Annotated in this window: 52 protein-coding genes and 1 other RNA gene (1 of these 53 running past the window's edge); 23 read left to right on the top strand and 30 right to left on the bottom strand. The window is 39.7% G+C overall.

Going from position 1 to position 57,671, the window contains the following annotated elements; translation table 11 throughout:
• The 3 genes in view from AC1M9B_RS13000 to AC1M9B_RS12990 are tightly spaced (at most 8 nt apart) and all read right to left on the bottom strand, a layout consistent with a single transcriptional unit that may run on beyond the window.
• Positions 1-47, bottom strand: the start of a protein-coding gene (locus AC1M9B_RS13000) for a DUF1365 domain-containing protein (RefSeq protein ID WP_481609247.1). 742 nt of this gene lie to the left of the window's left edge; 47 of the gene's 789 nt are visible here — the first part of the coding sequence; it begins with the start codon at positions 45-47; the stop codon falls past the left edge of the window.
• Between the two features lie 8 nt (positions 48-55).
• Complete coding sequence (locus AC1M9B_RS12995; RefSeq protein WP_481609246.1) at positions 56-1,342, bottom strand: NAD(P)/FAD-dependent oxidoreductase; 1,287 nt, start codon at positions 1,340-1,342, stop codon at positions 56-58.
• Positions 1,339-2,313 carry an acyl-CoA desaturase gene (locus tag AC1M9B_RS12990; protein ID WP_481609245.1) on the bottom strand — a complete coding sequence of 325 codons (975 nt, stop codon included), beginning with the start codon at positions 2,311-2,313 and terminating at the stop codon, positions 1,339-1,341. The genes AC1M9B_RS12995 and AC1M9B_RS12990 overlap by 4 nt, the downstream gene beginning before the upstream one ends.
• A gap of 423 nt (positions 2,314-2,736) precedes the next feature.
• Here AC1M9B_RS12990 and AC1M9B_RS12985 point away from each other — a divergent pair, with 423 nt between their 5' ends.
• The 4 genes from AC1M9B_RS12985 to AC1M9B_RS12970 all read left to right on the top strand — a co-directional run bounded on the left by AC1M9B_RS12985 (position 2,737) and on the right by AC1M9B_RS12970 (position 6,588).
• Positions 2,737-3,369: a paraquat-inducible protein A gene (locus AC1M9B_RS12985; RefSeq protein ID WP_228143131.1), complete on the top strand. Its 633-nt coding sequence runs from the start codon at positions 2,737-2,739 to the stop codon at positions 3,367-3,369.
• Between the two features lie 35 nt (positions 3,370-3,404).
• On the top strand, positions 3,405-4,139 hold the full coding sequence (locus tag AC1M9B_RS12980) for a paraquat-inducible protein A (RefSeq protein WP_180000502.1): 735 nt from the start codon (positions 3,405-3,407) through the stop codon (positions 4,137-4,139).
• Between the two features lie 93 nt (positions 4,140-4,232).
• Positions 4,233-5,882, top strand: coding sequence for a PqiB family protein (locus AC1M9B_RS12975; protein ID WP_481609244.1), 1,650 nt, complete (start codon positions 4,233-4,235; stop codon positions 5,880-5,882).
• Positions 5,869-6,588 carry a PqiC family protein gene (locus AC1M9B_RS12970; RefSeq protein WP_481609243.1) on the top strand — a complete coding sequence of 240 codons (720 nt, stop codon included), beginning with the start codon at positions 5,869-5,871 and terminating at the stop codon, positions 6,586-6,588. The genes AC1M9B_RS12975 and AC1M9B_RS12970 overlap by 14 nt, the downstream gene beginning before the upstream one ends.
• A 609-nt stretch (positions 6,589-7,197) precedes the next feature.
• On the opposite strand, the gene AC1M9B_RS12965 is transcribed toward AC1M9B_RS12970, so the two are convergent.
• The 8 genes from AC1M9B_RS12965 to ssrA form a co-directional block, all read right to left on the bottom strand.
• Positions 7,198-8,229, bottom strand: coding sequence for an AbrB family transcriptional regulator (locus tag AC1M9B_RS12965; protein ID WP_481609242.1), 1,032 nt, complete (start codon positions 8,227-8,229; stop codon positions 7,198-7,200).
• Positions 8,230-8,275: 46 nt separating this feature from the next.
• Positions 8,276-9,778, bottom strand: a complete 1,503-nt coding sequence (locus tag AC1M9B_RS12960) for a tripartite tricarboxylate transporter permease (protein ID WP_481609241.1) — start codon at positions 9,776-9,778, stop codon at positions 8,276-8,278.
• Between the two features lie 13 nt (positions 9,779-9,791).
• Positions 9,792-10,238 (bottom strand): tripartite tricarboxylate transporter TctB family protein, encoded by a 447-nt coding sequence (locus AC1M9B_RS12955; RefSeq protein WP_481609253.1) that lies wholly within the window; start codon positions 10,236-10,238, stop codon positions 9,792-9,794.
• Between the two features lie 53 nt (positions 10,239-10,291).
• Positions 10,292-11,284 (bottom strand): Bug family tripartite tricarboxylate transporter substrate binding protein, encoded by a 993-nt coding sequence (locus tag AC1M9B_RS12950; RefSeq protein ID WP_481609240.1) that lies wholly within the window; start codon positions 11,282-11,284, stop codon positions 10,292-10,294.
• Positions 11,285-11,377: 93 nt separating this feature from the next.
• The gene (gene tcuB, locus AC1M9B_RS12945) at positions 11,378-12,523 is read right to left on the bottom strand and encodes a tricarballylate utilization 4Fe-4S protein TcuB (RefSeq protein WP_481609239.1); all 1,146 of its coding nucleotides are present in this window, start codon (positions 12,521-12,523) and stop codon (positions 11,378-11,380) included.
• Positions 12,524-12,525: 2 nt separating this feature from the next.
• Positions 12,526-13,920: an FAD-dependent tricarballylate dehydrogenase TcuA gene (tcuA, locus tag AC1M9B_RS12940; protein WP_481609238.1), complete on the bottom strand. Its 1,395-nt coding sequence runs from the start codon at positions 13,918-13,920 to the stop codon at positions 12,526-12,528.
• Between the two features lie 99 nt (positions 13,921-14,019).
• A complete protein-coding gene (locus tag AC1M9B_RS12935; protein ID WP_481596554.1) occupies positions 14,020-14,952 on the bottom strand; it encodes a LysR family transcriptional regulator in 933 nt (310 codons plus the stop codon).
• 116 nt (positions 14,953-15,068) lie between these two features.
• Positions 15,069-15,429: a transfer-messenger RNA gene (gene ssrA / locus AC1M9B_RS12930) on the bottom strand.
• A 132-nt stretch (positions 15,430-15,561) separates the two neighbouring features.
• Between ssrA and glpK the strand changes: the two genes are divergently transcribed.
• Positions 15,562-17,046, top strand: a complete 1,485-nt coding sequence (gene glpK, locus AC1M9B_RS12925) for a glycerol kinase GlpK (protein ID WP_481609237.1) — start codon at positions 15,562-15,564, stop codon at positions 17,044-17,046.
• A gap of 52 nt (positions 17,047-17,098) precedes the next feature.
• Here the strand turns inward: glpK and AC1M9B_RS12920 are convergent, their stop codons facing one another.
• Complete coding sequence (locus AC1M9B_RS12920; RefSeq protein ID WP_035266285.1) at positions 17,099-17,596, bottom strand: thioesterase family protein; 498 nt, start codon at positions 17,594-17,596, stop codon at positions 17,099-17,101.
• Between the two features lie 108 nt (positions 17,597-17,704).
• On the opposite strand from AC1M9B_RS12920, the gene hemB reads away from it, so the two are divergent.
• Positions 17,705-18,715 (top strand): porphobilinogen synthase, encoded by a 1,011-nt coding sequence (gene hemB / locus AC1M9B_RS12915; RefSeq protein WP_092768220.1) that lies wholly within the window; start codon positions 17,705-17,707, stop codon positions 18,713-18,715.
• A gap of 200 nt (positions 18,716-18,915) precedes the next feature.
• Complete coding sequence (gene thiO / locus AC1M9B_RS12910) at positions 18,916-20,022, top strand: glycine oxidase ThiO (protein ID WP_481609236.1); 1,107 nt, start codon at positions 18,916-18,918, stop codon at positions 20,020-20,022.
• Here the strand turns inward: thiO and AC1M9B_RS12905 are convergent.
• Both AC1M9B_RS12905 and AC1M9B_RS12900 read right to left on the bottom strand, forming a co-directional pair.
• On the bottom strand, positions 20,019-20,930 hold the full coding sequence (locus AC1M9B_RS12905) for a TIGR01777 family oxidoreductase (RefSeq protein ID WP_481609235.1): 912 nt from the start codon (positions 20,928-20,930) through the stop codon (positions 20,019-20,021). The genes thiO and AC1M9B_RS12905 overlap by 4 nt on opposite strands.
• Positions 20,931-20,994: 64 nt before the next feature.
• Complete coding sequence (locus tag AC1M9B_RS12900) at positions 20,995-21,447, bottom strand: ABZJ_00895 family protein (RefSeq protein ID WP_035266293.1); 453 nt, start codon at positions 21,445-21,447, stop codon at positions 20,995-20,997.
• Between the two features lie 365 nt (positions 21,448-21,812).
• On the opposite strand from AC1M9B_RS12900, the gene AC1M9B_RS12895 reads away from it, so the two are divergent.
• The 3 genes from AC1M9B_RS12895 to AC1M9B_RS12885 all read left to right on the top strand — a co-directional run bounded on the left by AC1M9B_RS12895 (position 21,813) and on the right by AC1M9B_RS12885 (position 27,898).
• Entirely contained in the window at positions 21,813-22,946 is a 1,134-nt protein-coding gene (locus AC1M9B_RS12895) for a hypothetical protein (RefSeq protein ID WP_481609234.1), read from the top strand.
• Positions 22,947-23,041: 95 nt separating this feature from the next.
• Positions 23,042-24,289, top strand: a complete 1,248-nt coding sequence (locus AC1M9B_RS12890; RefSeq protein WP_481609233.1) for an exonuclease SbcCD subunit D — start codon at positions 23,042-23,044, stop codon at positions 24,287-24,289.
• Positions 24,290-24,298: 9 nt separating this feature from the next.
• The gene (locus tag AC1M9B_RS12885) at positions 24,299-27,898 is read left to right on the top strand and encodes an AAA family ATPase (RefSeq protein WP_481609232.1); all 3,600 of its coding nucleotides are present in this window, start codon (positions 24,299-24,301) and stop codon (positions 27,896-27,898) included.
• Positions 27,899-27,942: 44 nt separating this feature from the next.
• On the opposite strand, the gene AC1M9B_RS12880 is transcribed toward AC1M9B_RS12885, so the two are convergent.
• Together AC1M9B_RS12880 and AC1M9B_RS12875 are read right to left on the bottom strand one after the other, a co-directional pair.
• Entirely contained in the window at positions 27,943-28,740 is a 798-nt protein-coding gene (locus AC1M9B_RS12880) for a thioesterase family protein (protein ID WP_481609231.1), read from the bottom strand.
• Between the two features lie 116 nt (positions 28,741-28,856).
• Positions 28,857-29,543, bottom strand: coding sequence for a YggS family pyridoxal phosphate-dependent enzyme (locus AC1M9B_RS12875; RefSeq protein ID WP_035267462.1), 687 nt, complete (start codon positions 29,541-29,543; stop codon positions 28,857-28,859).
• Positions 29,544-29,665: 122 nt separating this feature from the next.
• Here AC1M9B_RS12875 and AC1M9B_RS12870 point away from each other — a divergent pair, with 122 nt between their 5' ends.
• Both AC1M9B_RS12870 and AC1M9B_RS12865 read left to right on the top strand, forming a co-directional pair.
• Positions 29,666-30,703 (top strand): type IV pilus twitching motility protein PilT, encoded by a 1,038-nt coding sequence (locus AC1M9B_RS12870; protein ID WP_092768204.1) that lies wholly within the window; start codon positions 29,666-29,668, stop codon positions 30,701-30,703.
• A 34-nt stretch (positions 30,704-30,737) separates the two neighbouring features.
• The gene (locus AC1M9B_RS12865) at positions 30,738-31,862 is read left to right on the top strand and encodes a PilT/PilU family type 4a pilus ATPase (RefSeq protein WP_481587875.1); all 1,125 of its coding nucleotides are present in this window, start codon (positions 30,738-30,740) and stop codon (positions 31,860-31,862) included.
• A gap of 55 nt (positions 31,863-31,917) precedes the next feature.
• Here AC1M9B_RS12865 and fur read toward each other — a convergent pair whose 3' ends face one another.
• Positions 31,918-32,355, bottom strand: coding sequence for a ferric iron uptake transcriptional regulator (gene fur, locus AC1M9B_RS12860; protein WP_035267453.1), 438 nt, complete (start codon positions 32,353-32,355; stop codon positions 31,918-31,920).
• 112 nt (positions 32,356-32,467) lie between these two features.
• Between fur and AC1M9B_RS12855 the strand changes: the two genes are divergently transcribed.
• Positions 32,468-32,866: an outer membrane protein assembly factor BamE gene (locus AC1M9B_RS12855; RefSeq protein ID WP_092768200.1), complete on the top strand. Its 399-nt coding sequence runs from the start codon at positions 32,468-32,470 to the stop codon at positions 32,864-32,866.
• A gap of 45 nt (positions 32,867-32,911) precedes the next feature.
• Here AC1M9B_RS12855 and AC1M9B_RS12850 read toward each other — a convergent pair whose 3' ends face one another.
• The 8 genes from AC1M9B_RS12850 to AC1M9B_RS12815 all read right to left on the bottom strand — a co-directional run bounded on the left by AC1M9B_RS12850 (position 32,912) and on the right by AC1M9B_RS12815 (position 41,300).
• Positions 32,912-33,235: an RnfH family protein gene (locus AC1M9B_RS12850; RefSeq protein WP_092768198.1), complete on the bottom strand. Its 324-nt coding sequence runs from the start codon at positions 33,233-33,235 to the stop codon at positions 32,912-32,914.
• Positions 33,232-34,314, bottom strand: coding sequence for a hypothetical protein (locus tag AC1M9B_RS12845; protein ID WP_481596562.1), 1,083 nt, complete (start codon positions 34,312-34,314; stop codon positions 33,232-33,234). The genes AC1M9B_RS12850 and AC1M9B_RS12845 overlap by 4 nt, the downstream gene beginning before the upstream one ends.
• A gap of 109 nt (positions 34,315-34,423) precedes the next feature.
• The gene (locus tag AC1M9B_RS12840; protein ID WP_481593835.1) at positions 34,424-35,272 is read right to left on the bottom strand and encodes a class II glutamine amidotransferase; all 849 of its coding nucleotides are present in this window, start codon (positions 35,270-35,272) and stop codon (positions 34,424-34,426) included.
• A 170-nt stretch (positions 35,273-35,442) separates the two neighbouring features.
• Positions 35,443-36,348: an acetylglutamate kinase gene (argB, locus tag AC1M9B_RS12835; protein WP_481609230.1), complete on the bottom strand. Its 906-nt coding sequence runs from the start codon at positions 36,346-36,348 to the stop codon at positions 35,443-35,445.
• Positions 36,349-36,370: 22 nt separating this feature from the next.
• Entirely contained in the window at positions 36,371-37,795 is a 1,425-nt protein-coding gene (locus AC1M9B_RS12830; protein WP_481609229.1) for a phosphomannomutase/phosphoglucomutase, read from the bottom strand.
• Positions 37,796-37,990: 195 nt separating this feature from the next.
• Positions 37,991-38,443: a dUTP diphosphatase gene (gene dut, locus AC1M9B_RS12825; RefSeq protein WP_035267418.1), complete on the bottom strand. Its 453-nt coding sequence runs from the start codon at positions 38,441-38,443 to the stop codon at positions 37,991-37,993.
• A 24-nt stretch (positions 38,444-38,467) separates the two neighbouring features.
• Positions 38,468-40,507, bottom strand: a complete 2,040-nt coding sequence (locus AC1M9B_RS12820; RefSeq protein ID WP_035267404.1) for a UvrD-helicase domain-containing protein — start codon at positions 40,505-40,507, stop codon at positions 38,468-38,470.
• A gap of 139 nt (positions 40,508-40,646) precedes the next feature.
• Positions 40,647-41,300: a YiaD family glycine zipper/OmpA-like lipoprotein gene (locus AC1M9B_RS12815; RefSeq protein WP_092768184.1), complete on the bottom strand. Its 654-nt coding sequence runs from the start codon at positions 41,298-41,300 to the stop codon at positions 40,647-40,649.
• A gap of 244 nt (positions 41,301-41,544) precedes the next feature.
• On the opposite strand from AC1M9B_RS12815, the gene AC1M9B_RS12810 reads away from it, so the two are divergent.
• From AC1M9B_RS12810 to AC1M9B_RS12785, 6 genes are all read left to right on the top strand, one after another.
• Complete coding sequence (locus AC1M9B_RS12810) at positions 41,545-42,474, top strand: acyltransferase (protein WP_481609228.1); 930 nt, start codon at positions 41,545-41,547, stop codon at positions 42,472-42,474.
• Positions 42,475-42,509: 35 nt separating this feature from the next.
• A complete protein-coding gene (locus AC1M9B_RS12805) occupies positions 42,510-43,547 on the top strand; it encodes a preprotein translocase subunit SecA (RefSeq protein WP_416202018.1) in 1,038 nt (345 codons plus the stop codon).
• Between the two features lie 116 nt (positions 43,548-43,663).
• On the top strand, positions 43,664-44,377 hold the full coding sequence (gene minC, locus AC1M9B_RS12800; protein ID WP_180000266.1) for a septum site-determining protein MinC: 714 nt from the start codon (positions 43,664-43,666) through the stop codon (positions 44,375-44,377).
• A gap of 61 nt (positions 44,378-44,438) precedes the next feature.
• On the top strand, positions 44,439-45,251 hold the full coding sequence (gene minD / locus AC1M9B_RS12795) for a septum site-determining protein MinD (RefSeq protein ID WP_035267390.1): 813 nt from the start codon (positions 44,439-44,441) through the stop codon (positions 45,249-45,251).
• A 2-nt stretch (positions 45,252-45,253) separates the two neighbouring features.
• Positions 45,254-45,526, top strand: a complete 273-nt coding sequence (gene minE, locus AC1M9B_RS12790; protein WP_035267388.1) for a cell division topological specificity factor MinE — start codon at positions 45,254-45,256, stop codon at positions 45,524-45,526.
• Positions 45,527-45,714: 188 nt separating this feature from the next.
• Positions 45,715-46,002: a PA4642 family protein gene (locus AC1M9B_RS12785; protein WP_035267385.1), complete on the top strand. Its 288-nt coding sequence runs from the start codon at positions 45,715-45,717 to the stop codon at positions 46,000-46,002.
• Between the two features lie 111 nt (positions 46,003-46,113).
• Here the strand turns inward: AC1M9B_RS12785 and AC1M9B_RS12780 are convergent, their stop codons facing one another.
• The gene (locus tag AC1M9B_RS12780) at positions 46,114-48,489 is read right to left on the bottom strand and encodes a YadA-like family protein (protein WP_481609227.1); all 2,376 of its coding nucleotides are present in this window, start codon (positions 48,487-48,489) and stop codon (positions 46,114-46,116) included.
• 359 nt (positions 48,490-48,848) lie between these two features.
• Here AC1M9B_RS12780 and AC1M9B_RS12775 point away from each other — a divergent pair, with 359 nt between their 5' ends.
• Positions 48,849-49,826: a helix-turn-helix transcriptional regulator gene (locus AC1M9B_RS12775; RefSeq protein ID WP_481609226.1), complete on the top strand. Its 978-nt coding sequence runs from the start codon at positions 48,849-48,851 to the stop codon at positions 49,824-49,826.
• 45 nt (positions 49,827-49,871) lie between these two features.
• On the opposite strand, the gene AC1M9B_RS12770 is transcribed toward AC1M9B_RS12775, so the two are convergent.
• The gene (locus AC1M9B_RS12770; RefSeq protein WP_481609225.1) at positions 49,872-53,024 is read right to left on the bottom strand and encodes a DNA translocase FtsK 4TM domain-containing protein; all 3,153 of its coding nucleotides are present in this window, start codon (positions 53,022-53,024) and stop codon (positions 49,872-49,874) included.
• 261 nt (positions 53,025-53,285) lie between these two features.
• Between AC1M9B_RS12770 and trxB the strand changes: the two genes are divergently transcribed.
• The 3 genes from trxB (at position 53,286) to AC1M9B_RS12755 (ending at position 55,913) form a co-directional block, all read left to right on the top strand.
• Positions 53,286-54,233, top strand: a complete 948-nt coding sequence (trxB, locus tag AC1M9B_RS12765) for a thioredoxin-disulfide reductase (protein WP_035267378.1) — start codon at positions 53,286-53,288, stop codon at positions 54,231-54,233.
• A 115-nt stretch (positions 54,234-54,348) separates the two neighbouring features.
• Positions 54,349-55,080: a leucyl/phenylalanyl-tRNA--protein transferase gene (gene aat / locus AC1M9B_RS12760; RefSeq protein WP_481587889.1), complete on the top strand. Its 732-nt coding sequence runs from the start codon at positions 54,349-54,351 to the stop codon at positions 55,078-55,080.
• A gap of 17 nt (positions 55,081-55,097) precedes the next feature.
• Positions 55,098-55,913 (top strand): arginyltransferase, encoded by an 816-nt coding sequence (locus AC1M9B_RS12755; RefSeq protein WP_481591894.1) that lies wholly within the window; start codon positions 55,098-55,100, stop codon positions 55,911-55,913.
• 14 nt (positions 55,914-55,927) lie between these two features.
• Here the strand turns inward: AC1M9B_RS12755 and rimI are convergent, their stop codons facing one another.
• The 3 genes from rimI to AC1M9B_RS12740 form a co-directional block, all read right to left on the bottom strand.
• Positions 55,928-56,386: a ribosomal protein S18-alanine N-acetyltransferase gene (gene rimI / locus AC1M9B_RS12750; protein ID WP_481591951.1), complete on the bottom strand. Its 459-nt coding sequence runs from the start codon at positions 56,384-56,386 to the stop codon at positions 55,928-55,930.
• A 104-nt stretch (positions 56,387-56,490) separates the two neighbouring features.
• Positions 56,491-57,372 (bottom strand): metal-dependent hydrolase, encoded by an 882-nt coding sequence (locus tag AC1M9B_RS12745; protein WP_481609224.1) that lies wholly within the window; start codon positions 57,370-57,372, stop codon positions 56,491-56,493.
• A gap of 208 nt (positions 57,373-57,580) precedes the next feature.
• Positions 57,581-57,671, bottom strand: a 91-nt coding sequence (locus tag AC1M9B_RS12740; RefSeq protein WP_019509660.1) for an EF-Tu C-terminal domain-related protein, incomplete at its 5' end; no start/stop codon positions are given.

Raw genomic sequence — 57,671 nt, 5'->3', positions numbered from 1 at the left:
CGATGACGAATGTCAGCAACTGCAATTGCAAGTGGATACAGCTGCATAAGTACTCCTAAGCGGCTTGATTCGATGAATTTAATAAGGCTTCAACCACCCATGACGCACTTCTTGCACCATCTTCATGAAAGCCCCATCCCCAATAAGCACCACAAAAATAGGTCCGATTTAAACCGTTTATTTCAGACCATCTTGACTGAGCTGCAATAGCTTCCGCATTAAATACAGGATGACGATAGTGACGCTGAACCCAGACTTTGTTTGGATCTAAATCAAAATTAGGATTTAATGTCGCAAAAATCTGAGTTTCACATTTCAGATTTTGTAGCTGATTCATCCAATAACTAAATCCATAATGGACACTATTTTGCTGAAATGGAGTGACTTGACCCGCTCTATTCGGTGTGACATGCACATGCCAACTTGCCCACTGACGTCTTGATTTTGGCATAATGCTGGTATCTGAATGCAACACCATATGATTGTCTTGATACTGAAACTTTTCTAATATTTCTGATTCTTTAACCGTTGGTTCAGCGAGCAACTTCAATGTGTCATCTGCATGACTTGCAAATACCACCCAATCAAACCGTTCAATCCCCTGTCCCGTTTCAATACTCACGTCATTTGCTGAGCGCTTAACTGACTTCACTTCTATTTTTTTAAACTGAATATGCTTTGATTGAGTTTGAATTGCACGGATATATTTAGAAGACCCGCCTTTTACGGTTAACCATTGTGGTCGATCTTTGAGTTGCAACATACGATGATGTTGAAAAAAACTGACTACAAATTTATATGGAATTTGACCTGCTTGCTCTACTGGGCATGACCATAATGCACCACACATCGGATAGAGATGCTCTTGCCTAAACGCTTCCGAGTATCCATGCTCGTTGAAATATTGCTCAATAGTGTAATGCGGGTCGGTCTCTTCAACATCTAGATCTTTATTTGCTGCATAAAATCTGAATAGATCTGACAACATCGCTCTAAAGCGGGTCTTTAAAAAATTCTGTGGTTTGAACAATAATGAGAATTTCTTGGAAGGGTTATATTGCAGTCCTGTGACCTGATTATTAACTGAAAACCCCATATCGCTGCTTTGAGCTTGTACACCAAGCTCCTTCAACATCTCACAAAATAAAGGATAGTTGTGTTCATTAAAAACAATGAATCCGCTATCCACTGCAACTTGCTCACCATCGATCTTTAATTGATGAGTATCAGTATGTCCCCCAAAATAATTATTCTTTTCAAATACGGTCACCTCATGCAACTTACTCAACTTCCAAGCTGCATAAAGTCCTGAAATACCCGATCCAATAATTGCAATTTTCATCTTGATTCCTTTGACTGAACTTGAGAATGTTGGAGTTTGGCCTTTTTCGAACGCGTAATTTTACTTGCTTCATAGACTCGAGCTGGTATGGGTTTCATTCCCCAAACCAAGCCGAACCATGACATAAATTTTAAGATGTAATAGGTCACATCGATCTGCCACCAATAGAACCCTTGGCGCGTACTTCCTGCATAAAAATGATGATTGTTGTGCCAGCCTTCACCAAGTGTAATCAGAGATAAAAATAAGTTGTTGCGACTATGGTCATTCGTCTCAAAATCTCGGCTTCCATAATGGTGAGCCAGTGAGTTAATGCACAATGTGGCATGAATAAGCAGAACAGTAGAAATTGCGCCTCCCCATACCAATAACTGTACACCACTGGTTCCCCAATGCGGCCACATCCAAGCAACCCATTCCCCAAGACCATAAATCCCGATAGCCGTTATTAAGACGATCATCAAACTAAAACGATCTAACCAAATCAGTTCCGGAAACTTCAGCCAATCTTTAATGACACTTTTACGCGTTGAAAAATTATATTCATTTAAAAACCAACCAACATGGCTATACCAAAATCCATGCGTTGATGAATGTGGGTCTTGAGGAGTATCTGTATAACGATGATGATATCGATGATGTGCTGCCCACCATAATGGTCCACGCTGCGCACTCATTGTGCCAATTAAAATAAAGATAAATTGCAGCCATCTCGAAGTTTGAAAAGTTTTGTGTGACAAATAACGATGAAAAAAAGCCGTGATTGCGAACATGCGAATAAAATAAAAAAACAACATAAATGCAAAAGCAAACCAAGAAAACCCGACCCAAAACACTGCCAGACAAGCAAGATGCAGTAGGATAAAAGGAATTATTCTGAGCCATTGAATCTGTTTACTCTCAGAGGTCAATGCTTCATGTGGTACGCTTACGGACCAACTATCCAGCCATTGCATGAGGCTTTTTAACATACAGTCATCCCAAAATAAGCAATCGATCTTTATGATTTAAATAAAGTGTAGTTCTTGATATATGAAGTTTATGTGAAGCACACGCTGTATCTTGAATTTCACGCTGAATCATTGAATTTAATATTAATTTAATTTCATCATATAAACTTAACTCACCCTCATTTTGACTACACAAATGCTGATCAATGAGCACTTCAACCCCTTTTATACCCTCGTTGAGTTACATGACTGCACACTGATAAACCAAACCGAGAAGGTATGTATCTCGATTCAACAAAATAATCATAGGCAAACCTATTGAATCTCGATATAAACTATAGGGAGAAATAAAAAACCAAGAATATTGATGAAAAAGTTGAGACAACGATGTCTGAAACGAATGTAGAAACTGTATCGGATTCTAAACGCGACCCTGATTTAAGAATGGTGCAAATCAATCAAAATTATGTTGCTTGTGAAGAGTGCGATACGCTCTTTCGTAAATCCGATTTATATAAGAATGAACGTGCCTATTGTTCGGCTTGCGGTTCCGAGCTCTATCGTAAAATTCCAACATTTAACACACTGTTGGCCTTAGTCTGTACTGCGTTAATTATCTTTGCGATTGCCAATAGTTTTTCAATTGTCAAAGTTGAACTCCAAGGCATTTATTCAGAAACCACATTATTGGGTGCGGCTTGGGCAATGTTCGAGGCTGATCGTGCTTTTGTAGGCTTTCTTATTCTGATGACCACTTTTGTTGTCCCTTTAGCCTACTTACTTCTGATGGGATATATTCTTTTGATGGCAATGTTTAATAAAAATGTTATTGCAACCCAACAGTATGCATCACTTAAACTCGCATTACGGTCACTCTTTCAACTGAGAGCTTGGGGAATGGTTGAAGTATTTCTGATTGGCGTTTTGGTCACCTTGGTGAAATTAGTGGGGATGGTGGTTGTGATTCCTGGAATTGCCTTATGGGCATTTGCCATTTTAAGTGTTTTGTTGGTCTATTTAGTATCAATCAAAATCAAGGATCTATGGAATGTAATTGATGGAAATCAAATCTCATGACCATTACTTCCACTCATACGAATCAACCCGATCAGATGAAGCATTCGCCACACCCTGTGCAGAAACCTGTCTCATTAGAAACGCTTGCACCGCGTGCAATTGATCTTGAGCTCACACTTTGTCATTGCTGTGGAACACTCAACCGCATGACGTCCTTGTCTGCCATGGAACAAGCACGAAAATCCCGCTGTACCCGTTGTGATAGCCCATTACATACCCGTAAAACCCGAAGTTTAGAACGAACTTTAGCTTATTTAATTGCAGCAAGTATCCTTTATATACCAGCCAATGTTTTACCGATGACGATTACAGAATCTATTCTTGGTCGTCAACAAGACACTATTATGAGTGGAGTCATCTATTTCTGGAAAAGTGGTGACTATTTCGTTTCGTCCGTTATTTTTATTGCCAGTATATTTATTCCACTACTGAAATTGGTCATCCTTGCTCTCCTGCTCAGTGCTGTACATTTACAAGCCTCAAAAAAAATTCACCTCTCACCGAAGCATTGCTCGATCATGTATAGAGTCGTGGAGTTTATTGGCCGTTGGTCAATGATTGATGTTTTCGTTGTCGCCATGCTCGCAGCACTTATCCAAATTCAATCATTGGCAACTATTTTAGCAGGCACAGGTGCAGTTGCTTTTGGTGCAGTTGTGGTTTTGACCATGTTAGCCTCACTGAGTTTTGATCCTAGAATCATTTGGGACAACTATTACGTTTCAATCCTGAGTCAGCATGAAAAAAAAAATGACGCTACAGAACATTGAGATTTACATAAAACCCTTTCACTTCTTGCTTGATATTCATATGATGAAGCGTACAAACAACAAACACATTACGATTTAATAAGATCAATAACTATGTCAGAAAACCAATCGAGTAATGGTCATCCTCATGATGAACAAGTTCTGAGTCAGGTCGGTATACCTGATAAGAAACGTAGCAAATGGAAACCTTCTCTCATTTGGATTATTCCAATTGTGGCATTACTCATTGCATTTTCATTAGCTCTCAAGGCGTATTTGAATACTGGTCCTGTTATTGAGGTTTCTTTTAGGACTGCAGAAGGCATTGAAGCTGGCAAAACTACAGTTCGTTATCGTCAAGTCAATGTGGGTCTAGTACGCGAAATTGACCTTTCGGAAGATCGGTCTCATATCATTGCTAAAATTGAACTTCGGAAAGATGCCAGTAATTTTGCTACGGAAGATTCACGTTTTTGGGTAGTGAGACCACGTATTGGTGCAAGTGGGGTTTCAGGTATCGATACTTTACTTTCTGGCGCATATATTGAAGTAGATGGCGGTAAATCAGATGTCAAAACCACTTCATTTAAAGGGCTAGAAACTCCACCCGTCGTGACTTCCGATGTTCCTGGAAAAATCTTTTTCTTAAAGGCACAAGATTTAGGTTCGCTCGATTTCGGTTCACCTATTTATTATCGAAGAATCAACGTTGGACAAGTAACCTCATACCAACTGGCTGATGATGGAAAAAGCGTTGAACTTCAAACTTTCATTAAGTCACCTTATGACAAATTTGTCACCACAGATGCGCGTTTCTGGCAAGCCAGTGGTGTAGATGTCAATTTGAATGCTTCGGGCTTTAGTTTAAACACACAATCTTTGGCAAGCATCATTTCGGGAGGGATCGCATTCGGTTATCCTGAAAATTCTGATGCAGCTCCTGCTCCGAATAAAATGAAATTTGAATTATTTGACTCTGAAAAGCTTGCGCTTAAAGAGCCTGATCTTAATCCAAGACGGATCGTAATGTATTTCAATGAGTCATTGCGAGGTTTATCAGTAGGAGCTCCAATTGATTTCATGGGTGTCGAAGTCGGTACTGTAAAAAAAATCAACACTGAGTTCTACAATAATCACTCGCAAATTCGAATGCGTGTTGATGCTGAAGTTTATCCTTCACGTATTGCTGGAGGTCATGAGTTGGACCCGCAAGGTACAGTATTCAAGCAATTTGTTGAGCGTGGTTGGCGAGCTCAAATGCGGACTGGCAATTTACTTACAGGTCAAAACTACATTAGCTTTGATCTTTTCCCTAAAGCTAAATATGCCACTGCAATCCGTCGAAATGATGGTGTAGTTGAAGTTCCAACAACTCCTACAGAATTAAAAGGCCTTCAAGCACAAGTGTCCCAAATCGCCGATAATGTATCTAAATTTCCATTGGTTGAAATTGGTCAGGACGTTCGTCATACCTTGGCAAACTTAGATAAAACTATACAATCTTCAAAAAGTTTGGTCGATCAACTGGATGGCAAAGTTGCGCCTAATTTACAAGCCACTTTGGATGATGTTCGTAAAACAGTTCAGTCTTCTGAAACCATCTTGGCAAGTGATGCACCATTACAACAAGATCTACGTCGTGCTTTACAACAAATTACCCGTGCCGCAGCTTCATTGCAGTTAATGGCAGATCAAATAGAACAAAATCCTGAGTCATTGATTCGTGGAAAAACAGCGGAGCCGAAGAAAGATGACAGAGAATAAATTATTGAAATCTCAGCAACGCTGCTACCTAAAAGTCCTTTCAAGCTTGAGTGTTGGTTTGTTTGCACTCATCGTCAGTGGGTGCTCTTCATCCCCTACGCCTAAGTTCTATTCATTGAGCACTCAAACGCTAACATCATCTTCGTCAAATCAAAAAGTGAGGATGATTGAGGTGCTTCCTGTTGGATTATCCGATCGTTTAAACCGAATTCCATTGGTAATTCAACAAGAAAATGGGCAGGCTAAAGTATTGTTCGATGATCGTTGGACATCTACTTTATCGGCTGAATTGAGAGATGCTGTTTCTGCGCGTTTACAGCAAACATTAGGTGCAGTGGATCGTTATAATAGTGGTATGACTGGTGGACAAGCAGCTTATCGAATTGCCTTAGATTTTTCTAACTTCGATTTCATCGAAAAATCAAATCAGCAACGCTTTATGCTCATGAATGCGACTTGGACTTTACGATATGATGATCCCAATCGCCCCTTATTCACACCCAAAAACGCTCAAACATTACCTCAACGTCATCAACTCAGTTGTCGGATGAGTTTTTATGAAGAAACTCCACAAAAATCTAAAGACTTAAATACTTTAGTCACTGTTTCGCAAAAAGCCATTGATCAACTTTCAATCAGTATTGCAAGTTCAGTCAAGCACTTAGAAAATAGGAATCAACCTCTTACTGGTTCGGTATGTGGTTAAGCATATATCGATCACAAACTGATTTTTTATTTTAAAAAAATCATGTCTTTTTAGATCTAAAAGATTAAGCAAGATCTATGACTTATTGAGATGGATCCTTTAAATAGTGAATGACTTATATATTTGGTTCAACTAAGTGTTCCCAAAAATGGGCATCATGATTTTGAAGATATCTCCCCACCTTAGGATTGAATCGTATCACCTCCTAATAAATGATGGGAGAATGTTTTGTTAAGTACTGAATCACGTATGATTTCTTTTTCATTGCGGATCTCAAAATTTCAGCACTCGTCTGATCCATATACTAAATCGCTAAGCCTTCATCTTTAAAGCTTCCAAACAAATGAGGGTAGTGCGCTGATGTAAATATTTGAGTAGGTCGCCACAATTTGAAACTGTCATTAAACACATGGCTTCATTTTGATATTGTGCTTATTTTAAAGCTGGAGGTTTATTTTTGATAGTATAAAGACATATTTCCCCATCTTGGTTTTGAATGAGTTTTAAAAATCATCCATCTCTTTTGACTCTATACAAACTGTCTGCATAAGAAATTAGATCATAAACACTGCTATTCATGCGTGCTCTAATTTAGAATCCAAACAATATTTAAAAAAACATTTTGTGAGTAATTTGATAAAAATATTTTGTGGTAAGAATCACAAAAATTAAGCGCGACAACTGAAATGCCACAATAATTGGCACCGATAGACCTAATACTTTTGCCATTAAGGACATTTCAGCAATCCCCCCCGGAGACAGTCCAAGTAATAGAACTTTTTCATCCACTGAAGCCCATTGAATGAGTCCAAAAACAAATATAATTGAGAGCATCAATGCCAATAAATTAAAAAGAATCGTGAGCAATAAAAAACGTTTACTGTCTTTTAGAAAGCCAAATGGAAATTTACTGCCCAATGACCAACCGATACAGAGTTGTCCAAATGCAATCAACCAACTAGGCAAACTATGCTGAAGCATACCGATGTAAGACAGCAAACCAATAATTATAATCGGACCTAAAATCCAAGCATTCAGCACATTGAGATGCTCAAATAATTTTGCGATGCCTAAAGCTAATAAAAAAATCAAAATGGTGGAGCTAACATCAAAATGCTGCACGGTCATCACTGTTGTATGCCAATCAACTTCCAAATAAAGGCTCATAAAAATGGGTAATAACACAACTAGAATCACAATTCTTAGGCTATGTATGGCTGCAACTTTATCGACCTGTGCCTGATATTTTTCAGCTATATTAACCATTTCACTAGCACTACCAATCGCTGATGCAAACCACGCCGTTGACCAATCTAGGCGATTAAAAAAATATTGAAGAGTCGCTAAAATCAAATTCAGCACGATGGACCATAAAATACCCATCAAGATAAAGATCCAATAAATCGATAATGCTTTCACAAGCGCCGGTGTGAAATACAGCCCCAAAACCATACCAATAATCACTTGCCCTGTCTGACGCCAGCGGACGTGACATGGATTAGATATCCCAAAACTGCCAATGATAAGCGTGATCAGAAGTGGACCTAATAACCAAGGTAGTGGTAGACCAACAAGAATACCAAGCCATGCACCAATGAAGGCAATTGCCAATCCTTTGGCATTCGATTTGATGTTTTCCATATTCCTCACCAATGATGGTCAACATCATGTTGACCATCAGCTTGGGTTAGATTGATTTTTGTTTTTTTACAAATAGGTATTTGCGTACAATCGGTAGGATCAGTAACAGTGCGGACATCACCCAAAGACCAATACTGATTGGACTACTCCATAAAATGCTAAGTTCACCTTGAGAGATGGACAACGCACGGCGTAAATTCGATTCCATCAACTCACCTAATACGAAACCTAAAATGAGCGGTGCAAGTGGGAAGTCAAATTTACGTAAGATATAGCCAAACACACCCAAACCAAGGCATAGCAACAGATCAAAGATATTGCTATGAATCGCATAAACCCCAATAAAACTCACGGTTGCGATAATTGGAATCAAGATATAGCTAGGTACGCTCAACATTTTTGCGAAGAAACCAACCAATGGAAGGTTCAGTACAAGCAAAATAATGTTCCCTATCATTAATGAAGCAATCAGTGCCCATACCAAAGTTGGTTGCTCAGTAAACAGTTGTGGCCCAGGTGCAATGTTATACATTAATAATGCACCCATCATGACCGCTGTAGTCCCTGAACCTGGCACGCCAAGGGTTAACATGGGAACAAATGAACCACAGGCCGCAGCATTGTTGGCACTTTCAGGTGCAGCAAGTCCACGCAAATCACCTTTACCAAACTGACTGTTGTCCTTCGCCATTTTACGTTCAGTGGTATAGGCCATGGCACTAGCTACAGTCGCACCTGCACCGGGTAAAATCCCTGAGAAGAAACCAATTAATGAGCCACGAATGATGGTTGCCAATGAACTAAAGAATTCTTTGACATTAAATAAAGAGCGTTTACCTTGTTGTAATACGACTTTACCAATGGTAGTACGTTCAAGTAACAGTAAGATCTCGCTGATACTAAATAGACCAATCACGAGTGTAGTAAAGGCGATCCCATCACTTAAACCGACACTATCAAAAGTAAAACGGTAAACACCGGTAATTGCATCCATTCCAACAGTCGAAAGAGCCAGCCCCATTAATGCCATAAGAAAGGTTTTAACAGGTTGGGTACTCACCAATCCCGTTAAACAAACGATCGCAAAAACCATCAATACAAAGTATTCAGCAGGACCAAATGCAATTGCCCACTTTGCTAAAAGCGGTGCAAATAACACAATCCCAATAAATGCAATCGTACTGCCAATAAAGGAACTGACTGAAGATAATGACAGCGCAATCCCTGCTTTACCTTGTTGTGCAAGAGGATAACCATCCAAGGTGGTCATCACAGCGCCCGCATCGCCAGGCACATTTAGAAGAATTGCGGAGATACGGCCACCATATTCGCAGCCCAAATATACAGCAGCCAATAAAATCAGTGCGCTATCGACGGGTAAACCTAAGGCATAAGCAAATGGTAAAAGAATCGCAACACCATTGATTGGACCTAAACCGGGCAATAAACCGACGACAGTTCCAATAAAAGCCCCAATAAAGGCAATTAATAAGTTTTTCGGTTGTAAGGCAACCTCAAAACCCATCATTAAAAAATTTAATATTTCCATATGGTTGTTATCCTTAACCAAAGAGCCCAAGCGGTAAAGGCACGTCTAACACACGGTCAAACAGATAATAAGTACTCAGACTTAAGACAATACTGGTGATTACAATCGGGATCATTTTGCCGTTAAACAAACGTCCAAGTGCGATTGTGAGTAACAAAGTAGCCCCCATAAATCCAAGAAACTCAAAGACAGCAGCATAGATTGTCAAAGCCACTACACACAGGACCAATTTACCAACCAAGTGCTTTGTCCACCCTAGCTCAACTACCTCAAACATAATGGCTGGCCGAACCGTTAAGTAAAAAGCACTGAAAGTGATCAAGCTCATGAGGAGCACCGGAAAGGCTTTTGGTCCGACTGGGTCGTAAGAAATGGGGGCTTGAAAGTTCAATGCGTAGATCAATAAGCCCAATCCAATAACAGTAATGATGGCTGTAAGCATGCGTTCAGATTTCATCAGCTTCCCTCTAAACAAAACTGAGTTAGAACAACCGTCCTAACTCAGTCTGTTGATTATTTTGATAATTTGTATTCTTCCGATAACTGACGCATTTCATTGGTTTGCTTATAGACATACGCTGCTAGTTCGTCGCCAGTCATTTCAAATGGTAGTAAATCTTGATTGTCACGTACTGCATCAAATCTCTGATCTGCCATCATTTTTTCAAAGGCTTTTTTCCACCACTGATAAGCATCATCACTGACTTTTGGTCCCACATAGAAACCACGAATGACAGGCCACTCAAGGTCATAGCCTTGCTCAATTGCGGTAGGTAGATTTGAAAATTTACCTTCCAATCTATCTTTGGAAAACACCGCTAAAATACGAATTGAGCCGCTGTCTAAATGTGAACCAACTTCACTGACATTACCTACACCCACTTGTATATGCTGCCCCAAGAGTGAGGTTAAAACTTCGCCACCTCCTTCTAATGCAACGAAGCTCATATCGGCAGGATTCACGCCTGCTTTTTTCGCTAAAATTGCTGTTTGCATCCAATCCTGACCACCAACACTACCTGCACCACCAAAGCTGAGTTTCTTCGGATTTTCACGTAATGCCTTCATCAAATCATCAAGGTTTTTCAGTGGTGAATCTTTGTGAACTGCTACAAGCCCATAATCAACGGCAACACCTGAAAGCCACTTCACATCTTTTTCTGTGAAATTACCAAATTTGCCCTGGGCCAAGTTCAATAGTGAGCCTGTGGAAAATGCAATCACAGCATTATCGTTCGCTGGGTCATTGTTAACGATTTTGTTATATGCCACTGCCCCTACACCACCCGGCATATACGTTACACGAATAGGTTCTGCTAACACCTCTGTCTCTTTAAAGCCGGATTGCATCAGCTTACAGGTCATATCAAATCCCCCCCCTGGCTTAGCGGGTGCAATACATTCTGCACGTTTAGGTTGCCCTGGTTCTTTTGCTGCATTTCCTGTACCACAACCTACCAATACAGCACCAGTACATGCCAATGCTAACCATTTCATTTTTTTCATAGCAAACTATCCTTATTGCTGAATTATTAATTGATGTATGTCCATGTTTTACCTATTTCCAATCTAACCTCTGGCCTAGATTGGTTTGGGTGTTTACTTCGTTTTAGCTCGTTGTTTTGCAATTCGCTCTTCCACAGCGAACTTTAATAAAGCTGCACTGCGATAGAAACCGTGAGCGAACTTACCAAAGGGAATTGTTAAGAAGAAAGTCATAACTGTTGCGAGATGAATTATCAGGAGTAATGCCATTGCCGAGGTATCACGAAATGCCAAGAGCAATAAACCGGTGACACTGATCAGCAGAAGCAAGAAAATAAATCCACGGTCCATTGGCTTTTGCTTCACATCACCATGTAAAGGATGACGTTTAATATTGAGATATAACAATCCTACTGGGCCAATGATTAAGCCAATCCCACCCAACGTACCTAAAATTACGGGTAAACTGCTGTAGGCATATGGTGCTTGAAGACCAAGAAAATAGTGATAGAACGTTGCAACGCTTGTTGCTGCAAAACAGAGTAAAAAGCCATACATTGTGAAGTGATGATAAACACGACGGATTTGTGTATATCGATCATCTTCTTCATTACAACCTTTACCATGCCCACCATCTAAATATTTGAGCGTGAGAACATTTTTAGAAGCTTGTAGAATATCTGGCTGCGCCACGCCTTCAGGAATAATTTTAGAGGTTTGCTTCCAGAATTTTGCAATGCCTAAACCCAATAACACAAACGCTAAAATAAACACTGAACCAAACAGCACTGCTAAGAAATTGTGAGGAAAAATGGTGTAGAAATCACCTTGGTAGCGACCAAATAGATCAGTGCCATTCATCCAAACACCTGCCAACATCAGTAAGAAAAATAGTACTGACATTGCAGAAACCAGTGGAATGCCTGTTTTTTGATAGATTGATCCAAATACAGCAGGGACTGCAAATTCTTGATAAGTCTCTAATCGAACTTGTGCCATGGCTTGCGGAATATTGACGCCAAATTCATGCGGTGGCGCATATTGGCAAGCATGTAAACACGCACCACAATTATGACAAAGATTAGCCATATAGTGGATATCCGCCTGCGTAAACTCAAGACGTTTGGTCATGGCAGGGAAAACCGCACAAAATGTTTCACAGTATCGACAAGCATTACAAATCTGTAAGGCTTGTTTGACTTGATCTTCGTTCTGACTCAACTGCACGATAGGAATTAAATTTTTTGCATTGGCATTCATAATTAAACTCCCAACATCAGTGCAGCATTCGCCGCATTTTTTCCTGCAATACGACCAAATGTCGTTCCAATTGACATCCCCACACCTGCGGTATAACCCTGACCTAACACATTGCCAGCCATCATTTCACCTGCTACGAATAAATTTGGGCTTGGCCGATTATTGAAACGAACGGCCGCATCATCCTCCACTTTTAAACCGAGATAAGTAAAAGTGATCCCCGGACGCAGTGCGTATGCATAAAAAGGGGGGTGATTCAGCGGAACAGCCCAATGGGTTTTCGCAGGGCTTAAATTTTCAGTATGACAATTATCAAGCACAGTATGATTAAACTCACCAACGACACAGGCTTGGTTAAACTCATTCACCGTTTTCGAGAGGGTCACCACATCTAAATTGAGCTTTGCTGCTAACTCTTCAATGCTATCTGCTTTCGTGCCTTCAAATACGGGTGGCATGAAACGTCCAACAGATTTTGAATCAATTATTGAATAGGCAATTTGATTCGGCTGCTTGGCAACTAAACGCCCCCAAATCGCATAACGTTTTGGCCAGAAGTCTTCACCTTCATCATAAAAACGTTCTGCATTTTTGTTGACGACAATCCCTAAAGATACACAGTCAATACGGGTACAAATTCCACCATCATATAAAGGAGCACGTGCATCGACAGCGACACAATGCGATTGAGATGGATCGCCAATGATATCGGCTCCTTGATCCATCATAAATTTGAGTAAGTTGCCTTGGTTGAAACGTGTACCACGAATAATAAAATTATCCGCTGGCCACTCACCATTTTCGTTTTGTCCCCAAGCTTCTTTAAGCCATGCGATGTTCGATTCAAAACCACCTGCAGCAAGAACACAAGCCGCTCCTTCAAAACGTGTACCATCTTCAGCAATAGCAGCTTTGAAAGTATTGTCTTCTAAGTCCAAGTCAACAATTTTGGTGCTATAGCGAACCTCAACACCTAAATCTTGTGCGCTTCTAAAATAGGCATTAACTAAAGCTTTTCCACCACCCATAAAAAATGCATTAGTACGTGCGACATGCAGTGCCCCTGACAGCGGTGGTTGGAAATTCACCCCATGCTTACGCATCCAATCTCGACAAGTTGCTGTACTTCGAATCACCAAGCGTGCCAAATGTTCATTGGTCTTGCCCGCGGTAACTTTTAACAAATCCTGCCAGTACTCTTCCTCAGGATAAGCGTCCACCAAAACATCTTGTGGTGCGTCATGCATACAACGTAAATTACGAGTGTGCTGAGAGTTCCCCCCACGCCACTCTTTGGGTGCAGCTTCCAATAATAAGACAGATGCGCCTTGTTCCCTTGCTGTCAGTGCAGCACACAATGCGGCATTCCCACCGCCAATCACAATTACATCATGCATTCGATGTCTTCCCTCTCGAATTTGATGTAATTTAAGACTAAAAGTGCGAATTAACGTGATAGGCAGAATTTAAATAGGTGTTTAATAAAATTAAATAGGTTAAAAGTCTAATAACTCAGCACTTGGCCATAGTCCTTTCTGAATCAAGCTTTTAACTGTGCTTTTAATCGCCACTTTAGTTGCTAAGCTCGCGGGTGAAAGCTCTTCTTCAGCCAAACTAATTAAATAATTAATTCGATCAAGTTCTGGTTCAACCACTTTTAATAAACAAATATCCGACTTTAGATAATCAAAATGTGCACTGACAGGTTGAATGGTTGCCATGTTTAAATTGCTAACACAATTCATCAGAAGATGTAGACCATCTACTTCATAGTCAACATCTAATAATTCAACTTTTTGATCAAGAAATTTACGCAAACCATGTCTCTGACTTGGCAATACAAGTGGTAAGCGATTCACTTTTTCTAAATCAATTTTTCCTTCTAAAATACATTGTTCATAACCCTGCTCTTTTAACAAAGCACAATTGGCCATCATGAACATTTGCTCTTTCAATAAAGGTTGAACAGCCCAGTTACTATCGACATCTTTAGTAAAAATGATCGCAATATCTAGTTGCCTTGCATTGACTAAATTGGTGAGATTACCAGATAGGCTCTCGACTAAATGAATTTTTATATCGGGATAACGCTCCGACATTAGTTGCATGAAGGGAATGCCGAGTACTGATGCAATACTGGGTGAAAATCCCACACTCACATGACCTGTCAAGCGTGATGAATGCGCCGCTTCTATTGCATATTGCGCATGACGAAGTGAAAGTTGTGCTTGTTTGAAAAAAGCTAAACCTGCAGGCGTTGGAGTCACACCTGTAGAGTTACGTTGCAATAACCTTGTACACAGCTCATCTTCTAACTTTGCAATTTGCTGGCTAAGTGCTGATGTGCCCACATCTAACTTCTGCGCAGCTTTACCTAAACTTCCTGACTCAACAATCGTAATAAAGTATCTAAGTTGCTTCAGTTCCATATGCCTCCCCCTACCCATACGAATATTAAATAAGCATCGTACTTTTTCGTTTTATCAGTTTTAATTAGCAATAAAAAAGCCACTTAACATAAGTGGCTTTTTTATAACAAGAATTTTGGTGGAGATGGCGGGAGTCGAACCCGCGTCCGCAAGCACTACACTCGAGATTACTACATGCTTAGATATCGTCTATTATTTTAACCCTCAAAGACCCGACGAACAGGGTTAAGAGAGCGATCCTTTAAGTTTAGTACAACACCCCAAGGCTTGATGTTATACGGACTTGTGTGCGTGCGCTTCAGTCGGGATCTCTAACCACAAGTATTCAGAGATGCGGACAAGCTGCCCTTAGGCAGCTAGAGCGTAAGATTCGTCGTTTGCGACTATTTAAAATGCAAATTTTATTTACGAGAGAAAATGCGCTCTCGGCATGCATCTATGAGTTTCATCACCAGCGTCGAAGCCAGGAACATCCCCAAAGTACAACGCAATCATAGCATAAAAGTTTGAAAATACGACCTCTAATTTCACAACAATTAAACATACACATGCGCTTATTCCAATAATTGAGATAAAATCTCTTTTTTCAAGTTCAAAATTGCATATTTTATGAGTTATTTACTTGCACTAGATCAAGGGACGACGTCAAGTCGTGCGATCATTTTTGATGAACATGGAAACGTTCATGCAACAGCTCAAAGAGAAACTAAAATACGAACACCAAAGTCAGGCTGGGTAGAGCAAAATGCACAAGAGATTTGGAGTTCACAAATCGCAGTAGTGCAGCAAGCAATTGCTGATGCGCGATTACTGCCTAAAGATATCAAAGCTTTAGGCCTAACCAATCAACGCGAAACGACAGTGATTTGGGATAAAAAAACTGGTGAACCTCTAGCCCCTGCGATTATTTGGCAAGATCGCAGAGCAAGTGATTGGTGTAATTCCCTCATTCAACAAGACTTACAAAACAAGATAAATTACACCACAGGACTCCGCATTGATCCTTATTTCAGTGCTGGAAAATTAGTGTGGTTACTTGAAAATATTGATGGTTTAAGAGCTCGTGCGGAACAAGGCGAAGTGGCTTTTGGAACCATTGATAGCTGGCTAGTTTGGAATCTCACTCAAGGTGCTGAACACGTGATTGAAGTCTCGAATGCTTCAAGAACCATGTTAATGAATCTGCATACCCAGCAATGGGATGACGAATTACTCGCACTATTTAATATCCCAAAAGCAATACTACCCAAAATCGTGGCTTCTGATTGCCATATTGCCAATACAGCAAAAGGTCTCTTAGGTGCAGAAATTCCAATTACAGGGATTTTAGGTGATCAACAATCAGCGTTATTTGGTCAATCATGTTTTGACGTAGGCTCAGCTAAAAATACCTATGGTACTGGCTGCTTTATGTTATTCAATACAGGTGATCAAATTCAACTGAGTCAGAATCAGCTTCTCTCCACTTTAGCTTGGCAATGCAAAGAACACACCTCGTATGCGCTTGAAGGTAGTGTTTTTATGGCTGGTGCGATTGTGCAATGGTTACGTGATGGACTAGGAATTATTCAAAGTAGCCAAGAAGTTGAACAATTGGCGTGTCAAGTTAACAATACCGATGGTGTCGTACTTGTTCCTGCCTTTACAGGCTTAGGAGCACCTCATTGGGATACGGATGCCCGCGCATTATTATGCGGTATGTCTAGAGGGACAAATAAAGCACATATTGCGCGAGCAGCTCTCGAATCAATCGCATTTCAAGTCGCTGACGTTTTGAATGCCATGCAATCTGATATTCGAAACCCTTTAAAAGAATTACGTGTAGATGGTGGTGCGAGTCAAAATGATATGTTGATGCAGTTTCAAGCCGACTTACTGAATGTTCCTGTATTAAGACCGCAACTTTTGGAGTCAACGGCTTGGGGAGCTGCGGCAATGGCAGGTTTAACTGCAGATGTATTTAAAAATCCGTCTGATATTGCGGCATCATGGAAATTGGAAAAAGCCTTTGAGCCAACAATGTCTGAAGATCAACGTCAATTTCATTTACATCAATGGAATAGTGCGTTAAAACGTTCAAGATCAGATGTTTAGTATAAAAAACCGCCTACAAGGGCGGTTTTCTTATAAGAGATACATAGATTTTTCAATATGCGTATGAAGCAATACCTGTTGCAATTGCTTTACCTTCATCATTCACCATATTCATGCGCATCGTACAACCTTTGCGACCCATGCGTAGGACTTCAGCAGTGGCAATAAAATACTTTCCGCGCCCTGGTGATAAATAATCCACTCGCATATCCACTGTTGCTAAACGTGAAACTTTCTTTAAAGTTTCAGGCAACATATCAGGCTCTGCACGCTTGTAAAGCTCGCCCATTGCAACAATCCCGCCAATACTATCGAGTAATGTTGCTGCTACACCGCCATGCAAAATTTGGAAAGAAATATTACCAATGAGATTCGGTTTCATCTCAATATAACCTTGGATTTCACCTTCTACGACACGCATTTGCATTTCGTTGTAAGCGAAATAAGGAGAGGTATTAAATACTTGAGTGAGTTGATTTAATACCACTTCAAGATCTGGTTTAGCACCTAAATGGAGGTTACCCATCCATTTTTTTTGGGAATCGTTCATACAAAACTCAAATTAACATCATGAGAAAAAACCATCAGCATTTTCCCAAAAACCGCCTTAAGGGGGCTACAATTAGACCCAAGTAAAATACCAAACATCGAGATTGTGATGACTTATACGTTTAATCGCCCTGCTTTTCCTGCAACACGCATGCGCCGTATTCGAAAAAATGACAAACTCAGAGCGATGGTGAGAGAAACACATCTTTCTGCTGAACATCTCATTTATCCGGTATTTGTTCTACCAGGTCAAAATCAAACCCAAGAAATACCTAGTATGCCAAATATTCACCGTCTTTCAGCTGATTTGTTGTTAAACAAAGCTGAAAAACTTTTAGAATTAGGTGTATCTAAATTAGCTTTATTCCCAGTTACCCCACAAGAAGACAAAAGTTTAACTGCTGAAGCAGCATGGAGAGATGATGGTTTAGTTCAAAGCACTGTCCGTCTTCTAAAAAAAGAATTACCAGAAATGGTACTCATCACTGATGGCGCTTTAGACCCTTATACAACACACGGTCAGGATGGCATCATAGATGAAACAGGTTATGTCCTGAATGATGAAACTGTTGAGTGTCTGATTAAACAAGGTTTAAGCCATGCAGAAGCAGGAGCCGATGTTTTCGCACCGAGTGATATGATGGATGGTCGTATTGCTGCGATTCGTCAAGCATTTGAAGCAAATGGTCATATTTATACCAATATCATGGCTTACTCTGCCAAATATGCATCAAGCTTCTATGGTCCTTTCCGTGATGCCGTGGGTTCAGCATCTAATTTAAAAGGTGGTAATAAGTATAACTACCAAATGGATGTAGGAAACCGAGCTGAAGCTCTTCACGAAATTGCACTAGATATTCAAGAAGGTGCAGACATGGTGATCGTAAAACCAGGGATGCCATATCTAGATATTGTACGTGAAGTTAAAGACACATTTGGCATTCCAACATTTGTTTATCAAGTGAGTGGTGAATATGCCATGTTGGCAGCAGCAATCCAAAACGGCTGGCTTTCTGAAAGTGTAATTTTAGAATCACTGATGAGCTGTCGTCGTGCTGGTGCAGATGGAATTTGGACCTATTTTGCTGAAGATGCTGCAAAAATGCTTAAAGATATATAATACACTATTGAATCAAAAGCGCTTTTCCATAAAGCGCTTTTTTTCTACTAAAATCATCATCATTGTATTCAAGACCCAACTTTTAACTTACTCATTTAACATCTTACATCTCATCGATCTCTTTACATCATTGAGATTATTTGCACGATTAGAGCTTGAATATGGTCTAATACACACCGTCATTTTGAAGGTGGATAAAAATGCACGTTGCCATCATTGGATGTGGAATTAGCGGCTTACTAACAGCGCTTGAATTACTCGAACAAGGTTGTGAAATTACCCTCATTGATCAAAAACAAGCAGCTAAAGCTGCATCTTGGGCAGGTGGTGGTATTTTGTCACCTATGTATCCTTGGCGTTATCCCAAAGCAGTCAATCAATTGGCACAACATGGTAAATCGTTATATCAATCTTGGAATCAAAAAATTCAACCATTGAGTGGCATTGATTTCGAAATTCACGATTCAGGCATGTTAATTTTTGATGAAGATGATTTTGAGATTGGCCTCAGTTATAAAGCGCAGTATAACGAGCCGATGCAGCATTGCGATTTACTCGACGAGACTCAATTAAGAAATCTGAATCCACGAGTTTCTAATACTTTCAAGCAGGCTTTGCATTTTCCACAATTGTCTAATGTTCGTAATCCTCGTCTTTTAAAGTCTATTCTGACTTATCTTAAATCACATTCAAAAGTAAAGATTATCGAGCATAAGTGGGTAGAAAAATTACTGATTCAAAATCAGCAAGTTCAATCCATTGTTCTGCATGATCGACATCAAATTAAAGCTGATCAGTATGTTATCGCTACTGGAGCTTGGTCGGCACATTGGGCATCACAACTCGATTTCAATATCCCTGTTCAACCTGTTCAGGGGCAGATGATCCTATTCAAAACCCCTGAAAACTGGCTACCCACGATGTGTATGTACAATGTCATGTATATGATTCCACGTCGAGATGGCCATATCGTCTGTGGTTCCAGTATGGCGGAATTAGGTTTTGAACATCGCCCAAATTTGAAAACACAACAATCCATTTACCAAGCATGCATTCAACTCATACCTGAACTTAAAAATTTCCCGATTGTGCAACAATGGGCAGGCTTGAGACCTAGCTCACCTGATGGAATTCCATATATCGGTTTAATGCCTGAAATGAAAAACTTATGGGCGAATTTTGGTCATTTTAGAAATGGTTTATGCATGGGGCCAGCTGCAGCGCAGTTACTACGACAACTCATGCTGAATCAGACCACCCTCGTTGATCCTAGACCCTATGACCCATCTTTGAAGTTTCAAGTTTAATGTGATGGAAGTAGTTGCTCCAACGCCATTTTGAGTTCTGGATACTTAAATGTATAACCTGCTTGAATAAGTGCTTCTGGTATAACGTATTGTCCATTTAAAACCAATTGAGACTGCTCACCTAACATGATTTTAAACAATGAATCAGGCAGACTTAAAAGCGGTTTCTTGTTTAAAATTTTTGCTGCGGTGCGAACAAAATACACCTGATTCGTTTCTTCAGGAGCAACGAAATTAAAAACTTCGTTTGGAGTGTCATTCAACATCAGAAATTCAATCGCCTGAATCACGTCCTGAATATGAATCCATACTAAGGGCTGCTGACCTGAACCAATTTTACCTACCAGATTAAATCGAATCGGTAAGAGTAATTGTTGTAAAATTCCTCCGCCATGCCCAAACACCACGCCTAAACGAATGACCTTAATATCAAACTGATTTTTGTGTTGGAGCGCCGACCTCTCCCACTCTTGGCAAAGTTCGGACATAAAGATCGGTTGAGATGATCCCTGCTCATTGTTTTTTTCTGACCATTCTTGATCAGGATCAATACCATAATATCCTACAGCAGAACCAGAAATAATTCGCTTGGGATGTTGCTGATGGGTCAGCAGATAATGTAATAATGCATCGGTCGTATTCACTCGGCTGTCGATGAGTTTTTGTTTTCGCCTTTGCGTCCAGCGACCATCACCAATACTTTCACCCGCTAAGTTAATAACATAGTCAATTTGAGCGTGTTGGATATCATCGAAAGATTGAACCCATGTCAAACGTGGATGCTTCATTTTTGGATTGGACTGTCGGCTTAAACCAATCACTTGATAATCTTGATCTAGCAAATATGCAACCAAATAAGATCCAATAAAACCTGTTGCACCAGTAACCAAAACGCAAGGATGATACATAGAAATACTCTTATGATCTGATCCCTCTATCATGGTGAAAGATGCCTTTGAGCTCAATTCATGATTACTTATTTACCACCAATTTATTCGCCATGCGCTTCGCTTGTGGACCATAAAACCAAAAGGTAATTAAATATAATGGGATCGCCAGCATCAAAATCATAATTGCACTGAGACTTAAGAAACTGGAATTTTGGACATAGAGTAAAAAGTTCTGCCAAATTTCAGGGTCTTTTCTCGAGAAAAATAAAATACTTAAAAAAACACCAAGAAAGTTATAGCCCCAAAAAATCAATGTAAAGCCTAATGTGAATTTTTTACGTTCTTGATCCGAAGGTGCACGTTGTTGTTGATGAATAAATTTATATAAAACAACAATCATCGCTATTAAATATGGAAGTGCAGTGACTATTCCTGCAATTGCCGAAGGCAATAACGCTGCCAATATACCTGCAACCAGCGTTAATCCTAAGCAAAGTAAAAAGAACCATAAAAAATATTTTCTTAAAGAAACCATAACTCTCAGACGCAATAAATTCCTGTCACAAAGCATAACCGAAAATAAATCAAATATTTTTAATTTTCTTGTCAACCGAATCACAACCTTATGCGTTATATAAGGTACAAGGTCAGTAGCAACCGCGTAGTCATTGCACCGGCATCCGCAATGATACACGGTGACCTTATACCCCAATGAGACCTATAAATCATGCTTCTTGCAGAAAAATTTAGTTTAGCAGCCTAAATTTGAATGACTGAAGTATTTTGGCCGACGATTTCACATCACTCGAATCGTCGGCTTTATTTTTGAACTTAATAAATTTTCTAAATATACTTTTATCCATAAAGATGAGATAACAATCAGAATAAATCCTAGTCGCAATGTATAAAGAAAAAATTAAACATAAAATTAGTCTAAAAAAACGTCTAAATTTTAAATCAGACTTTTGGGATGTATTGAATTATCCCTTCACTCGCTTTCTTATCGGTATCGTATTAATTTGCTATTGCACTGTTTTTCTTAAAGCTTTTCTTAATCATCAATTTCACATACCGCTTACAATCATCAGTTTACTCTGTGGTGTTTTTTATCAAAGTTATCAAATCATTAAAAATAAAGAAAAAATCTTAATTTATTCAATTTTAAGTCTATTTCTGAGTGCACTTTCATTTATTTCTATACAGAGTTCTAGCTCGAATCCATTAATAATTTGGGTCTATTTCTATCTTGGTGCTTACTTAATGATTTTTTCTGTAGAGCATCATCAGAGTTTAACCACACCTTTTGGTGAAGGGCTTAGTTTTTTATTCGCACTTGGAATTTGCTATTGGTTTTTCGAAAAACAGATGCTTGGTGTTGATACAGTATTATCGACATTCATCACAATAATCTTGTTAATATTTTTACTCTATTCGATTGTACATGCCTTTTTTGAAATTAAGCATCATCATTTAAGCCGTTTTCTACTGAGTTTCTTTACTTGTTGTTCAATTTTAATTTTGTCTATTGATCAAATTATAGAACTTTATTCACAGGGCGATATTACATCTGAGCATCGTTGGGTTGAGCGTTTAATTTTATTATTTCGATATTTTTTACTCGGTTTATCGTCTTTATATCTTTTTCAAAACTTAATGCTGCTTCTCAGCTATTTTCCCAATAAATACACGCGTTCTTATTTTTCAGATGTCAAACAAAATACGCTGATCCATATCAAACGTTTTTCAGAAGATCAAATTTCTAAAACAGAAGCTCGGTTTGCACTCATTTTTACGGTTTCAGTCTATTCTTTAAATTATATCTATCAAATAATTCCCATCAATATGAGTATTTGGCTAAGCATTCTATTGGTACCCTTAGTCATCCAGTCTTTTTTTCATCATAAAATAGATCAATCGTTAACAGCAGCTAAACTGCATGCATCCTCTTCTCATAAGCAAATCTCGATCAACTCGAGAATCAAAAATAGAAACAAGAGAAAAAGACGAAAAAAGAGTAAATCGAATAAAAAATAGCGATTAAAAGCTGTCTTATAGAGATGTTAAAAATTTCGATGTTTTAAAGTCCGATATTGGATAAGATGACAATTGAGATGTTTTGGGGTTCGGTAATGGCAGTGCGTTTTTTTCATACTTCAGATTGGCATTTGGGGCAATTTTTTCACAATCATGATCGTGACTATGAACACACACAATTTTTAAACTGGCTACTTGCGCAAATTCAACAAAAACAACCGAATGCCCTGCTGATTGCCGGTGATATTTTTGATGTAGTCAATCCTGCATCATCTGCTCAAAAACAGTTATACCAGTTTCTTACCGATGCCCATGCCATTGCCCCGCATATGCAAACCTTAATGATCGCAGGTAATCATGATTCCGGTTACCGCATTGAACAGGTTGAACCTTTTCTAGCGAAATTCAATGCCAAAGCGGTCGGTATTATTGGCAAACAGGATGGTGAATTTGATCTCGATCGTTTGTTGGTACCTATTTATGATGCTGATAAAAATATCGTTGCTTGGTGCTTAACCCTGCCTTATTTACGCAGTGCCGAAATTACAGGCTTAAATGAAAATACCACCAACAGCCAAAATGCGATTGCCTATTTACACCAACAACTTATTGCGGAAGCTAAAGCGCGTAAACAACCCAATCAAGCCTTAATTTTGATGTCACATGCCCATATGCAAGGCGGTGAAACCTCAGATTCCGAACGTCCAATTGTGATTGGTAACGAAGAGGCTTTATCCACTGCATTATTTGATGATGTGATTGATTATGTGGCACTCGGTCATTTGCATAAACCGCAAAAAGTTGGACAGGAACATATTCGCTACAGTGGCTCACCTATTCCACTGTCTTTTAGTGAACGCAACTATAAACATCAAGTGGTTGAAGTCACCATTGACCCCGAAGCTGATGAACAAAATCATTTTCAATATCAAGCGCACGTTATTCCACGTACCGTGGATTTGATTCGAATTCGTGAACCCTTGTCTGAATTAATCACTACGGTACATGCCCTGCCAAAAGGCGAAATTGACAATCTCAATGCACGACATTTTCTAGAGATTGAATATACGACAGATGCCCCACCGCCTGTAGACTTACGTCAGCAGATTGAACTGGCACTGCCACCAAATCGTTATCGTTTACTGCGTATAGCTCGAATTTATCAAAAAGCAACGGAGCAAAACGATGAAAGTCACAAAGTCGATTTAGCGCCCCCCCCCCCTGAAAAATTATTTTTAAGCTTGTGGGAAAAAATGGGCTATGAGCAGGATGAATCGGTGAAGCGTGATTTCTTAACTTTGCTTGAAGCGGCACAACACGATTTGGATCAAAAAGCGCACTAAGGACAGGTCATGAAAATTATTCGACTCAGTTTAAACAACTTGGCCTCTTTAGCCGGTGAACAACATATCCATTTTGAACAAGCGCCATTGGCTCAGGCAGGTCTGATTGCCATTACTGGTAAAACAGGTGCAGGAAAATCGACGCTGCTCGATGCCATGTGTTTAGCTTTGTACGATGAAATCCCACGTTTACGTGGCGCAGCTGGCAGCATGAAAGATGTAGGCGGTAAAGACATTTCAATTAAAGATTCGAAGAATATTCTGCGTCGTGGTACCACCGCTGGTTTTGCTGAACTTGAATTTCTTGCCCTTGATGGTAAACGCTATTTGGCGCGGTGGGACATTAGCCGTGCGCGTAAAAAAGTTGATGGCAATTTAAAAGTCGAGCGCTTTGTTCAATGTTTAGATGATGGCGCGACCTTAACGCAAAAAATCTCGGAAGTGACGCCACTGATTGAAAAGCTGATTGGTCTCAGTTTTGAGCAATTTACCCGTGCAGTCCTGTTAGCACAGTCTGAAGTCGGTGCATTTTTAAAAGCCAAAGACCATGAACGTGCAGACTTACTCGAATATTTAACCAATTCGCAAATTTTTAGTGAAGTCAGTAAAAAAGCCGCTGATAAATTTAGTGAAATTAAACAGCAACGTACTGATTTAGAAAAGCAACTCGGTCATATTGATATTCTGAGTGAAGAACAACTTGCAGCCTTAAATCAACAACATCAGCAGTTAAAACAACAACTCGTACATTTGGCACAATCAGAAAAGCTGCTTGAAAATGAACGTAAATGGTATCTTGAGCGTGATCAATTGTATGCTGAAGTCCATGGCAAAAAAGAGATTTATGAGGTTCAGCTTGATGCCATAAATAAATCCGCAGCACAACAACAATTGTTACAACAGCTTGATGCATTTCAAGCCATTCGTGAGCAATATGTACAGCGTGCACGTTTAGAACCTCAAAAACTTGAGGTCCAACAAAAACAACTCGCCTTTCAAGCTGAGTTTGTCTCTTTACAACAACAAGCTACTACTGAACAACAGCGCTTAAAAGCCTATGAACATGCCCAAGCGCAATTTGAGCAGCAGCGTTTGGATGTAAAGCCGCATCTTGAACAAGGCTTAAAGTTGGATCATGACATTCACAGTATTTCTGAACAGTATAAAAAACTCAGTGCAGATAAAGATCAACTTGTTCTCAATGAGTTAGAACCATCAAAACATGCTGTGGAACAACAAAAAACCAGCGTATTGGCTTGGCAAAACAAACAGCAACAAATCAACTTTGAGTTAACCCAAAGCCAATTTTTACAATGCTTTGACCAAGAACCACAAAGTACTTTGCAGGCGCTAAAACACTATGTAGAGCAATATCAGTTGCTTCATCAACAAGAGCCAGAACTATTACAACAATCCTTCGCAACTTTAGAACAACAACAGCAAACCGTTGTACAACGTCTGCAAAGCTATGTGGCTCAACATAAAAGTCTTGACGCTTTGACACAATCGCTGAAAAACATCCAACAACAGCGTGAACAGCACCAAAGCACGGTATTACGACTGCAACATCAACAGCAGCAGCTTGATCAAGTCATTACCCATATCAGCGAAACACACGACCTGACAGGCTCAATCGCTGAACAACAAAAGCAACTGCAGATTATTCAACAGACCCTTGAAAAATGCTTGAGCGAAAAAGCCACACAAGAAGCCGCCTATACCCAGCTACAAAGCATCTTGGAGGCACAGCGTCTATTGCATAGCGAAAACGTGCAGCATTTACGTGAACAGCTCAAAGCCAATCAACCGTGTATGGTCTGTGGGAGCCATGAACATCCGTTTTTACAAAGTCAGCAACGCTTAGAACAAGGTTTATTGCAACTACACGAGCAGCAATTACAGGAGGCTCGTCAACAACTGGAACAGTTCAATCGTGAGGTACAGCAAGCCCAGATTGAGCAATCCAAAGTACAGACCTTACTTGAACAACAACAACAACGTGTGCAACAGCTGACGCAGTCGACTCAGCAACAGATCGTGCATATTCAAGCAGCATTACAACAACTGGGTTTAGATCTCGACACGGCAGACCCGATTCAGTTACAGCAGCGCATAATGCAGCAGATCGAAACACTGCAATCGCATATCGAACAACAACAGGCACAAGAACAACAACTTGGTCAATTGCTTGAGCAATGGCGTAAGGAGCAACAGCAACAACAGCAATTACAATTGAATATTCAACGTCGTGTGCAACTTGATCAAGGTATTCAACCCATTGTGCAGTTACTGCCTGCTCGCTATCAGCAAGACATGCCAATACATTGGGTTGCTGAATTACAACAGCAGCTACAGCAACGTGTTGCATTGCTCACCATGCAAAAACAGGTAGAGACATCACTGCTGCAAGCACAGCAGGAACTTGAAAAAATGACGCTGCGCTTTGAAGCAGCGCAAAAGCACGAACAACACCTGACTCACCAGATTGAACAACTGATTGAGCAAGGCAAAATGTTACGCTCGAAACTTGCGGAACTGACCCAAGACTATGCCGGTCAAAGCTACCGTTATGCTGCGGATTGGCAAAAACATTTAGAGGAAACTGCTGTCGCCCATGCCAATGAGGTTCATGCACAACGCAGTAAAACTGCACATGCTGAACAACAGCTGAATGCAGCCAATTTACAACAGCAGCAGTTGCTCAGTGATTTACATCATATTGAACAGGCATTACAGCAAGTACAACAGGCTATTCAGCAATGGCAACTGAGCCATCCGACCGTGACCACAGATCAAATCACAACATGGTTAAGCATTGATTTAGCCCAACATCAACAAATACGCCATGAGTTAAATACGCAGCGACAACTTTTAGAGAATGCCAAAACCGCTTGGCAAGTTTTAGAAGAACGTTATCAGGCACATTTAAAACATCAGCCTGAACATGATCTCAGCATGCTCGAGCAGCAACTTGAGAACTTGCAAACGGAAAAGCTCGCTCAACAAGAAGCGCTCACCGATACAGAAACTCAGTTACGTATGAATGCTGCCAATCAAGCCAACTATGCTAAGTATCAAAGCCAAATAGAACAAATCAAGGCGGAAGAATATCGTTGGGGACGTATCTACGATTTGATTGGGCATAAGGAAGGCACCAAGTTTAAAAAGATTGCTCAAGAGCATCATTTAGATATTTTGGTGGAATATGCCAATCAGCAATTACAGCCGCTTGCGCCACGTTATCAGTTGCATCGTATTCCTGACAGTTTAAGTTTGGCCATTATTGACCTAGATATGAACAGCGAAGTTCGACCTGTGTTGTCCTTATCAGGTGGTGAAACTTTCTTAGTGTCTTTAGCCCTTGCTTTAGCGATTGCTAACATGGCATCAGGTTCAATGAAACTTGAATCACTGTTTATTGATGAAGGCTTTGGCACGCTCGATCCTGCATCACTACATATGGTGATGAATGCCTTAGATCATTTACAAAGTCAGGGACGTAAAGTGGTATTGATCTCGCATGTACAGGAAATGCATGAACGTATTCCGGTACAGATTCAAGTGAAACCTGTGGGTGCAGGTGCGAGTACCATTAATATTGTCGGTTAATGATTAATGATAAAAAGTTGAAGCCGTCAAATGACGGCTTTAATCTAAGCCAGTTTTCTTAAAGTTAAAATTTGCTCAGCTCGTCCAAAAGGTCCGTTCAGATCATGAAGAATAGATGAAGTTAACCCGATACCGTCATCACCATATTGTTGCACTGTTTCCAGACCTAGCCACTTACCTATTGGCATACGATAGAGATGTATCTGTAAATCTAAATTTGGGAAAGTATAGTTAAACGGCCAACCTTGTCGTGTGACAATTCCATTCGCTGTATCGACCATTCCCATCAACTTCACAAAGTCTGAATGTATTTGTCCTTCAACCATGTCATAAGGATTGGTTAGCCATACAATTCCCTTGCCTGCCCGTCGATCTAAACGGCGTGCCTCAAGTGATTGAATATAGCCTCCAGGCCAGTTTCTAATTGCTTCCCATAAGATCCCCTCGTCAGGATCAGCAACTTTTTGATCTTCTAATCCTGCGACTGCCTGAGTATCACTCATCATCATTCGCCAAGTACGTGCCTGAATACAGCTTTTACCATGTGCAGACATGGTCGACTCGATCAATTCAATGGTTTTTCCAGGTCGAATAATTCGAGTTTCAATTTGAAACTCCCCAGCGGGTATCAGGCCCAAAATATCTAAACTTATACGTCCAATCCGTAGGTCAGACCGAGCAGAAAAGTGATCCAACTCTGCACAAATAATCCCTGTTGCGGGCGCCATATGCTGTTCGTGCGCATTCCATGCACCTTGAGCATGTATAGTCGACTTATACTTAGCCAGTACTGATCCATCATCACACACTTTTCGTTCTAAAAGCTGATAATACGAACTCATCCAATTCTTCCCTGTTTTATGATTATGTGAAATATATTGGTTTATTTTTATACATAAAAAGTTGTATTTACAATGACAGCGACTGAACCCGAAAGTTCAGTGCAGACTGAATCCAATCATTTTGAGTAATCTCGCGCCCCAAATAAGGCCGTCCCTATGCGAACCATAGTCGATCCAGCGCTAATCGCATCTTGTAAATCACCCGACATTCCCATACTCAAGGTATCCCAATCAGAAGGATGTGCATGATGCTCTTTCATCTGATCAAAAAGTGTCTTGGCATCATAGAGTGCATCTACATTGCCAGGTGCTGGAATGACCATTAATCCTCGTAATCGAAGTCGAGGTAATATGCTCATTTGAGCAACCAGATCTTCGACCTCTGAAACTGCACAACCATCTTTGCTTTCTTGAGCATCAATATTCACTTGAAGACAAATATTGATAGGCTCCTGTTCGATTGTGCGTTGATTAGAGAGTCGCTCTGCGATAATAAAGCGATCAACCCCATGCACCCATGCAAATTGTTCAGCCAACTGTTTGGTTTTATTGCGTTGTACATGACCAATAAAATGCCATTCGATGTCTAAATCATTCAGCGCTTTGATTTTATCTAATGCTTCTTGCAGGTAATTCTCACCAAATGCTCGTTGACCAGTCTGATACATTTCTCTCAAAATATCCGCTGGATGCGTTTTGGAAACAGCAAGGAGTTTAACCTCGTTAGATTGTCGTTGAGCAACTTCACAGGCTTGTTCAATTTGTTGAATGACACTATTTCTCGCTTGCTCTAGACTCATCATGTATAGCTATCTCAGTTAATTTATCTTTTTTTACTTTCTTGCACGCTAACTGTTGGTTAAGCTGTAGGAAAGCCTTATTATTCTATCAAAATAATTACGATTTTAATGCGTTCGGGGAATTTATGGATATTACAGAATTACTGGCATTTTCAGTGAAAAACGGGGCGTCTGACTTGCACCTTTCTGCGGGAATGCCACCGATGATTCGTGTTGATGGTGAAGTTCGTCGTATTAACTTACCAGCCTTAGAACACAAAGAAGTACACCGCTTAATCTACGACATCATGAATGATAAACAACGTCGCGATTATGAAGAAAAATTAGAAACCGATTTCTCATTTGAAGTACCTGGTGTAGCACGCTTCCGTGTCAACGCATTCAACCAAAATCGTGGCGCTGGCGCGGTATTCCGTACCATTCCTTCTCAAGTGATTTCTATGGAAGACTTGGGCATGGGGCAAATTTTCAAAGACATTTGCGCCTATCCACGAGGAATTGTTTTGGTCACAGGACCAACGGGTTCAGGTAAATCGACTACGCTTGCGGCGATGATGGATTACATTAACGACAACCGTTACGACCATATTTTAACCGTCGAAGATCCAATTGAATTTGTGCACCAATCCAAAAAGTGTTTGATTAACCAGCGAGAAGTGCATCGTGACACACATGGTTTTAATGAAGCACTACGCTCTGCACTGCGTGAAGATCCAGATATTATTCTCGTCGGTGAAATGCGTGACCTCGAAACCATTCGACTTGCACTCACTGCTGCGGAAACTGGTCACTTGGTGTTTGGAACACTGCATACCACATCTGCCGCAAAAACAATTGACCGTATTATCGACGTGTTTCCTGCCGATGAGAAAGACATGGTTCGTGCCATGCTTTCTGAATCGCTTCAAGCCGTCATCTCTCAAACACTTTTGAAGAAAACAGGTGGCGGTCGGGTAGCTGCTCACGAAATTATGATTGGAATTCCAGCGATTCGAAATCTCATCCGTGAGAACAAAGTTGCACAAATGTATTCTGCAATACAAACCGGCGCAAATTATGGCATGACCACTCTCGATCAAAGTCTCAAAAATCTTGTCGCGAAAGGCATTATTACCCCGCAAGTTGCACGTACTGCGGCTAAACAACCAGAATCATTTTTATAAAAAAGTGAACGTCATTTGATTTAGGGGAATCAAAATGGATTTTAATGACCTGCTCGACATGATGATTGCGCGCAAGGCTTCAGATTTATTTATCAGTGCAGATATTGAACCATCAATGAAAATTAATGGTGAAATTGTGCCTGTAGTTAAAACAAAACTCACTGGTGAAATCATAGGTCAATTGATTCACTCGATTATGAGTGAAAGACAACGAATTGAATTTGCTGCAACACACGAATGTAATTTTGCTATTGCCAATCGTGATAAAACTGCACGTTTTCGTGTCAGTGCTTTTCAGCAACGTGATCAACCTGGCATGGTTTTACGTCGGATTGAAACTGTCATTCCAAGTATTGATGAGCTGAAACTACCGCCCGTCCTTAAAGATCTAGCAATGACTAAGCGCGGGATCATCTTATTTGTAGGTGCTACTGGTACAGGTAAATCGACTTCGCTTGCAGCAATGATCGGTCATCGTAATCAAAATTCTAAAGGTCATATCATTACCATTGAAGACCCAATCGAATTTATTCATCAACATCAAGGCTGTATCATAACTCAACGTGAAGTTGGAATTGATACAGACTCATTTGAAATTGCACTGAAAAACACACTCCGCCAAGCACCTGATGTCATTCTTATTGGTGAAATTCGCTCACGTGAAACCATGAACTATGCGATTAGTTTTGCTGAAACAGGACATTTAGTATTTGCGACCTTACATGCCAATAATGCCAACCAAGCCTTAGATCGTATTATTCATTTCTTTGAGACAGATCGTCACAGCCAACTGTTTATGGACCTCTCACTGAACTTGAAGGCGATCATTGCACAACAGTTAATTGCGACTCCTGATAAAAAATCACGTCATCCTGCAATTGAAATCTTAATCAATTCTCCACTGATTTCAGACTTAGTGCGTAAAGGCGAAGTTCATGAAATTAAGGAAGTCATGAAGCGTTCCCGTGAAATTGGAATGCAGACGTTTGATCAAGCGCTATTTGACTTATATAAAGCTGAGAAAATCACTTATGACGAAGCATTACGTCATGCTGACTCTGCCAACGATTTACGCTTACAAATCAAACTCTCTGAAGAAGATCCAAACTATCTGTTGAATTCTGGCCCCCGCCTCACTTTTGATGGTCAAGACGATTAATCAATAGTGAATAAAAAAGGAGCAATCATTGCTCCTTTTTTAATGCAATCAAGATTTATTTTTTACGGTATGCTTCTTGGCATTCAGGCGCATCGCAATAACCATATAAATTCAAAGAGTGACCTGTTAAAACAAAACCAAGTTGTTCAGCAACATTATGTTGTTCTTGTTCAATCAAATCATTGTGGAATTCAACAACTTTGTTGCAGTTCTGGCAGACCATATGATCGTGGTGATCATCTTGCATGATTTCGAATACAGAGTGATTATTCTCGAAATGATGACGTTGGATAATACCAGCAGCTTCAAACTGAGTTAACACACGATATACAGTTGCTAGACCGACATCTTCGCCCTGCTCAAGTAAGGTCTTATAGATATCTTCCGCGCTCAAATGATGCTGTCTTGAATTTTCTAATAATTCCAAAATCTTGATTCGTGGAAGGGTAACTTTAAGTCCAGCTTTGCGTAAATCTTGATTTGAAATAGGCATATAAAAAGGTCTCTCAACAAATTTTAAGTTGGAATATGCAACAGAGTTGAGATGCAGTATGATCTATCCTTGGATCAATTGCATCATAATTAATTTGGGATAGTGTAGCAAAATGCAAAAAATCATGCTGACGTTATTCGTCGCTTCTTTACTGGGTGGTTGTTCTGTCTTTGGTGTATACAAAGTTGATATTCCTCAAGGAACACCATTAACCCAAGCGCAAGCTTCAAAAATTCAAGTCGGGATGACTTACCAACAAGTTCGTTTTTTACTTGGTAGCCCAACCATTTCAGATCCTTTGAATCCTTTACGTTGGGATTACATCTACAATTATACCCCAGGTACATATGCTAAAAAAGCAAATATTCCTGCAACTCAAGGTCAGCATCTAAAAGTATATTTCGATGGTTCTGGCGTCGTGAATAAAATCGAAGGTTTAGAAACTATCCCAGAAACTCAACCTGGTTTACCAGGTTCGAAAGATGCGATTTTGAACGCGCCACCACTATAAAGAATTAGACATAAAAGAAAACCCCTCAAAGAGGGGTTTTTCATATCATTTCAATTGTTTAAAGCGATTGCCACGACAATAGCGCCCAACTGGATTCGCTGCTGCCCGCTTACGGCGAATATCTTTTGGATTAATCGTTAATGCCCGATAGATTTCCACCCGATCACCTGCTTGCAGAACATGCGATTGATCTTGTACTTTCGTTCCAAAAATTCCTACAGCATACTCATCTGGCAACTGCGTACACGACGCAATACCACTTTGAGTAATAGCATCCGCAACAGACATACCTTCCACAAATTCAAGTTCAATGTGAAATTGCTGGTCTACAGCGGCATAAGCAACCCAAACTTTTGCATTTTGGATCATGGTAACAATTGACCTAAGTAAGAAATCATTGCAGCCACAATTGCTAAAGGTGTCACAATACGTACAGCCACACGCCAGATATTATAAAAAGCTTCATTACTAAAATTCAGCGCTTTACGTAAATGACTAATTTTCATGATCCAACCCACGAAAATTGCATAGATTAAACAAATGCTTAATCCCCAAAGCATTAAAATCGGAGTTAAAAATAGATCGGCTGCAGGGAATACCCAAATTAAAAGTGGTGCAAGCAATAAAAAATATTGCACCGCTTGTGCTAATCCACGATGTGCGAGTTGTTCCTTCCCAAGTTGCAGGAGTAAAGCTACTGCAAATATTGTCGCGATTAAAACGATATATGCTGGAATTGCAGCACTAATTGCAAAATATCCAAATCCAGCCACAGCCACCAGTTGCGCTAGCCAAATCGGTAAAGTTTTTGGCGTTGCAGCATCTTGTTTCTCTTGATTGAGATTTGTCTGCCAATATAATCCAAGCCCGAGACCTGAAGCTACTAAAGCGAGAATAGTTGCATTACCCCACTCTTTAAACTCAACAGGAGTCAGCTGCCAATCATTGACTTGGACACCAAAAACCTGAGCCGCGATTAAACTTGCAATCGTTGCAATCGCAGTAAGTACAACCAATACAGAACGTTGAAGAAATGATAAACCAAATGCAATGAATGCTGCGATACCCATCAAAATATTTGAACCAATACCAAAATCATTTTGTTGTGCTACAGCATTAGAAGTATTAAGTAATATACCGCCTGCTAAGAATGGAATAAAAATAACAGCAAGCCAGCCCACTACTCTCCAACGTTGGTTTGCATCGGCTTCACGGGTCAATTTTGATAATGCGTTCAGCGCTGAAGTTTGAGCTCGTTTCGCCAATCCAATTTCTAAATAAATAATTGGCAACGCTAAAAACAACATCGTTGCAAACCAAAGTAACCAAAAATCGAGTTGTCGATCAATTTGCAAGCCTAAGCTTGGTGCTAGACCCACAATAATGATAAATGACAAACAAAATGCCATCAGCGGCGATAACCATCGTGACATAGCGGTGTCCTGCATGAGGTATTCCATTAAAAAGTTTTACGCTATTTTGCCTAGCTCAATCATTAAAATCAAAGTCTAGCGTAAAAAAAATAAGTGTAGATCTTAGCCACTTCAAATTAAATTTTTAATATTGATCCGCGCGAGTAACACGCTTCAAGCTTGGGTCACGGGCTTCTCTGACCAATCGCTCAACGTGAGTTATGGTACGTAATGTTGGCTTACCATCCTGAAATAAAATCATTTCGCCGGGCGTATATGCAAACCAAGCTTCATTATCTGTTAATGGTTCTGTCGTAATTACAGCCACACGATCTTCAGGTGTCGTGACCTGACTAAAATCGACTTCAACATCAATATCAATTAATCGTGCAGGTTGAAATGGATATTCGCGAACAATCCAGTGTAATTTTGTGGTCGCATAACTATACAAAGCCTGTCCATTTGATAAACAAAAATTGAATGTCCCATGCTCTGCTATTGTTGGCGAAATTTCTTCTAAAGCATGAAATACATCTTGGACACTTGGCTCTACATAACCAAACTTTTGTACGAGATGTTCTAATAAATAACAAAATGCAAGCTCACTATCTGTATTACCTACTGGTGTGAACTGTCCCGACAACCTTGGATGAAAATCATGCAGATCACCATTATGCGCGAAAATCCATTGTCTCCCCCACAATTCACGAATAAACGGATGAGAATTTTCTAAAGTAATTTTTCCCTGTGTTGCTTTACGAATATGCGCAATGACATTACGCGATTTAATCGGATAATTACGAACGAATTCTGCAATTGGAGACTCGACTGCAGATTGGTTATCAACAAATAAGCGGCATGCCTTATCCTCAAAGAAAGCAATGCCAAAACCGTCTGAATGATCTGACGTTATTCCAGCGCGCTGAGAAAAACCACGAAAAGAAAACGTAATATCCGTAGGGGTGGCACAATTCATTCCAAGTAGTTGGCACATAATCTTTCATTTTGCTTTAGTTATCAGTTTTATTGTGCATCAGCCTTATAGATGTTGCAAATATGAATATAGCAATTGAATATGTTTTATACCGGATATATGGGACATAAAACGATTATTCTTATCAAACAAAAAGCCACCGAAGTGACTTTTTATTATGTGATTATGAGTTAGTGCACCGACTTAGAACGATTGGTAATCAATGTTCCAACACCGTGATCCGTAAAAATTTCCAATAAAGTCGCATGTGGAACACGACCATCCACAATATGCGCACTCACTACACCACCTTTCACCGCATCAAGCGCACATCCCACTTTCGGAATCATACCGCCGTAGATCACACCTGTATCGATCAAGCGATCAACTTCTTGTGTTGTTAATCCTGTGAGTAGGTTTTTATTCTCGTCCAATACACCACTGATATTCGTAAGAAGAATTAACTTTTCTGCACCCAAAGCTTCAGCAACTTTACCAGCAACTAAATCCGCATTGATATTATAAGTGTTACCTTCCTCATCAACACCGAGTGGCGCAATCACTGGAATAAAATCACTTTGAGTGAACATTTCCAGAACGTCAGTTTTTACACCGACCACTTCACCCACTAACCCAAGATCAATTTGTTGAACAGATCCATCCTCTTGGATTTTTTCCATCAACAACTTTTGAGCACGAATTAAGTTACCGTCTTTACCCGTTAATCCAATTGCACGACCACCATGTTGATTGATCAAATTCACAATAGACTTATTTACACTTCCGCCCAACACCATTTCTACAACTTCCATAGTTGCAGGATCAGTTACACGCATTCCATCAATACGATCTGATTCACGCCCAAGTTGTTTCAAAAATGAATCGACTTGAGGACCACCACCATGAACCACAACCGGATTAAGACCAACTGTTTTCAGAAGCACGATATCACGGGCAAACGAACTTTCTAATGCAGGATCAGTCATTGCATTGCCGCCATATTTCACTACAAGTGTTTTACCTGTAAATCTTTGGATGTATGGCAAAGCTTCTGTCAAAATTTGAGCTTTGTCGATGCCAGTTTGTTGGTGTGGCATTCGCCTCTCCTTCATTCCTACATTAGTGTGCATTCAAAATACTTTGAGCAAGCACAGGATATTTTTCATTTAAAATTTTTACAAAATGCTGGCGAATTTCATAAAGTTTTGATGGACTATCTGCATCAAACCGTACCGTGAAGTATTCACCAGTATTTGATGCTCGCATAATGCCAAATCCGTAGTCAAAATCAAGGCGAATACCATCGATTTTACTCATTTTAGCCCCAGTACTTTTACAATTCTGCTCTATCAAGGCTAGGACGTCTTGCGGATTTGCATCTTGAGTTTCAATATAGGTATCTTCAGTACCAAAGCGATCTGGGAATTGAGCGAGATATTCAGATAGCGTGATATTAAGTTGACTCAATGCCTCCATGACCCGTAATGCTGCATAGATACCATCATCGTAACCAAAACCACGACCATCATTGAAGACATAATGACCCGCATATTCTCCCCCAAAAACAGCTCGACCTTTGGATTGGGAAATATAACGGCGCATGAAACTGCTGCCAGTACGAATCATTTTTGCGATGCCTTGTAATTGTTCAATGGTTTTTGAAACCATCGTTGAACATTTTACGTCATAAACAATTTCATGATGTGGATGCTGAGTTAAACACAATGATGCGAATAATGCCAACAAGCGATCAGCAGACACAATGTGAGCATTCTCATCCAGAATGACGGCACGATCACCATCACCATCGAGAGCAATCCCTAAATCCGCCTGATGCAACAAAATTTTTTCTTTTAACTGCGTCAAATGCTTCGCTTGTGAAGGGTCTGGAGGATGATCTGGAAACTCTCCATTTTCACAACAACGTATTGAAATGACTTCGCATCCCATTTTTTGTAGTACTAAATCAGCACAACGCCCAGCGGCGCCATGCATACCATCTAATACAACCTTGAGTGGACGCTTTAATTGAATATCCTTGAGCAAAGCATGCTGATAAGCCAAGCAATACTCTGATTTAATCTGATGTGTCAGTTGAGGTGGCGTTGGAAAGTGATCATGTTGAAAATAGAAACCTTCCGCATATTCCCCAACATTTTGAATCATGTCTGGACAAGGCGGTTCGTATTCAATAATCCATTTAATCCCATTATCATGTTTAGGATTATGACTCGCGGTCACCATGATGCCATTTCCATTTTTATGTCGAGCAGCAAAATACATTTGTGGGGTTGAACAACATCCAATGTTTTCGACATTCATCCCTTGGTTTTTGAAGACTGATTCAATAATCCAAGCAAAAGTAGGACCAGTCAATCGAGCATCGTAACCTAGCACAATACTTTTCTGGCCACGTGATTGATACTGAGCAGCGAGCCCATGCGCAATCGCATAAATTGTTCTTGTATCCAATTGACTGACTTTTCCGCGAATATCATAAGCGCGGAAAATTTGTCTTGGAAAAATAAGTGGTTGGGTATTCATTCTTAATTAACACCGTTGACTGCTGAGACAGAACAGCGTGATGAGAGTTGATCCAAATAAATTTTGAATATATTGAGTAATAGAAAATATCGTTATTCTTTATATAACGTGTACCAATTTCAATTTATATAATCTTTGTTAATATTTTGCAACATATAAATAAAAGCCTGATTTTACAGGCTTTTATCCAAAATACTATTGTTTTCCAGTGTGTCCGAATCCACCAGCTCCTCGCTCACTTGCCTTGAATTCGTCAACTAAATCAAATTCAGCTTGTAAAACAGGAACCAATACGTATTGAGCCAATCGCTCACCCGGCTCTAATGTAAATGCATTTTGACTGCGGTTCCAAACTGAAACCATTAATTCACCTTGATAATCTGAATCAATTAGACCGACGAGATTTCCTAATACAATCCCGTGTTTATGACCTAAGCCAGAACGAGGCAAAATCAAACCCGCATAACTTGGGTCTTCGATATAAATTGCCATACCTGTTTTAACTAAAACAGTCTGACCAGGCTCAATAGTGATCGCTTCATCTACACATGCACGTAAATCTAAACCTGCCGATCCTGTTGTTGCATAAGTAGGTAATGGCCATTCTTGACCAAGTCGTTGGTCGAGTACTTTCACTTGAACTTTCATATTCAATCCTGTTTTAAAATGTAATTAACGTTTGAGTAAAGCTTTCAGATTTTGCAGATAATGCTGTGCCTGTAATTTTGGATCGATATTTTCAGCCAATTTCTTTTTTCGACCTAGCCAATCGACTTCATCTTGTGGCAATTCATCCAAGAAGCGACTTGGTGTCATTTGTTTCATCTGACCGCCATTTTTACGCTGTTCTGCAAGCGTCAAAGTCAGACCTTGTTTGGCACGGGTAATACCAACGTACATCAGTCGACGTTCTTCTTCGATGGTATCAGCCACAATTGAATTCTTGTGCGGAAGCAACTCTTCCTCAAGCCCCATAATATAAACGAATGGGAATTCCAGGCCTTTAGAAGCATGCAAAGTCAGTAAGTTTACTTTATCGATATCTTCATCTTCTTGCTGTTGCTCCAACATATCCAGCAACACCATCTTACGAATGACACTTTCGATATTTTTTTCATCGACATCTTCAGCACGATTGATCAAACTTTGAATACTGCTATAAAGCACTTCAATATTGTCAATTTTAGTTTTTTCTTGTGCTGGCGTCGCTGCCGTTTCTTTGATGTAGTCGATATATCCTGCCTCAACCATCATTTGGCGGACTTTAGGCACAGGTTCATCATCATCTAACAGTTCACGCGTAAAACCTTCGATAAAATCAGCAAACTCAGCCAATTGAGATGTCGCCTTCTTCGGTAATACCATACTTAGGCGCTGATCATTCGCGGCACCTAGTAGAGAAAGATTATTCTCTTGCGCAAATAAACCTAGTTTTTCTAAAGTCACAGGTCCTATGGCGCGTTTAGGTGTGTTGATAATCCGTAAGAAAGCACTGTCATCTTCAGGATTAATAATGAGACGTAGATAGCTCATAATATCCTTGATTTCAGCACGACCAAAGAACGACTGACCACCAGAAAGTTTGTAAGGAATCTGCATCTGACGAAGTTGTGTTTCTAAAACACGTGCTTGGAAGTTTCCACGGTATAACACGGCGTAATCTTTCCAATTTTTGCCATTCATCAATTTATGAGTCAGCAAATCTTTAACAACACGTTCCGCTTCATCATCATCATTACGACAAGTAATAATACGGATCACCTCACCATGTCCTTTATCACTCCACAATTTTTTATCAAAAATATGTGGGTTATTCTCAATCACATGGTTTGCAGCTTTTAAAATACGACTGGTTGAACGATAGTTTTGCTCAAGCTTAATGACTTTTAAATTGGGGAAATCTTCCTTCAATAAGGCCATATTTTCTGGCTTTGCCCCCCGCCAAGCATAAATTGATTGGTCATCATCCCCTACAGCCGTAAATTGTCCCATGACACCAACAAGCAGTTTGACCAAGATATATTGGGCGGTATTGGTATCTTGATATTCATCAACCAATAAATAACGTACACGGTTTTGCCATTTATCACGGACTTCAGCATTTTCTTGAAGAAGGCGTGTCGGCATTACGATTAAATCGTCAAAATCGACCGCATTATAGGCACGTAAATTACGCTCATAAAGTTGATAGAGATGCGCAAATTGAACATCTTCAGCCGTTTCACAAGTCGTATGTGCTTGCTCAGGCAAAATTAGATCGTTTTTCCAATCTGAGATCATCTTCATCGCTTTTGCGATCAGCTCTTTACTTTCTGCACCAGACAAATTATCTCGGTGCATTAAATCCATTAAAATACGCTTACAGTCATCAGCATCTAAAATGGAAAAGTTTGCTTTAAGTGGCGTATGTTTTAATTCTAGTCTTAATAAATTCAAACCAAAGGTGTGAAAGGTAGAAACAGATAAACCCTTTCCATCCTCTTTACCAAGCAATTTACCGACACGCTCTTTCATCTCTCGTGCAGCTTTGTTGGTAAAAGTCATCGCAGTAATACGATGTGCTGGTATACCGCATTTTTTGACTAAATATGCAATTTTCTGTGTGATTACAGAGGTCTTACCTGAGCCTGCCCCAGCAAGTACTAACAAGGGTCCTTGAGTGTATTTCATGGCTTCAAGTTGCTTGTCGTTCAAATGACTGGCTGATGACATATTCTTTCCTCTTTTCCTTCAGCGCTCGATTATAGTCATCTGCTTCGAATATGACTAACGTTAAATTTAATGAAGGTATATTTGAATAAATTTCAGACATAAAAAAACCACCCGAAGGTGGCTTTTTTCAGATCATGTATTATTGAACTGCGTAAACAGCAATCTCTACACGACGGTTTTGTTCTTTACCTGCTGCAGTTGTGTTATCAGCAATTGGGTTTGAAGAACCTAAACCTTGAGCATTAATACGTGCTGTAGAAACACCCTTAGATGCTAAATAGCTAGCGACAGATTGAGCACGTGCTTGTGACAATGGGATGTTAATCGCATCATTACCTGAACTATCAGTATAACCAGTTACAAGGATACCGCTCTTGTTGTCTTCAGTTAAAACTTGTGCAACACGGTTTAAAGTGTCATAGAAGTTTGGCTTGATATTTGATTTATTTGTATCAAACGTGATAGCACCTGGCATTACTAAGTTAATAGAGCCATCTGGATTACGGTTTACATCAATACCTGTACCAGCAGTTGCTTGGCGTAATTTTTTCTCTTTATTGTCGAGATATACGCCTGCAGCACCACCTAATACAGCACCAATCGCTGCTGCACGGTTATTTTGACGGCTAGTGTTCGCATTACCTTTAGAAACACCGTAACCAGCTGCTGCACCAATTAAAGCACCCAATGCAGTTTTGTCATACTCGACGCCACCAATATTGTTACCAGTTGTTTGACAACCAGAAAGTACCATTGCCCCAACCACTGCAGCTGAAATAGCTAATGCACGCATGGGATGACTCCTTTTATATGTTTTTGTATGTGATGAATAATGATTTGTTAGAAACAATTTAACCATTACTATTTTGTTAATAATAAACAGTTTATTAACAATATGTAATCTTTTGTAGCATCTTTCGTTAATGCTTCATCATATTTTATACATAGTTAAGAAAACGGGCTTTGTGATTTGAGCGACTCGATTTATAGTGTTTTAAAAATTTCAATCACATGCAATCACTTTTTAGGACTGTGCAATGGCAGCAGAGAAGCAGAAACAACCTATTTTAAAAAAAATTTCTAAGGGTTTAACCGTAGGTTCTGTGATCACAGGAAGTACATTTTTTCGTGGCCCACCTATTCTTGCATTAGGTTTGACTAAACTCGTAAAAAAATCATCAAAAATCGATGAAACCAATATCAATATCGCCAATGGTTGGATTGGTACGAATAACTGGCTCATTGAAAAAGTTCTCCCTGAGCTTAAATGGCACATCACGATTGATGAAGATCTAGATCTCAATCTACAAGGTCGTTACATCATGACCTGTAATCACCAAAGCTGGGTGGATACAACTGTTACTCAATATTTTGGTCTTAAACGTATGCCGCTCACACGTTTTTTTACGAAATGGGAACTCATTTTTATTCCTTTTGTTGGGCAAGCATTCAAGATCCTTGGTTTTCCTATGATGAAACGTCATACCAAAGCGCAAATCGAAAAAAATCCTGCGCTGAAATATCGTGATATGGAAGAAGCGCGTAAATCGTGTGAACAACTGCTCAGCCAACCTTTTACATTATTAAATTATTTAGAAGGTACACGCTATACCCCTGAAAAACACGCCCAACAAAAATCTCCGTATAAAAATTTACTTAGGCCCAAAGCAGGTGGTTTAGCACTTGCCCTAAATATTCTAGGAAGTGAAATTGATGCGCTAGTCGATATGACCATTGTCTATCCAGATGGTGTGCCAGGTTATGGAAATTTTTGGTTAGGAGAAGTTTCTCAAATCGCCGTGAATTTAAGAAAAATTGAAATTCCTGCTTGGGTGCATGGCGGCAATTATGAGGATGATGCCGACTATCGCGCTCGTTTCCAAAAATGGGTTGATGAGCTTTGGACAGAAAAAGATCAGTTAATTACACAGTTAAAACAACAGCTTCAAACTGAATCTGTAAATTAAGCTGTCCTCAGAATGTATTGCATATGACAGAACGCATGACTAATTCTCGAAAAACTTTCCGTCCACAGCGTCACGATACGTTATTTTGGAAGATGTTCCTGATTTATGACATCTTTATGATGCTCATTATTTTAGTCAATTTGTTTTGTCTATGTGCCAATGCATTTTTAATGAGTAATTTTGGCTCATGGGTATTTGACACGGTTCAATTACCTCAAATTCTGGAGTTTTATAAATCCGAGCTTCACCCATGGGTCATCATTACTGAAAGTTGGTTTATCACATTTTTAATTGTTGAACTCGCTGTAAGATGGCTGATTGCAATCGTCAATAAACATCATCAGCGTTGGTTTTTCTTTCCCTTCATTCATTGGTATGAAATATTAGCTATTATCCCTTACCTTCGCTTTTTACGTTTAATTCGCGTCGGAGTGATTGCCTATAGACTGCATGAGCTAGGCTATAAAGTCATACCTAATAAATGGTTCAGACGTCTTAATTTTTACTATAACGTGATCATGGAAGAGCTCTCTGATCGTGTGGTGATTACTGTCATTGATAGTGTAAAAAAAGAGTTAGACACTAGCTCAACCCATAAAAAAATCATTCATGATCTGGTGAATCACCATCGAGACATGTTTGCCACGACATTAGCGCAAGTCTTACAAGAATCTTTAGCAACCGAATTAAAACTTCAAAAAGATAATATCTCGCAAGGCGTTGGTCACATTGTCATTAAAGCAATTGAAGACACACCAGAGCTAACACAGCTCTTAAAGCTGATTCCATTAGTGGGTGGTCGTATAGAACAGCAAATCCACAACATTGGTCAACGATTAGGTGAAAATATTACCGACGGTTTAGTTGAACCTTTTATTTCTGGAACCATTGATAAACCGAATGCGCATTATCAACTCATTGCTGAAAAAATTAGCCAGCTCAATATTGATAATCATGCATTAGAACAACTCGTTGAATCTGTCGTTTATGAAAGTCTTGAGTCTTTAAGAAAACAGGTGGCAGTAAAACAATGGCAAATAGAGTTATCAAAAAACAATCAAGTCAAGGAATGATCATTTCTCTATTAATTTAATATATCCGCTAGAGAATTCTTGAGAATTGAACTAGCATTTGCACAATTAACAATTTTTACTTCGATTATAAAGCGCGAAGCAAGCAAGGAATGAATATGGCAGATATTCGGATTACCGGTAGAATGGTGAATTTTACCCGAATTACCTTTGACACCAATGATCATAATGTTATCCGCCAACAATTAAGTGCCATGATGAGTGAAACCTCTTATGAAGGTGCGCTTGTCATTCTAGACACAACCGTTGAACAAGAACTCATTGGACTCATTCAATTGGTCATCAGTTTAGGGTTACAGCCAATGGCTGTCGTTGATGGTTTAATGGGTGATGAAGCACGTGCGATCCAATTCCCAGTTCTTGCGGCTGATCGTCCTTTGCAGCGCATCAAAGCAACAAAAGAACAAGTGGTAGAAGCCCCAGCAAATACCCCTGAAGCTGAGAAGGCTCCAACACACATAGCTCCTGCAACCACACATAAAACTTCGTATCACGATGAAGTGCTTAGAACAGGACAATGTCTGGTACAAGATCACGGCGATATTATTTTAACTGCTGGAATTAATAGTGGCTCTGAAATCATCGCTTCAGGAAATATACATATTTATGGCTCTGCTCGTGGTAGAGTCATCGCCGGCGCCGGTGGCAATACAGCAGCACGAATTTTCTGTCATGTTTTAGAAGCTGAATTAGTATCTATCGCAGGAACATATTGTGTTGCAGATGATATTCCACCACATATGCTAAAAAAGTCAGTACATATCTATTTAAATGATGCTCAAGAGCTTGTCTTTGAAGCACTCGAATTTTAATGTATAACTAAACATGAGAACCCCTATAGTATTGGGGATAAACATAACAGGAGTGGATTCGGTGGCGAAAATTGTTGTCGTAACATCAGGTAAAGGTGGCGTAGGTAAAACAACTACCAGTGCATCTTTTGCAACAGGTTTAGCCCTTCGTGGCCACAAAACTGTTGTAATCGATTTTGACGTAGGTTTACGTAACCTCGACCTTATCATGGGTTGTGAGCGTCGTGTTGTTTATGATTTTGTGAATGTATTAAATAACGAAGCGAGATTACAACAAGCACTTATTCGCGATAAAGAAATCGAAAATCTATATATTTTACCTGCATCACAAACCCGTGATAAAGATGCGTTGACCGATGAAGGTGTTGCACGTGTTATGGACGAACTTTCTCAAGAGTTCGACTACATCATTTGTGACTCTCCTGCAGGTATTGAACGTGGTGCGATTTTAGCAATGTACCATGCTGATGAAGCAATCATTGTAACGAACCCTGAAATTTCATCTGTCCGAGATTCCGATCGTATTATTGGTATGTTGGACAGTAAAACGAAGAAAGTAGAAAATAACGAAGGTCGTATTCGTAAGCATCTTTGTATCACACGCTTCAACCCTGAACGTGCTGATAAGCAAGAAATGTTAACAGTCGATGATATTTCTAAAGATATCCTTCGCGTGCCAACGCTCGGTGTAATTCCTGAATGTAAAAGCGTGTTACAAGCTTCGAATGAAGGTAAGCCTGTTATTCTTTATACTGAAGAAGCAGCTGGACAAGCTTATGACGATCTTGTTGCACGCTTCCTTGGTGAAGAACGTCCATATCGTCACATCTCTGTGAAGCCGAAAGGCTGGTTAGCACGTTTATTTGGAGCATAAAGATGGCAGGATTCTGGAGTAAACTTTTTAGTAGTGATGACAAACCATCAAGTGCACAAACAGCTAAAGATCGCTTAAAAGTTATCGTGGCATCTGAAAATGGTCTAGGTAAGCGTTTAAGCCAAGATAAAATTGATTTAATGAAAAAAGAAATCATGCAAGTTGTGAATCGTTATGTGCGTGGTGTAGATGAACAGCATATACAAATGTCGGTTCGCTCAGAAGCAAATATCGAAATGCTAGAAATGAATATCAATTTGCCTGAAGAACGTTAATCTGATTTTTGATTAGTCAAGCAAATTGAATCAGGGCAAAATATGAGAGTGGCAGAAATAGGCTATTAGCTATATTCCGCCCACTTGAAGCAGAGCTTCAAGTCTTGCGACTAGACAAAGCAGTGCTTTGCTCATCTAGTCTCATATTTTGCCCTTTTTTATTGATTAAAAATACCAAGGAGATTGTGATGGCATTATCACAGCCAGCCACGTTCAATGAAGAATGGTCAGACGAGCGTGTTTTTGCCTATTTAAATCAGTTACCTCCTGAAGGTGTAAACGCTGATTTTCATGTTCTCTATCATGCTTTTAAACATATGCGTGCTAATGACTATGAGCGTTTACTCACTAAATTTATAGCAGATGGTCGTGATCTTAACGCTCAAAATCCTGAAGGCAAACGTATTCATGATGTGATCGCAGAATTCCCACGCCAAAGTGCAGAATTCCTTGCTGTTTTAGCAAAATTTGCCTAAAAACAGATAAAAAAGCCTGCTTGAGCAGGCTTTTTTGATTTAAATCTATCTTATACCTGTTAAAAAATAGTTTCGTATTAAGGTTACTTTTACGTTTGGGTGAAACTTAGATTATTTCCATTGCCAACCCAATGCAATAGCACCCCCAACATCACCTTGTGAACTTGCGGTTCCAGATGCTTTATAGACAAAGCGATTCGTTTCAGAAACCCCACTAAATCCAATGGCAATACCTTGCTCACCATCCCATGTACCAGCAGCTGCACTGAACATACTTGCACCAGCATAAGTTGGCTGGGGTAATGAAGCGACAGCCAAAGACGCTGCAATAGCTGCTCGAGTGTCACGTCGTTCATCGGCAAAACTCTGTTCTAAAGCATTTACACGTCGACTAGTATACTCATTGGCCTGATTCAATATTTCATTGGTTCGTATATTCGTATATTCCTGTGCATCGCTCAAAACTTGCTGATCTGCTTGACGCATTTGTTTTACATTGACTGCGTCGGTATCCGCTGTACCTGCTGCCACATTAACAATTTGGCGCTGTTGCGTAGAGGAACCCACTGAAACCGTATTGTCCCGATCGGTAGACGAAGCATTTCCTAAAAGAACAGCATTATTTGCGTCAGACGTTATATTATTCCCAAGAGCTACAGTACTATTTCCTGAAATATTGTTGAAATTACCAACTGAATGCGTATTTTCACCCGTAACCGTATTGTGATTTCCTAAAGCTGTTGCATGTTCACCAGCGACTTGTGATTCAGCCCCAATTACAATACTCTCACGACCCGATGCTACTGATGAACTTCCGATTGCAAGAGCATCTTCACCTGTTGCATTTGGTAATATTGCATTTTCACTAGGATTTGTTCCAACAGATATTGCGACAGTTCCACCACTAGCCAAAGACGTTAGCCACTGTTGTTCGGTGCCATTAAAGCCATTTTGTACAGCAATCTCAAAAGCACTAAAACCTTGATCACCTTTGTCACCTTTGTCACCTTTGTCACCTTTGTCACCTTTTAAGCCTTGAAGTCCTTGATCACCTTGATCTCCCTTATCACCTTTCAATCCTTGAGGACCTTGGTCACCTTTATCTCCTTTGAGTGACGTCAGCCAATCTTGCTCTGTTCCTACAAATCCATTATTCACCGCCACTTGGTAAGCACTATCACCTTGTGGTCCTACACCGCCACCAGGTCCACCGCTTGCACCTGGTATACCTTGATCCCCTTTGTCACCTTTCAACCCTTGTGGACCTTGATCACCTTTATCTCCCTTATCGCCTTTTTCACCTTTTAATGATGTAAGCCAATCTGTTTCAGAGCCCTCAAATCCATTACTCACAGCAACCTCGTACGCACTTGGTCCAGCTGGTCCAGTGGTACCTGTACCTGTTTCACCACCAACACCATTATTTTCGAGTGCAGACACTCGGTCTTTTAACGCTGTAAATTCAATATCAATCCCTCTAATTGTTTGATTTACGTTTTGGTATGTAGAGCCTTGCATTTCAAATGAAAGGGGCATCACACTCCCCTGAAACATAGTCACCCCAGTACCCAGAATTCTTTGTAAACTGGCTGTCAATTGATCAACATTAATAGCATCATGAGTATCTAATCCCCATGCTAAGTTCATGATTCGGCGTTTTAATTGATCACTACCGACTGAAATAACATTCTCTCGATCTGCAACCGATGCACTACCTAAAGCAACAGAGTTGCTCGCATAAACCTGACTCAGCTCACCAATCGCGACTGATTCTCTTACGGATGTATAATTTGGTCCTGGTCGAATAATAATAGAACCACCGACAGCCACATTAGTGTGACCTTGCACATTACTGTTGGAGGCAAATATATGAGAACTCGTCGCACCAACCTCATTAAATCCACCAAAAATCATCGAGCCATTAGTGTTGACGTCGTGAATATTATTCATACCAACAACAACAGATTTTACAGACGAGTTTAAATTTGAAATACCTATAGAGATACCCCCTTCAGCAGTATTTGAACTACCGATCGCAATACTCCCTTCCCCCTTAACCACTTGATTATTACCAATGGCAATATTACTTGTATGATGCGTTGTGTTTTGATTTCCAATGACCACATTATTTTGCGTTGTCGTTACAGCGTTTGGTGTCACCGTATTATTCAAACCAAAAACAGTATGATTCATCCCAATATTGACGTTATTGCTTTGTCCCATAACCACACTGTTCGGTGCAACCACTGAGTTATTTTCACCACAGATGAAAGATGTAGTGTCTGAATTCGTCGCTGTGCCTGTTGAACCCTCACATTCATCAGCTTGCACCTGACTCGTCATTGCGGTTAATGCGCCAATTAAAATCAGATAACCTGTCGTCATTCCAATATTTTTTAAAGATTGTGTAAAACGTGTACGTCCAAGTTCCCCTGTTACGACTAATTTTCCATTACGATTACGGATAACTCGGTATATATGGTTCATGTAATTCCCCTTAGTTTTTGACATGGTCATGTCACTTGCAGGTTTTCCATAGTTTGCATGAAAGACCTTTTATAATGAGGAAAATCAAACCATAAAGCTGATAATCTAGAAGCCCCCCTTTAAGGGGGGATGAAAAAAATATTTTTGTGAAAAAATGATTAATATTTACTTTTTTATCTCAATTTTTTTAAAAAAATCTATAATTTGAATTTGTTATAATCAAAACAGTTCAATCGAAGATGAATTCAATAAGTTTTCGTAAAAGTGATCGAACAAGGCTCGGCACCCTCCATCGCCTGAGAAATCTTTGCTGTACTCAACTTCCGCTCCTTACCATTGCGCCCAGTATTTTTGACTATTTGAATTTTTTGATTCCACATGATGCCTACGGTATGGCACTGACCTATCCAAATGGTGAACCTTATATACTGTATTACAAAAATCTTAACCCTCGGTCGATGAGGTATGTGCAAGAAAATACTGAATTATTCTTAAACTTAAAAACCGAAAGCCATATCCGCTGGCTCAACTGCCCTATGTTACCCAAAGTCGGAAATCTTTTACGCCCAGATGATCCGTATTTTCATAGCTTAACCTACCAGATGATTGTGCGCCAAAGCGGTCTTCACCATACACTAGATTTAAGATTAGAACGCAATCATATTCCTGCAGGAGGTATTACCCTCTATAGGCGTATGTCACACCCCTTCCAATTACAAGATCATCGTTTATTAGAACAAGCTGGTGTCTATATCGAATATGCGCTTAACAATCAAATGGAGGATGGCGACGATGTAATTGAATCAGATCAAGCGTTGTTAATCGTGAATTCTCAAAATGATTTAGTCATGATGACTGATGCTGCAAAGGATTTACTGAATCTCTTCCCGATACATTATGAATTTTGGGAACCATATAAAGCGTTGCCAAAATCATGCTATCAAGTCATCAATGAGCTTAAATATGGGCAACAAATCCCCAAGCTTAGTTTGACCATTCCTAATGGAATATTAACCCTTCGTGCTGAATGGTTAAGTAGTCAAAATACAACCGATACAAATATCGCCTTATACTTAAAGCGCTCATTACCACGCTCCCTCATTATTTTAAAAAAACTAGAAGCACTTGATCTATCCCCCCGAGAATGCCAAGTGGCTTTTTCGTTAATTACAGGCATGAATAAAAGTGAAATTTTACAAAAATTATCCATTAGCCCTGCGGTATTTAAAGATTGTGTCAAGTCAGTTTATCAAAGCTTGAATGTTCACTCTGTGAGTGAACTGATCACATTTGCCAGCCAATGGACTACCCCCAAAAACAACACTTTTTTGAGTTAAATAAAAAAAAGCAACCTATGGTTGCTTTTTCTGAGTCAGTCTTCGTTAAACTAAAATTTCACGTTTACCATTTGCGCCCATTGCACTCACGATACCGTTTTCTTCCATTTGGTCAATAATACGTGCGGCACGATTATAACCCAGACTAAACTTACGCTGTAAAGATGAAGTGGATGCTTTGCGGGTTTCTAAAACAAAAGCAACACATTGATCATAAAGTGCGTCACGGTCTGAAGCACCATCCCCATCTTCAAAGCCACGTGATGCTGGCTCTTCATCAAATGGGGTGAGAATTTCATCCACATAGTTTGGTGCACCACGCTCACGCCATGCATCACAAATACGATTCACCTCATCATCGGCAATAAATGCACCATGCACACGCTCAGGCTCAATTTTACCTGGTCCTAAGAACAGCATATCACCATGTCCAAGCAAATCTTCTGCACCACCCGCATCCAAAATCGTACGCGAGTCAATTTTAGAGTTTACACGTAGCGCAACACGCGTCGGTATATTCGCCTTAATTAAGCCCGTGATTACATCGACGGATGGACGCTGTGTCGCAAGTAATAAATGAATGCCAGCAGCACGTGATTTTTGAGCTAAACGAGTGATCATTTCTTCCGCTTTCTTACCCACCTGCATGATCATATCTGCGAATTCATCTGCAACAATCACAATCGAAGGCAATGGTGTAAGTCTAGGTGCACGTTCTCCAGCAACTGACTCACTGGCTTTCCAAGTTGGATCAAATAGATCTTCACCATTGGCAATTGCTTCTTCAACTTTACGGTTATAGTCACTCAATTTACGTATTTTTAAGAACGACATCAGCTTATAACGACGCTCCATCTCATTCACACACCAATTTAAAGCACTGACTGCATCTTTCATGTCAGTCACAACAGGCGTGAGTAAATGCGGAATATCGTTATAGTTCGCCAATTCAAGTTGTTTAGGATCAATCAAAATAAGGCGCAATTGATCTGGCGTATATTTTAAAAGCATCGATAGAATCATCGAGTTTACAGCAACAGATTTACCTGAACCTGTGGTACCCGCAACCAACATATGTGGTGCCTTGCCCAACTCAGTAATGACTGGGTTGCCAGAAATATCTTTACCCATGGCCATGGATAAGATTCCATCTGGATCCTTAAATTTTGGAATTTGTACCAATTCAATCAGGCGCACCATCTCACGTGTACTATTCGGAACTTCAATGCCAATGTAAGGTTTTCCAGGGATCACCTCAACAACACGTACTGATGCCATCGACATTGATCGTGCTAAGTCACGAGAAATATTAGTTACTTTCGAGGCTTTCACACCAGGCGCAAGATCCAGTTCAAATCTGGTCACGACAGGACCCGGTTGAGCTTCAATCACTTTCGCTTTGACATTAAACTCTTGTAATTTAATTTCTAACAGTTCTGATAATCTTGATAATTGTTCTGCAGTGAAGTTTACTTTTTTGTTTGGGTCTACTTCATCAAGTAAATCCAAACCAGGAAGTGGTGATAAATCTTTACGGCGCTCCGCAACTTGCATTGCACGAGACATTGGACGACCAGCAGCATCTGTTAATGGCGCATCGAAATCAAACTCATCCTCTTCAACTTCAGGCTTACCTACCGTTTCTTGCCAAGCTTCTCTAAAAGCATCTTTATCTGAAGATATACGTTGTTTTTCCTCATCACTCACTTTAGTAACAGGAATTGATGATCCCTCTTGCTCAACAATGTTTTGTGGTGATGGGGCAATAGTGTCTTGCTCTGATTCATATTCTGCGACTGTATCTGACTTAGGTGAAGTCATAAATTTAATATTTGGCGTCACCAAATTTGGACGCTTGACCTCTGGATTAGACAAAGCTTCTGCTTCATCCACAAGTGATGCAAGACCATCAAGCTCAGAAGCTAACAGATCTGCTTTAGTGATCGCTTCCGCCGCTGCGCTCGATTGACTTGCGTATACAGCACTTGCACCAATAGCTGAGGTATTTTGGATTAGGGATGCTGTATTTTGATCATCAGCAGATTGACCTGAAGGATTTGTTTGATGATGAAAAGGAGTATGAATATCTTTGGCGTGCTGTCCTTGTGGAACAACTTCAAGCAATTCATCAAAGATTTGATCATCATTCCAGTCCAAAGCAGTATCTTGAACAGTTGAGCGCTGCTCTACTCGAACGTTTTTACTTAATTCATTAATTTCTGAAGTACGTTGATCAAGCTGATCCTCCTCTGCTGCGCGCAAAAGCTCATCAATTTCTCTTTTATGATCTTCATCGCTATGCAAGGCTTTCCAAACTTCACCCGTTGGAACAATACGTTGACTCTCACGCTCTAACTCATGCGCTTTCGCGATGGTACGCTCGAGCTCAGCCTCATCATCTTCATCAAAACGATGATTTTGTTGAGACTCTTGGAAACGCATATCTTCAAATAGTTTTTCAGCAGTACGTTCATGACGCGCTTGTAATTGATCTTTTTCTTCTAAATGACTGACATCATTGAGCTCAGCTTGATGAGGGACTGGAGCTGAATCTTTTACAGGAGGTTCAATTTCTTTTTTCGCTTTTGGCTGAGTCGTCAAATCATAAGCTGATTCAGTCTCAGGTACATTTTTATAGAATAAATCTTGCAAATAAGCGGGTGTCGCCTTCAAAGTAGACCATGTCTTGTTCCACTGAATACCAAAAGCCAGTGTGATTAGAACGATGCTGAGTACGATCAGAAAAAAAACGGCGCCATAAATCGTCAAAAGCTGTTTTAAACTCTCACCCAATTCGTAACCAATGATTCCACCTGAAGCGTTAGCAAGCGTATCTGCAGGCACTGACCAAAGTAAATAAAACAAACTCGCGACGGTAAGTAGAATGAAAAATTGAGCAGCAAAACGAAATGGACGACTCAAAAAACTTCTTGGCCACCACACTTGAATCGCTTCAATGAATAAATAAATTGGGATCAGTAAACTTGCCCAGCCCAGAAATCCAAATAAGAGATCTGCAATCCAAGCACCTGCGACACCACTTGCATTTGAAACTTGTTGAGTATCACTCGAAATATGCATCCAACCCGGATCAAATGGCGTATAAGTCACTGTTGCTAAAAACAGATAAATACCAAATGATATTAAGAAGAATGTTAAAACTAAGCGCTGTGCATATACACTCGACACCGCAGTCATATACTGTCCTGTAAACGATTATTCATTAATGTTCTAATGTTGAAATGGAACAATTTCTTCATTATAGAAAACTTACTATTATGCACCTGTTCATTAAAAAAAGGTGCAGCTTTCTAAGGTTTCCTTGTTAACACTTTTAACTATATAGCTCAATTCGATTTAGTTGATCAATATAATCCACATTCATTCCACACAACTGTGGTGAAGTTTCACGTATAATTTTCAGCAAGTCGATATATCAAATTAAAAGGATGCTTATACATGAGCGCTCGTCACTCAAGATTGATTATTTTAGGTTCTGGTCCTGCGGGTTATAGCGCAGCTGTATATGCTGCACGAGCAAATTTAAAACCAACTTTAATCGCAGGTATGCAATTGGGTGGTCAGCTCACCACAACTACAGAAGTTGATAACTGGCCAGGTGATCCTGAAGGCTTAACAGGTCCTGCTTTAATGGAGCGTATGCAAGCTCACGCAGAACGTTTTGGTACTGAATTGGTTTACGATCACATTAACGAAGTTGACTTAAATGTACGTCCATTCGTTTTAAAAGGTGATATGGAAGAATACACGTGTGATGCTTTGATCATTGCAACAGGCGCTACGGCTCAATACTTAGGATTAGAATCCGAAGCTGCTTATATGGGTCAAGGTGTGAGTGCATGTGCAACTTGTGATGGTTTCTTCTATAAAAATCAAAAAGTCATGGTTGTCGGTGGTGGTAACACTGCGGTTGAAGAAGCGCTTTATTTATCAAACATTGCTTCACATGTAACACTTGTACATCGTCGCGATAAATTACGTTCTGAAAAAATCCTTCAAGATCATCTTTTTGCAAAAGAGAAAGAAGGGAAAATCAGCATCATCTGGAACCATGAAGTTGAAGAAGTACTTGGTAACCCTCAAGATGGCGTTACTAGTGTTCGTTTGAAATCTACAACTGATACTACAACTCAAAACGTTGAAGTGACTGGATTGTTCGTCGCAATAGGCCACAAACCTAATACTGCAATGTTTGAAGGTCAGCTTGAACTACGTGATGGTTATATCCAAGTTCAAAGTGGTACACGTGGTAATGCAACTGCGACTTCTGTTGAAGGCGTATTTGCTGCAGGTGATGTTGCAGACAATATCTACCGCCAAGCAATTACATCAGCAGGTTCAGGTTGTATGGCTGCTTTAGACGCTGAGAAATATTTAGACAACTAATATTTATTTAAAAACCCAAAAAACCACCTTCGGGTGGTTTTTTTATTCTTTCAACTTGGCATAATCATTTTAAACATTTTTATCTTCGGTTTTTCATTATTATTTTTAGAACTTAATCCCTATGCTCCCTCCTTCTGAATTTATTTTCCCTAATCCAATTGAATCCGATCCCGAAGGGCAAGGACTAATCTGTATAGGTGCTGACCTCTCCCCTTCTACATTATTTGAAGCTTATACACATGGTTTATTTCCTTGGTTTTCCGAAGGTGAGCCGATCTGCTGGTGGAGTCCAGAACCTCGCTGCATTATCTACCCTTCGTCATACCATCCAAGTAAATCACTCATTCGTAACATGAAAAAACATGATTATACGATTACCATTAACCGTGATTTTGAACATGTGATACGTTCTTGCTCATTACCACGAAGTTATGCCAATGAAACATGGATTAATGAAGATATCATTCAGGGTTACTGTTCATTATTTGAGTCAGGCTATGCATATAGTGTCGAAGTACGCAGAGAAAATTCGATTGTCGGCGGGCTGTATGGTGTCTCTATAGGTCAGGGTATTTTTGGTGAATCCATGTTTAGTCGAGAGACTGATGTTTCAAAAATGGCTTTTTATACCCTCATGTTGATCAGCCTTGAAAACCAGGCACCCTGGGTTGACTGTCAATTGGTGAATGATCATCTCATGAGCTTAGGTGCTTGCACAATTTCTCGCCAAGACTACCTTAATTCGTTACAAGATGTGATAAAACAGCCTCAGATTGATTGGCAAAAGTATAAAGACGGTGTATTTTCAAGTAAAACAATAGCATTTGATCAACGACTCATGGATTGAGAAATAGGAGGGACAATATGAATTCTTATCAACCCCAGTCCCTATTAAATGAATTGCAGTATTACATTACACCACCGCATGACTGCAGTTATCTTCCCGAGAAATCAGCACGGATGGTCTTTTTAGATCCTGCTCATAAAATCGACGTTGTAACTTTATCAGAATTGTCTCGTGTAGGATTTCGAAGAAGCGGAGATTTTGTCTATCGACCTGAATGTCATTTGTGTCGACAATGCCTTTCATGTCGTGTACCTGTTGATGCTTTTAAAATGAACAGTCAACAAAAGAAAGCTTGGAAACGTAATCAAGACTTAGAAGTTAGAATAACCCAAACTCAAGATGCTACTGATTTACACTATCAACTCTATGAACGTTACATCAATGAGCGTCATTCAGATGGAGATATGTTCCCCCCTAGCTATGATCAATTCGAGAAGTTTTTGATTCACAGTTGTAGCAATAGTTTCTTTATAGAACTTTGGAAAGATGATCGACTCATTTGTGTCTCAACCTGCGATGTATTAGATGATGGAATATCCGCCGTCTATACATTTTTTGATCCAGATGAATCCAAACGTTCTTTAGGTGTTTTTGCAGTCCTTAAGCAAATTGAATATGTAAAGCAGCACAATCAAGAGTTTGTATATTTAGGATATTGGGTACCCCATTCATTCAAAATGAACTATAAGTCCCAATATGCGCCTTTTGAATTATTACTGGATGGTCAATGGCGACGTGTTAATAAAATGCTCAGCAACGAAGAAATCGATCAATTAGGTCATATGCTGATGACGACACTTCCCTCTGAATGGAATAACTTTATTGTAAAGTAGGGTATTGAATTTTGTCACTTGAATAAATCTGCAAAATTATCACTGCATGCCTTTACCATAATGATGGCATGCTCTTTTCCACCATCTAATGTTGGATAATAGTTTTTACGCATATCAATTTGATGAAATCCGGATTTCTCATATAGTGCAATCGCAGCCTTATTACTTTCTCGGACCTCTAAAAAGATTTGTACGGGATCATTATTGAGTTGAGCCATTGAAGCTTCAAGCAATTGATATCCCAACCCTTTTCCACGCATTTTCGGATGAACTGCCATCAACAGCAAATTTGCTTCATCCAATACAGGCTGTAAAATACAGAAACCAACAACACGATTCTGGTATTCAATCACTGTGGATTGATATGAATCAACCGCTTCTGAAAATTGTTTTTTTGTCCAAGGATGCGTCTGCCCCAAACTTTCAATTTCATATACCACCTCAACATCTGATGTCAGCATCGGTCGAATCATAATCATTACATTGCATTTTTTAAGTTAGTACATTATAGAAAGTTCGAAAATAAATGAAATAAAAAAAGGCAGCTTACGCTGCCCGAATGCACAAAAGTAAATACTTAAAAACCGAGTTTTGCTTTCCATGTTGCCAATAAACCCACGGTATCCAAATCATTCGGATGGAAGCCTGGTTTAAAATAAGCCAACATTTCCTTACCCATACCAGAAATAATGCCTTTAGATGGACTATATCCATAGGTATAAATATCTATCAAAGATGCAATATTTAACTGTTTATCGTCTTTCAATAAACGCGCTACAAAATAAGTCTGCACCATGAATAGCACAACCATTGCTGCCACTAAAGAAGATGTTCGAGCAAGATAAGATTTGATTCCTTTACCGAACACACCTTCAAATACATCATATGCGACAGCCTTATGCTCATTTTCTTCAATGGCATGCCAAGCCCACATCGTCGCCATTGTTTCATCAGTCATTAATGCTTGAATATGTTCGTTACGCAATAATTCTGAGGCAATGGTTGCTGTAAAATGTTCTAGCGCAGTCGTTCCCATCAGATCGATCATTTCTTGTGAAATACCAAATGGTTTCATAACGGTGCTAGCTGACTTACGAAAAGTTTGAATGACCGTATCTGTGGCTTTTTCAAGTGCAGCAACATCATGACCAAATTTTTGTGCTGATGCATTAAAGCCAGCATGCTCATGTGTATGCATTGCTTCCTGACCAATAAATGCTGAAATCTCTTTTTGGAGATCTTCATTATCTTTAATGGCTGGATGTTGGCGAACTGCACGGACTGAATCGATAAAGAATTTTTCACCTGCAGGAAATAATGCAGATAACGCTGTCATGAAATGAGTTAATCCTGCTGAACCATTCATCCAATATTCTGGTACGTGATCAAAATCAAATTGCATACGACGTACTGGAAATGATGCACCGGCACGATTTGTAATATTTACTTTAGCATTCATTGCTGGACTCCTATTCGGGATCTATCCAAATCTAGTTTTATGATTCTTTTCATTACTTCATCTTAGTGATTTATTATTTTTATGATAAATGCCTTATAGGTCACATCATTATCAGTTAAGGACAGCTTACAACTCTTATTGTCTAACAATTTTATAGATTCCATAAAAAAAACGCCCCAAAGGGGCGTTTCTTTCACACAATCAATACTTATGCAGTTACTTTAGCAACAACACCAGCACCAACTGTACGACCACCTTCACGGATCGCAAAACGTAGACCTGGGTCCATTGCGATTGGG

This window comes from Acinetobacter sp. ANC_7513 (assembly GCF_056779915.1).
The sequence above is the reverse complement of the archived record's forward strand: the minus strand, read 5'-3'. Positions and strand labels throughout refer to the sequence as shown.

Excerpts from the sequence above, each read along its gene's own strand:
- AC1M9B_RS12950 (WP_481609240.1), bottom strand. The coding sequence starts at position 11,284 with ATGAAAAAAATGAAATGGTTAGCATTGGCATGTACTGGTGCTGTATTG.
- AC1M9B_RS12845 (WP_481596562.1), bottom strand. The coding sequence starts at position 34,314 with ATGCAGGACACCGCTATGTCACGATGGTTATCGCCGCTGATGGCATTT.
- AC1M9B_RS12900 (WP_035266293.1), bottom strand. The coding sequence starts at position 21,447 with ATGGTTTCTTTAAGAAAATATTTTTTATGGTTCTTTTTACTTTGCTTA.
- AC1M9B_RS12935 (WP_481596554.1), bottom strand. The coding sequence starts at position 14,952 with ATGGAACTGAAGCAACTTAGATACTTTATTACGATTGTTGAGTCAGGA.
- AC1M9B_RS12880 (WP_481609231.1), bottom strand. The coding sequence starts at position 28,740 with ATGAGTTCGTATTATCAGCTTTTAGAACGAAAAGTGTGTGATGATGGA.
- minE (WP_035267388.1), top strand. The coding sequence starts at position 45,254 with ATGGCAGGATTCTGGAGTAAACTTTTTAGTAGTGATGACAAACCATCA.
- AC1M9B_RS12870 (WP_092768204.1), top strand. The coding sequence starts at position 29,666 with ATGGATATTACAGAATTACTGGCATTTTCAGTGAAAAACGGGGCGTCT.
- AC1M9B_RS12960 (WP_481609241.1), bottom strand. The coding sequence starts at position 9,778 with ATGGAAATATTAAATTTTTTAATGATGGGTTTTGAGGTTGCCTTACAA.
- dut (WP_035267418.1), bottom strand. The coding sequence starts at position 38,443 with ATGAAAGTTCAAGTGAAAGTACTCGACCAACGACTTGGTCAAGAATGG.
- trxB (WP_035267378.1), top strand. The coding sequence starts at position 53,286 with ATGAGCGCTCGTCACTCAAGATTGATTATTTTAGGTTCTGGTCCTGCG.
- AC1M9B_RS12965 (WP_481609242.1), bottom strand. The coding sequence starts at position 8,229 with ATGGAAAACATCAAATCGAATGCCAAAGGATTGGCAATTGCCTTCATT.
- AC1M9B_RS12755 (WP_481591894.1), top strand. The coding sequence starts at position 55,098 with ATGAATTCTTATCAACCCCAGTCCCTATTAAATGAATTGCAGTATTAC.
- AC1M9B_RS12820 (WP_035267404.1), bottom strand. The coding sequence starts at position 40,507 with ATGTCATCAGCCAGTCATTTGAACGACAAGCAACTTGAAGCCATGAAA.
- AC1M9B_RS12890 (WP_481609233.1), top strand. The coding sequence starts at position 23,042 with ATGGCAGTGCGTTTTTTTCATACTTCAGATTGGCATTTGGGGCAATTT.
- AC1M9B_RS12990 (WP_481609245.1), bottom strand. The coding sequence starts at position 2,313 with ATGTTAAAAAGCCTCATGCAATGGCTGGATAGTTGGTCCGTAAGCGTA.
- tcuB (WP_481609239.1), bottom strand. The coding sequence starts at position 12,523 with ATGAATGCCAATGCAAAAAATTTAATTCCTATCGTGCAGTTGAGTCAG.
- thiO (WP_481609236.1), top strand. The coding sequence starts at position 18,916 with ATGCACGTTGCCATCATTGGATGTGGAATTAGCGGCTTACTAACAGCG.
- AC1M9B_RS12815 (WP_092768184.1), bottom strand. The coding sequence starts at position 41,300 with ATGCGTGCATTAGCTATTTCAGCTGCAGTGGTTGGGGCAATGGTACTT.
- tcuA (WP_481609238.1), bottom strand. The coding sequence starts at position 13,920 with ATGCATGATGTAATTGTGATTGGCGGTGGGAATGCCGCATTGTGTGCT.
- AC1M9B_RS12805 (WP_416202018.1), top strand. The coding sequence starts at position 42,510 with ATGACTAATTCTCGAAAAACTTTCCGTCCACAGCGTCACGATACGTTA.
- AC1M9B_RS12785 (WP_035267385.1), top strand. The coding sequence starts at position 45,715 with ATGGCATTATCACAGCCAGCCACGTTCAATGAAGAATGGTCAGACGAG.
- AC1M9B_RS12745 (WP_481609224.1), bottom strand. The coding sequence starts at position 57,372 with ATGAATGCTAAAGTAAATATTACAAATCGTGCCGGTGCATCATTTCCA.
- AC1M9B_RS12970 (WP_481609243.1), top strand. The coding sequence starts at position 5,869 with ATGACAGAGAATAAATTATTGAAATCTCAGCAACGCTGCTACCTAAAA.
- AC1M9B_RS12920 (WP_035266285.1), bottom strand. The coding sequence starts at position 17,596 with ATGAACGATTCCCAAAAAAAATGGATGGGTAACCTCCATTTAGGTGCT.
- AC1M9B_RS12865 (WP_481587875.1), top strand. The coding sequence starts at position 30,738 with ATGGATTTTAATGACCTGCTCGACATGATGATTGCGCGCAAGGCTTCA.
- AC1M9B_RS12830 (WP_481609229.1), bottom strand. The coding sequence starts at position 37,795 with ATGAATACCCAACCACTTATTTTTCCAAGACAAATTTTCCGCGCTTAT.
- AC1M9B_RS12905 (WP_481609235.1), bottom strand. The coding sequence starts at position 20,930 with ATGTATCATCCTTGCGTTTTGGTTACTGGTGCAACAGGTTTTATTGGA.
- AC1M9B_RS12850 (WP_092768198.1), bottom strand. The coding sequence starts at position 33,235 with ATGATCCAAAATGCAAAAGTTTGGGTTGCTTATGCCGCTGTAGACCAG.
- AC1M9B_RS12855 (WP_092768200.1), top strand. The coding sequence starts at position 32,468 with ATGCAAAAAATCATGCTGACGTTATTCGTCGCTTCTTTACTGGGTGGT.
- AC1M9B_RS12840 (WP_481593835.1), bottom strand. The coding sequence starts at position 35,272 with ATGTGCCAACTACTTGGAATGAATTGTGCCACCCCTACGGATATTACG.
- AC1M9B_RS12885 (WP_481609232.1), top strand. The coding sequence starts at position 24,299 with ATGAAAATTATTCGACTCAGTTTAAACAACTTGGCCTCTTTAGCCGGT.
- rimI (WP_481591951.1), bottom strand. The coding sequence starts at position 56,386 with ATGATTCGACCGATGCTGACATCAGATGTTGAGGTGGTATATGAAATT.
- AC1M9B_RS12780 (WP_481609227.1), bottom strand. The coding sequence starts at position 48,489 with ATGAACCATATATACCGAGTTATCCGTAATCGTAATGGAAAATTAGTC.
- AC1M9B_RS12875 (WP_035267462.1), bottom strand. The coding sequence starts at position 29,543 with ATGATGAGTCTAGAGCAAGCGAGAAATAGTGTCATTCAACAAATTGAA.
- AC1M9B_RS12975 (WP_481609244.1), top strand. The coding sequence starts at position 4,233 with ATGTCAGAAAACCAATCGAGTAATGGTCATCCTCATGATGAACAAGTT.
- fur (WP_035267453.1), bottom strand. The coding sequence starts at position 32,355 with ATGCCTATTTCAAATCAAGATTTACGCAAAGCTGGACTTAAAGTTACC.
- glpK (WP_481609237.1), top strand. The coding sequence starts at position 15,562 with ATGAGTTATTTACTTGCACTAGATCAAGGGACGACGTCAAGTCGTGCG.
- AC1M9B_RS12895 (WP_481609234.1), top strand. The coding sequence starts at position 21,813 with ATGTATAAAGAAAAAATTAAACATAAAATTAGTCTAAAAAAACGTCTA.
- AC1M9B_RS12770 (WP_481609225.1), bottom strand. The coding sequence starts at position 53,024 with ATGACTGCGGTGTCGAGTGTATATGCACAGCGCTTAGTTTTAACATTC.
- AC1M9B_RS12995 (WP_481609246.1), bottom strand. The coding sequence starts at position 1,342 with ATGAAAATTGCAATTATTGGATCGGGTATTTCAGGACTTTATGCAGCT.
- AC1M9B_RS12810 (WP_481609228.1), top strand. The coding sequence starts at position 41,545 with ATGGCAGCAGAGAAGCAGAAACAACCTATTTTAAAAAAAATTTCTAAG.
- AC1M9B_RS12985 (WP_228143131.1), top strand. The coding sequence starts at position 2,737 with ATGGTGCAAATCAATCAAAATTATGTTGCTTGTGAAGAGTGCGATACG.
- argB (WP_481609230.1), bottom strand. The coding sequence starts at position 36,348 with ATGCCACACCAACAAACTGGCATCGACAAAGCTCAAATTTTGACAGAA.
- AC1M9B_RS12980 (WP_180000502.1), top strand. The coding sequence starts at position 3,405 with ATGAAGCATTCGCCACACCCTGTGCAGAAACCTGTCTCATTAGAAACG.
- hemB (WP_092768220.1), top strand. The coding sequence starts at position 17,705 with ATGACTTATACGTTTAATCGCCCTGCTTTTCCTGCAACACGCATGCGC.
- minC (WP_180000266.1), top strand. The coding sequence starts at position 43,664 with ATGGCAGATATTCGGATTACCGGTAGAATGGTGAATTTTACCCGAATT.